The organism is Natronotalea proteinilytica, from assembly GCF_055379935.1.
In genome coordinates, this window is record NZ_AP043947.1 from 3,228,513 (window position 1) to 3,286,183 (window position 57,671).

Genomic DNA, 57,671 nt, shown 5'->3' on the forward strand with positions numbered 1-57,671 from the left:
GATGCTGCTGCAAATTGCCAGCCTCATGGTTAAGGTTGCCTTCTTTGCGTTCCTCTTTATCTGGGTGCGGTGGACCTTCCCGCGCTTCAAGTACAACCAACTGATGGAGCTCGGCTGGAAGAAGCTACTTCCCATTGCCATTGCCAACACCATTGTGATTGCCATTGGCGTCGCCATCTTTAAGTCCATCTTTTAATCCAGGCACCCCACGTTGAACGCTCCCAGCAACAGCCCGCCACGTATTACCGTGAGCGGGCTGTTTGCATAACAGGGGGATGTGAACCGCCCTCCTTTGAATCGATATGGACTATTCGTTTCAACACACAGCCCCCTGTACGCTATTTATGCACGATTCTTGCATGTTTGTCGTGTACGTGTGCGGCTGTGGGCCCCCGATGGCTGGCGTGTTCACCGAAAGATAGCGCATGCCGGGCGAACCGTTCATGGCCAGCCGCGTGCGTGCGCATGAACCGTCTAACTTGCTGACTTGCTCTCCTGCCCTGTACTCATGGCTCTGATCGCCCCCTCCCTCATTGCCGCCGACTATGGCCACCTCCATGCCCAAGCGACCACTGCGCTAGAGGCTGGGGCCGACTGGCTCCACCTTGATGTGATGGACGGACAATTTGTGCCCAACCTTACCATCGGCCCGGGCATTGTCGCAGCCATGCGTCCCGTTGCCGATGCGCATGACGCCTTGCTCGACGTGCACCTGATGATTGACGATCCGGATCGCTTCATCGACACGTTTGCTGAAGCGGGAGCCGATGTATGCACCGTTCATGCCGAAGCGTGTACCCACTTGCACCGCGTCATTCAACACATTCAGGATACCGATATGCAGGCGGGCGTCGCCATCAACCCAGGCACCCCTATCAGCGCCATTAACGCGGTGCTGCCGATGGTAGATATGGTATTGGTGATGTCGGTGAACCCGGGATTTAGCGGACAAGCGTTCATCCCCGCCAGCACCATGCGCATCCAACAGCTTCGCCGACAGCTCAATGCCTTGGGATCTAATGCCGCCCTGCAAGTGGATGGCGGCGTAAAGCCCGACAACGCTCGCGCGCTGCTGGATGCAGGCGCAACAGTCCTTGTGGCTGGGAGCGCTATCTTTGATGGTAGCGATGCTGTAGCCGAAAATGTGCAGACCTTCCGGGACACAATCATGCTTGAAGCGTAATTAAAGATAGGGTCAGCGTGACAAACCCAACACCTGTATCCCATTCTCTACAAGGATTTTGAGTCCCTAATGGATACTTCTGTTGCCCTGGTTACTGGCGCCAATGCTGGAATCGGCAAAGCAACCGCCGCGGGGCTACTTCGGCACGGCTATCATGTTATTCTTTGGTGCCGCACCCTCGAAAGCGCTACAACAACGGCCCGTGATCTAGAAGCAGACACCGGATCATCGGCTCTTGACACCGTTGCGGCCGACTTGACCGACTTTGATGCCATCCGCGAAACCGCCATCACGGTGCTTGATCGCTACGATCGCCTCGATGTGCTTATCAATAATGCCGGAGTCATTAAAACCGAACGGCAAACCAACGAGGAGGGCATCGAAGAAACCTTTGCCGTGAATTACCTGGCGCCGTTTCTGCTCTCGCATAAGCTGCTGCCTCTACTCAAGCAGACCGCTGATGAGCAGGGCGAAGCCCGCGTTGTAAACGTAGGCTCCGATGCCCACCGCGGTGCGCTACGCTTCAACGCCGATGCTATGAGCAATGGCGAAGCCGGGCTCACCGCTTACATGCAGTCGAAGCTGGCCCTGGTACTCTTCACCAATGAGCTGGCGCGCCGCCTGCACGCAACAGGCGTTACCGTAAACTGCGTGCACCCTGGTGTGGTCTCCACCAATATCTGGGAGGGACCAGGCCTACTCTCGTGGTGTGTGCGTCGTATCCAGTGGCTGTTCAAATCGCCCGAAAGTGGGGCCGAAGGCCCGCTGTACGTAGCCACCGCCCCCAAACTGGAAGGCCAAACAGGGCTCTACTTCGATGGCACCTCGCAAGCCAAGCCGTCGATTGCTGCGTTTGATGAGAAAGCGGCCGCCGAGCTTTGGAACCGCAGCCGCGACCTTGTAGACCTCGATCCCACTGAAATGACGTACACCTGATTTCCTCTTCATGCTCGACCTGTCCGACCAAACCGTTCTCGTTACTGGAGCCAGCCGGGGCATCGGGCGAGCCATTGCGATTGCGTGCGCCCAAGCAGGAGCCGCTGTAGCTGTCCACTACGGACACAGTGCCGACGCCGCCTTCGATGTGGCCGAGGCATGCGGCGCCAACGCGCACACGTTTCAAGCCGATCTAACCGACCTCGACGCGACCCATGCCCTCTTCGATGCCGTCGCTTCCACCTACGGGGCGGTGGATGGGCTCGTACTCAATGCCGGCGTGGCCCGTCACATGCCGCTTGATGCCGACCGCTCCGCTTGGCACGCCGACTGGCAGGCCACCATGCACGTGAACCTGCGCGCTCCCGAAGTGCTGTGCCGCCACGCCCTGCGCCACTTTCGCGCCAACGGAGGCGGACGCATCGTGAGCGTGGCCTCGCGCGCAGCCTTTCGGGGCGACACAATCGATTACATGACCTACGCCGCCTCGAAAGCCGGACTCGTTGCCCTCACTCGGTCAATCGCTCGCGGAGCCGGATCCGACAACGTGAAGGCGTTTACACTCGCCCCTGGCTTCACTCGTACCGATATGGCGCAAGACTTTATTGATGAATACGGACCGAGCTTCGTGCGCGAAGACTTGGCGCTTAACGACTTGACCGAACCCGACGATATTGCTCCAACAGCCGCCTTTCTGCTCTCGGGCGCTGCCGACCACGCCACCGGGACCACCATTGACCTGAACGCCGGTAGCTATGTGCATTGAAAAAATAACGTACGCATAATGGCATGATGTTGGCGGATGTGTGGGTATAGCTATATAATGTAGCTGCTTATCTTTACCCACCACCCGGTCTTGCCTACCATGCGATCTTTCGCTCCCTTGGGGGCGCACGCCATTCGTGCGTGTCGTCTTCCCATTGCTCTATTGTTTATTCTCGCCATCGGTCTGGTTGGGCTTACAGCCTGCGATGACAGCCCCACCAGCCCCGCCGACGATCCCGATCCCCCTGAAGACGCTGTCGAAATCACCATTCAGGGCACCGTATCGGCTGATTCTGCAGTCGGCTCTTCAGTCGAAGGCGCCACCGTAACCGGCGAAATAAATGACACCGTCGTGTTCGATGTCACCACCGATTCCGATGGCGCGTACACAGCCACATTCGAGACCCATGCAGACGTCTCCAACATCCTGTTGCGTGTTAACGCATCAGACTACGAGTCTGACGAAGAAACCCGCGAACTACGGGCTGAGCTGGAGCATAACGTAACGCTTCAGCGCATCTTACAGGAGATGAACGTGACGTTCATTGACGTAGGGCAGGGTGCAGCAGTCCTGCTGGATACGGGGAGCGAGGCCGTGCTCTTCGATGCCGGACGCAGCAGCCGCACGGTCTATGAGTATCTACAGAGCAGCGGCATCAGCGAACTGGATCTGATTATTGCGAGCCACGCCCATGCCGACCATATCGGCGGTTTCGAGCGCATCCTCGATAACAAATCCGTTCAGAAGATCTGGTACAACGGCCAAACGCACACCACACAAACCTTTGAGGGCTTTATCGATGCAGCCTTAAGCAGCAGTGCCGAGTACGTGGAGCCCACGCGCGGCCACATCAAAACGCTGGGTGGACTCAACCTGGAGGTGTTGCATCCTACCACAAGTGCCGCCGATTATACCGGCTCCCTGCACGATAAAAATATCGTGGTGCGCGCATCCTACGGCGATGTGGCATTCATGCTCACCGGCGATGCAGAGATCGACGTAGAAGACGAACTGATTGCCGCAGGCGTACCGCTGGATGCACAGGTGCTCAAGATGGGCCACCACGGCAGCCGTACCAGCACGGGAAGCGCATTCGTCAACGCGGTCAATCCTGAGGTGGCCATCTATCAGGCCAGCGCCACGAACCAGTACGGCCATCCGCATGCCGAAGCCCTTGCCAACGTGCAAAGTACTGCTGATGTGTATGGCAGCGACACCCACGGCACCATCCAGTTCACAACCGATGGCAGCGGGTATACCGTAACGACCAGCGCCACGCCCGATGACGATGAGCCAAACGACGACCCAGAGGATGACCCTGCCGATGATGATCCGGACGAGGGCGAATGCGTTGACCTGAACAGTGCCTCGCTGGAGGAGCTACAGGACATCGTACACATCGGAGCCAGTCGCGCCGAACAGATCATTGACCTGCGTCCGTTTGAGTCGCTCGATGAGCTTACGCAAGTTAACGGCATCAGCGACGGCCGTCTTGACGACATCAAGGAGCAGGGGCTCGCTTGCGTAGTTGAAGAGTAACGTCTCGTTCTATGCGTTAATTTATAAGCACTATTGCTCTGTCACAGGTCAATCTTCGGGTAACGCATGTACCCTCTGACGTACCTAAACTAACTCACGTCCTTGTCATTGCGAGCGGAGCGAAGCAATCTCATTGCTGCCAGACCGGATGTAGCTGCCCAATCAACGGCATGAGATCGCCGCGTCAGTCGCAGGACTCCCTCCTCGCGATGACAAGTTTGGCCCCTAACAATCACGTGTGACACAGTACTATGCCTTCGTTGTCCGACGTTGTTACGATCGACCGGGTGGACGATAACGGGTGGGCCGTCCTGGAGTACGGGCCGAACGATACGTGGCCTGTACCGGTGAGGTGGTTGCCCGATGCAGCCACCGAGGGCACTGTGCTTCGCCTTATCCGCACCGCTGGAGCAGACGAATCACGCGTTCAGTTTGTCATTGACTCCGCCACAGAAACCGCCCGCCGCACCCGGGTCCGCCGCAAACTGGACCGACTGCGCAATCAGTCTTGACGGGGCGCTCGGGATCTCGAAAGGCCTATCCAGTGCGGAGTAACGGTATCAAAGAATGCCCCGTTTTGTGACGGGCGGTTTGAGAGAACGTTGCGTTCTTTTTGTCCAAGTTCTGCACACAAGAACGGCAAGTTGGCTTGAAGCCTTTACGGGTTTACCATCTTCTATGCTAGCTCCTCACTTATTTTCGCGAGGGTCTTCCGCGCCTCTGCTGTAGCTGTTTCAGCTGCCATCCTCCACTGTCCGGGATGAGTGCTATATTTGTTACCTTCATAATCAGCGTCGTTGCGACGGTCTCGCATTATCTCCAACAGGTTGGAAATGCTATGGTGTCCGTTGCTATCAAAGTGGTTAATTAAACGGCGATGCGAGGAGCCCCCACGTTTTGTTACAGATGGAGGCGCATGCCTCAGCGCTATATTGTACACAGCGTAGTAGGCCCGACTCACTGCCGCACGGTTCTTAGCTTCAGCCTCTTTGCTCGTGCCATCCGTCGTGAGTTGCTCAGCAAGATCCAGATATGCGTGCCAGTCAAAGGTCATAGAGATAGAGACGAAATGGAACAAGCACTTGTCTCAGGCGGGCATTACATCGTAGGTCAACACTATATTCCCATCTGACACTTTCCGTAGACGGGAGGCCAGCTTTTCGTTTACGTGCATAAACGCATCGACTGCTTCTGAAACAGGCATTGACGTCACGATACGCACATATAGCTGTGGAGTACCTGACTCTTCCGGGTCATTTTTGACTTCAAGCTTCAGGTCTGCTTCTGTAAAATGTATGCCTATGACATTGGGAATTTGCCCCAGTGCCAGTAAAGCATCAGGGTGTGTTAGAGTCCAAGCTCGTAATACATCTTTGTTGGCAATCTCATACGTGCTTGCAAGTGCATCAACCTGATCACTTACCTGCCAATATATCGAATCCTCCGAAGATACAAATTCACCAGAGGTCTGCCAAGGACGGATTGTCGCGGTACGGACAGTCATTGTCCGTGCAGGCTTGATACGCTCGCTCGATTCGAGTGGGCCTTGAATAGATTTCATAGGGTTACCCTTGGTTTTCAGGTTGCTGGCGAAACCGGCTCCGAAGAGCATCGGTGATCAGCGATTCAAATCGTTCTTCGATGGCGTCGTGTGCTTTGTCCATCCAAAGTTTGACGGTGTCGTTGGTTGTCGATGGGACGGTCTTTGCGTAGGTGATTCCGAGTTTCACTTCTACCTCATCATGCTTGTCGTATCGCGAGTTGCTAAGCTCTACGTTCAAAATGTTTTCCTCGTTGTAGGATCTCGCAACGCCTGCAAAGAAAGCATGGCTTCCCGCCGATAGAGGTTCATCGTAGTTGATGCTCATTGCAAGAACATCGTTCAACGCGTCGTCGGGGCGAAGGTGAATTCCATTTACGTAAGAGAGCCGCATTCGATCAATACGTGCGGGTTCAGCGACTGCGGTGTACGCCTTATATGCTTCCCAGATACGCTCCCGAAATGTCTTCCATGAACTGTATGGGGTCATGCGATGCACAGACAGGTGGTGCTCACCGATCTGCACAAGCTTGTTTTCATCCTCACTAAGTAGTCGGGTACGTGGTTCTTCGACAACAGATGGCTTTTCTCTTCCTTCCTGGTGCCGGACTCCATAGGTGGTTACCGTTTTCTTGATCGGATACGCCAACTTCAGATCTGCGTAGATAAGCCCCTGGTAGGTTGGATCCCACTCCGAAGCATCACTAAAATCAAACGTGCACACCGCTTCTTTGAGCGGAGGGTTTGGGTATGACATGACTTATACAGTTTGAGAAAGAAGGCCGTTTCATTCTGCAAATTGCTCAATATGGTGTGGCCTCACCACACCCAATATACGAAAAAGTATGTCGGATGCGAATGACATAGTTGTTACACATCGTGTTGATTAGGGAACAAACACACAGATGACAGACATAGGCCACTTCTGTTACAAATACCGCCTTCACCCACTCATTTGTGACACGTATAGTCACTGAATATGAGCTCAAGACATTGAATTGAATGACTCTAAAAGAAAAGAGGGTGGGCCCGGCAGGACTTGAACCTGCGACCGATCGATTATGAGTCGACTGCTCTAACCACCTGAGCTACGGGCCCATTGCCAAGGACATATCCGATTGGGAGATGTGCATACATAGCCACCGATTTCCAGCCAAAGGGGTTCCGCCTCAGGTTTGAACATCTGGTGGGTGCCCCAACATATCTCATGAGCCACCCCATTCGAGACATCACCCGCCCACTCACTTTCCTCTGATGCTGTTGTCTCGTATGTTAGAGCCGTCCGGCTTCGCTCATTGCCTCCCCGACCGCTTATGCGCCTTCTTTCGCTACTCACCGCTCTGCTGATCGCGCTTGCGCCGCCCGTCCTGGCCGACGATCTGCCTACCATCGAGGAAAAAACCGACGGATTTGAGCAGATGGACGGCTTTGTGCCGCTTTACTGGGACGACGCCACCGGGTCGCTCTGGATGGAGATTCCAGCATTCGATGCAGACCTGCTCTACGTGAACTATCTCACGGGCGGACTCGGCTCGAACGATGTGGGGCTCGATCGTGGACAGCTGGGCGACACGCGGGTGGTGCGCTTTGAGCGCGTCGGGCCCAAAGTGCTGCTCGTGCAGCCGAACCAGACCTATCGCGCTCATACCGACAATCCAGCAGAGCGGCAGGCCGTCGCCGATGCGTTTGCCGATGGCGTGCTGTGGGGATTCGAAGCCGCTGCACAAACCGGCAACCGGGTGCTGGTCGAGGCCACCGACTTCGTTGTGCGCGATGTGCACGGGGCCACGCAGCGCCTACAGCAGCGCGGGCAGGGCAGCTTCCGCCTGGAGCCAAGCCGCAGCACGCCCGACATGGAGCGCACCGGGGCGTTTCCGCAGAATACCGAGATGGAGGCGCGGCTCACGTTCGTGACCGACGGCTCGCCGGGCGCCGAGGTGCGCAGCACCGCCGAAGAGCCCACCTCGTTCGGACTCCGCGTGCGGCACTCGCTGGTGGAGCTGTCCGACCCCGACGGCTTTGAACAGCGGGCCCATCATCCGCGCTCGGGCTACTACAGCTTTAGCTACGAGGACTACGCGGCTCCCATTACGGAAGATATGACGCAGCGCTATATCCCCCGGCACCGTCTGGCATGCGACGACGAACCCGGCGATGACGGTCTCTGCACGCCCGAAGAGCCGATCGTCTATTACCTCGATCCGGGCACGCCCGAACCGGTACGCACAGCCTTGCTCGACGGCGCCCGCTGGTGGAACGAAGCCTTTGAGGCCGCCGGATACCGCGATGCCTTCCAGGTCGAGATGCTGCCCGACGAGGCCGACCCGATGGACATCCGCTACAACGTGATTCAGTGGGTGCATCGTTCTACCCGAGGCTGGAGCTACGGTCCCTCGGTCACCGACCCGCGCACCGGCGAGATCCTCAAAGGACACATCGTGCTGGGCTCGCTGCGTGTGCGGCAAGACCTGCTGCTGGCTGAGGGCCTCACCGCACCGTACACCGACGACCATGCCACCGGACTGCCCGCCGACGACAATCCGCTGCTCGATATGGCGCTCGATCGCATCCGGCAGCTCTCGGCGCACGAGATCGGCCACACGCTGGGGCTGCGCCACAACTTTGCCGCCTCGGCCAACGACCGCGCTTCGGTGATGGACTACCCCGCTCCGTATGCCACGCTCGATGACGATGGAGCAGTGTCGCTGGAGGACGCTTACGCCACCGGCATGGGGGCGTGGGACAACACGGCCGTCCGCTATGGCTACGCGTATCCGCAGGAGGGCGAGACCGAAGACGAACTGCTCGCGCGCATCCTGCAGGAGTTCGACGAGCAGGGCCTCGACTACATTACCGATACCGACGCACGGGCAGCAGGCGGCGCGCACCCAACCGCCCACCTGTGGGATAACGGCGACGACATGGTCGAGGCGCTGCGTCACGAAATGGATGTGCGCGAGGCCGCTTTAGACACGTTCGGCGAGGCGGTCATCCGCACCGGCGAGCCCCACGCGCTCATGGAGGAGGTGCTCGTGCCGCTCTATCTGCGGCATCGGTATCAGATTGAGGCCACGTCGAAGCTCGTGGGCGGGGTAACGTACAGCTATTCAGTTCGGGGGGATGCGCAGCATGCGCCTAGGCCCGTGACCGCTGCCGACCAAGAGGCGGCGCTCGATGCCTTGCTTGCGACGCTTGCGCCCGACGCCCTGCGCCTACCGGAAGCGGCTCGCACACAGATCGCTCCGCGTCCGCCAGGCTACCCCGACAACCGCGAACTCTTCTCCGGCCACACCGGACTCACCTTCGACGATCATGCCCCTGCCGCAGTGGTGGCCACCATGGTATTCGACCAGCTCCTGCATCCAGAGCGGACGGCGCGCCTGGTGCAGCAGTCTGCCCACGACAGCGACCTGCCCGCGCTCCATGACGTGCTCGAACGCGTGACCACAGCGGTGTGGTATGCCGACGTCCCGAGTGATGCCTACAACGCCGCGCTGCAACGCATCGTGCAGCAGGGGTGGACGGATGCGCTGCTTGAGCACGCCACCCACCCCAACGCTGCCCCCATGGTACGCGCCCACCTGACCCATCACCTGCGCACGCTGCACAGCTGGCTCAACGAAAACGCGACGGGCAACCCTGACACCGAGGCGCACCGTGCGCACATCCACGACCAGATCGAGCGCTTCCTGAACCGGACGCACGACGCGGCCGCGCCGATGCCTGAGGTGCAGACGCCCCCGGGCTCGCCGATTGGGCAGGACGCGCCTGCGTATCACCAGCGGCAGGCCGAACGCCGCACATGGCTGGAGACTGCTCTGCCCGAGCGGGCTGCGTGCCACGCCCCGTGGTAGATGGGGATTGGCGCACCGACAATACGCCGGGGACGCAAGCGATCCCCCGGCTCTGGGAATTTCGAGTTCGGTGTAGATCCTTAACTCAAAGGCATAAGATGAATATATAGTTAACTTAAATTATATTGTTGAAAAAAAAGAAGGCGACATATCATAAAAGCGTTCACTATAACACTGCTAACAGCATTTAGTTAGACATGTCGTCAATAAAAGAACAACTATAGGGTTTCTCTTATTATCTTTACTACTTATTTTTAGCTTCACGATGGTGTCCACCGATAATTCAGCTAGTGCCGGAGCTGGATGGGACTATGCATTTGTCCTGGTGGATAACGATTCTTGTGATAGTGGCAAGGAGGGATTTTGCATGCTTGACGGACTTGACTGCTCTAGCCATGGCGGTGGAAGTACAGGATGTCTGTTGACATTCAAATGAAGTGATAATGGATTAGTAAGAGAATTCAATTAGCTTGGACAGTACGTCAAGTAAATTCTCACAGCGCATCACTGATTCTGTATCAGGGATGCGTTGTGTACTTATGTATAGCACACGACAAAAGTCAGACCACCCTTCAAAGTCCAGTTTAAGCGGCTCTGAGCGGGGCTTTTCCGAAGAAACGCTTCGACTTTCTTAAAAAGCTATCCGCAAAGCGGCTCGCCAAAAGTCCATTTGTGACGATTCAAAGGAGCCCCTGCTTATGCTCCCGAATTAGGTAAGGGCTAGCATTTTTTGTCATGTGCCAGAGTGTACTTTTGCACAACCTCATTTTACAAATGCACAAATTAGGGCCTGCGACGCTACTTTTTTTTGCCTATTACTGGGCTGCACATCGGACCCTGGCGACATTCCACATGAGGGATCAGCACCGCCTCAGACTGAGATCCCTTTTACCCAACACTTCGCCGCGGTCGACACGATCCAGCTTGAGGCCGATCCGTTGATTGGCGAAATTCGTGCCATGGATGTCAATGAAGCGGGCGATTTTCTGATCTCGGACTGGAGGGCGCAGGAGATGTACTTGTTCAGTCCCGACGGTACACATCGGCGAACCTTGGATCCCGAACCTTGCCATCCTGGGTTCAACTGGAGTCCCATTCGTGCTCAGTTTGCGCCCGATGGATCGATCGTCGTTGCGAATAATGGCCCCGGAGGGTATCAGTTTGAACCCAATGGTCAGTGTAGAGCACCTATGCACGACACGTACAGTGCATCATTTTTCTTTACATTCGACCAAGACGGTGCGATGTATGGACTGTACAATTACCCAGACGAGTACTTCATTCGCAAAATGACATCGGAGGGGGAGGAGATTGACACGTTCGGGCATGACGGTGATTTTGCCACTGTTGCCCAACGCTGGCGAGTTGGCGGACTCGTCTCCGACCACAACGAAAACGTGTATCTCGCGTTGCCTCACAGTCCGCATCTTCATGTATACAGCACCAGCGGCACGCTTGTGCGCACGGTTGGCCATCAGCCTTCATACTTCGAGCCCATGAGCGAGGACATTGCGGACCATACCGGTTCTCCGCAAGCTATCATGGATGCTGTAGAAGATCTCCTCGCCACAAGTTCAAGCACCTCCAAGGTCTTCCGCCTCGACGAAAACGCATTTCTCATCGAGTACAATAACTCGTATATGGACTCCTCTGACCGCACGCGCGGGCTCACCGTTATCGATACAATGGGCACACCATTGGTAGAGGGCGAAATACGTTTTGGCAGTGATATCCGCCTGCGAGCCGCGCACAACGGACTGTTGTACGCACTCGCCGAAAGCGGTACACAGTCTGGCACACTTAACCCAAAGATCGTCACCTATAGATTTATCCCGAGTGATCAAGACCTTTAGCGTCGCCGGGGACGCAAGTGATCCCCGAGCAGACTGACTACCGGCTGCTGCTCACCCGCCGGGCCTCATCAGGCATGGCGAGGTGGTCGGATAAGTCCTCCAGCTCGGCGGGTGTCCACCCGGTAGGTTCGGTAAGCGCATACCAGGCTTCGATGTAATCAACGGTTGCGTACTCGTGCCCGTAGCCACGGGGGGCGCTGGTGCCCGCCAGCATATCCACGGCCACCTGCAGCATCGTAACTACCGGATACCACTGCAGGTCGTCGGAGACGTCAGGTCCACGGGGCGGCTGCATCCAGTCGGGCTCTTGTGTGAGCATGCGCGGCTCGAAGAAGGTGATCGGGTCGCTGGCATACTGCAGGTAGGCGATACGGAAGTCGCCCCACGGAGCGCGGCCATCATGCAGTCCCCCCTCCTGGTTCATGAAGCGCACCACCGAGCCATCACGGAAGCGGGGCCGCCAGGCCGGCGATCCGGGCTCGCGCTGATCGGTTACGGTGCGCCAGGTGCTCTGTCGGAACGGCGGCCCCACCCACAGTGCGCCGTCAAACGGATCGTTGATGATATCATAGAAATCGAAGGAGCGGTCGGAATTGAGCGCCCCCAGACTAAGTCCGTTCAAGTAAAGCTCTGGACGCTCGTCAGCCGGCAGCGTAGTCCAGTGTCCGTACACCGCCCGAAAAAGCGCCTGTGCCATCTCGGCGCCGTAGGTTTCTTTTGTTATGAGCACAAGTGGGCTTGGAAGGTACGAGTACTGCACGGCTACCGAGGCCACGTCGCCGCGATGCAGGTATTCGAGCGTTTCGACGGAGGGCGGATCCACCCATCCGGTGCCCGTGGGCGTGATAAGCACCAGCACCGACCGGTCGAACGCGTCCACCCGAAGCAGTTCGTCAAGCGCAAGGCGCGCCCGGGTTTCCACATCTTCGGCAGCATGCATGCCTACATAGACACGTCGAGGTTGCGTGGCAGATTCGCCGATAACCGTCGCTATGGAGTCGGACTGCGGCTCCCCCGCCAGAAAGCGACGGCCTTCTCTCCCCATGTCTTCCCACGCAATCAACGAGGCGTCGCTTCCGGCTTGCATAGGCTGGCTCGGTTGCGAGATATCGTCTTCAATGAGCGCATCGACCTGCTCGTACGACGTGTCGGCAGAGCGCATCAGGGCCGAAACGAGCACTCCGTCGACAACCAGCCAAAACAGGTAGAACGACAGGATCAGCCCCAGCACGACTGACACCCGGTGCGGTACGTACTTCCCCAGTCTGTTAGAGAGCCGGCTCCAGAGCGCTTTGAACTTCCAGCCCAGGGCCCAGCATACGAGGAAGATAGCCAGCGTGAGCATCCCGACGGTCAGCGGTTGGAAGCCGTCGGCAGGCGGCATCTCCACGAGGGCGCGCACCGAGGTCTGCCAGGTGCTCCACTGCCACATGAAAAAGAGCGTGACGAGCAGTCCGAGAAGAATGGCGCCCCCTTTGATGCGGAGCCGCACGGTACGGCTGGGTGCGGGCAGCTCCAGATACCGCCACAGTGTCTGGCCCAGCACGCCGAGCCCATATCCGGCAGCCAGTGCGCCTCCCGACACGATGCCCTGCAGCATAGCGGTTCGAGGTACGAGCGTGGGGGTTAGCGACACGGCCAGGAAGAAGGTGCCGACCATCAGGCCAGCAGCCGAGAAGTACGAGAGGACGCGTAAGAGAATGGTCTTCATGCGTGTGGCGTGTCAGCCGCCTGAGTCAAAGAGCAACGGGTGCTTTCTCATGCATGCACAATGTTCGGCATCCGTTCCGCTGCTTCCCGGCGGAAGGCCATGCTACGGACGCTGATAGCGCTGATCCGTTATCTCGATAACATCGGGTCGGGTGATGATACGCCAGTACGGGGCGCTTAGTCGTCCGGTGTCGGTACGCCGAAACGTCACGCGAATGAAGACCTCCTTGTTGCTCGGGGCGGCCTCGGCATACGAGAAGTGGCCCCAGTGCAAGACCCAGGTTACGCGCGCCGGATCCATGCCAAAATCGCGTCCTACTTGCTCGGCCACGTACGAGATGTCGTCTAAGATCGTAGGCCCAGTGTTGTCGGCCAACTCGCGCAGCACAACCGTATGGTCGCGATTCTCATCGTTGGGCGGGCCGGGGTAGAGCTGAAGGTGCGTTTCGCTAACATGCGTGTAGCCACTCCACGAGAACAACGTATCGGCCAGAGGTTGAGCCATCGTGTTTAGTGGAAGAGCGCCAACCACAAGCATTGTAGATACAAGACGCCAGAGCATAACACCAAGGGGTTTAATCCAAACAGGGTCATAGCACAACGGGTTGGATATCCACGACCCTGCAAGGCCAAAAAACGTAACGTGCTACGACGCCATTGGAGTGGGATCGCGGTGTTCGGGGTCGGTGGTTTCAAGATAGGCTTCGAGCCGGTCCTCGTCGGAGCGCTCCTCGTCGTCATCCCAGTCACGTAGGATGGACATCACAGCTTCGTGCGGATCCATGTGGAAGTGATCGTCGCCGAGCAGCAGGTGAAGGCCGGAGCGGCGCACCACCTCGCGTACGGGTCCGATGAGCCCCGTAAAGTGGAGTTCGATGTCGGCCTCGTCGAGGGTGCCAATGACTGTGCGCAGCGCCTCGATGGCCGTGGTATCTAGATCGTTAATGCTGGTGCCGTCAATCACCACCACGCGCAAGTCGCGGCCCTCGCGCTCGCTCTTGTCGATGATGTACTGCTTGAAGAACTCGGCATTGGCAAACGAGAACGCCGCATCGACGCGCAGCACCAGGATGTTTTTGAGTCGATGGGCATTCTCAAACCGCTTCAGATCGCGGAAGAGCCGCGTGCCGGGCACATGTCCAAGTTCAGCCACATTGGGCCGACTGATGCGATACAGCACCGCCAGAAGCGTCGCCCCGATGCCAAACACGATGCCTTCCTGGATGCCCACAAACAACGTAGCAGCGGCGGTAAACAGCGCAATCACAAAATCGCGACGGCGGGCCACAAACAGATCGCGCAGTTCGCTGCCATCAACCAGCGAGAGCGCCGCCATCATAATGAGTCCGGCCAGCGCCGGTAGTGGCAGATAGTAGAAGAGCGGCGTAAGCACCAGCAACGTAAGGCCGATGACAATCGCTCCAAACAGGTTGTGTAGCGGGGTGCGCACGCCCAGGCGATCGCTAAGGGCCGAACGTGAGATGCTCCCCGACACGGGAATGCTTCGAAAAAAGCTGCCCAGCAGATTTGCAGATCCAACCGCAATGAGCTCACGGTTGGCATCCACCGTGTATTTGTTGCGGGTCGCGAAGAGACGGCACAGCGAGATGTCTTTCATGAACTGCACTAGCGCCAGCGTAACCGCTGCGGGAAGCAGAGACTGGAGGTCGCCCAGCGTTACATCGGGAATGGCAAAGCCGGGAAGTCCGCTTGGGATATTCCCCACTACGGTAACGCCTTGGCCCTCCCAGTCGAGCATCCAGCTGCCCAAAATGGCCACGATCATCAAGATAATGGCCTGCGGTAATCGGGGGGCAAAGCGGCGGAGCGTCCACAGCAGCACGATGCTTCCCAGCCCAATGCCCAGCGTGAGCATGTGCACATCGTCGAAGCGGGCCACGGCTTCAATCACCAACTCGTGTACGTATTGCGACTGCGCCAGATCAATACCCATTAGGTGCTCTAACTGACTGGCAGCAATGATGATAGCCGCAGCGCTGGTAAACCCGTCAATGACGGGACGCGACAGCAAGTTGGCCACAAATCCGAGTTTGGCCAACCCCATTGCAATCTGTGTGATGCCCACCATGGCCGCCATAGCAATTGCCAGCGCCAGGTAGCGGTCGGTACCCGCCTCAGCGAGCGCCCCCACTGCTGCCGCTACGATGAGCATGTCGATGGCAACCGGGCCAATGACCAGGTGGCGCGAGGTTGCAATCCACGGATAGATGAGCAGCGGGATGAGTCCGGCATACAGCCCATAGATCGGCGGCACCCCCGCAATAACTGCGTACGCCATGCCTTGCGGAATGAGCATCGCCCCGATGGCCAGCCCTGCGGCTCCATCGCGCCGTAGCTCTTCCCACCGGTACCGGGTGATCCAACGTCCTGCCGAAAGTTTGTCGCGCATGAAGAGTACGGCCCCAAGAAAGAAGTGCGCAGAGTTCGAAACGCCCCATCCGTGCTCAACGCACACGATCGCATGAGGCTCTGAACGTAGAGCGTGGCTGTGTGTGATGCAAGTGGAAAGGGCTCTATGAACGGTTTGCCCTACGCCTGAACAAAACGTTACGTTTCTTGGCTGGCGTAACAGGATGCAGCATACGCTCCCGTCCGCTCAACTTCCACCTGGCCCTGACGTAGAAGAAAAATGTGTTTTTCCTTATGCCGTTTCTTGTACGCCTTTTATGCTGGCCTATCACGTTGTTGACTACACCTCGTACGCCCCCGATCAATGGGCCACGCAGGGACTTCAGCCGCCTCGGCGTTCTGCGCAACGCTTACACGCCACCTATCCAGATACAACCGCTCCTATCGTTGTTGTGGATACTGCGCTGCTGCCCGCTTCTGAAAGGGGATTGCAAGGCGTGCGCTCGATTCCGCCGCAGGCACTGCGCAATGTCGACCCGTACCGGATTCCGGCCCCTGTAGCCGCTGCCGGGGGATATGTGACACCACGCGCTGAAGCCAACGGCGAGCCGGTCGTCTGTACGATGCATCGGCGTGGGGTGTGGGACCTTCCAAAAGGCAAGCAGGATAAGGGCGAGTCGCTTCGCACCTGTGCCATCCGCGAGGTGTGTGAGGAAATTGGAATTTCATCGATCCGCGTGCGTGCCCCCCTTGGCGTCACAATACACGGCTATGCAACCCCGCAGCGCTACATGGTTAAAACAACGCACTGGTTTTTGATGCACACCCCTGCACGTTCATTTACCCCTCAGACAGAAGAACGCATCCGCCGTGTAGCCTGGGCACGCTGGTCGGTGGTACGTAATCATATTGGATATGAAACTTTACGCAATCATATGGATGCGGTAGCCCCCCGAGTCCGCCACCTGCTTCAAGCCCCCTCATCGTCATGACTGCCCTACGGACTTCTCATCGCCAACGCTCCTGGCTTGCCCCCCTTATTCCATTGCTGCTGCTGGCTGTTGTGGGGCTTGGCTGCAACGATACCGACGAGGCTGCTCTGCAGGAAGAGATAGAAACGCTCTCTACCGATCTGCAGACCACTACATCCGAGCTAGCGGCTGCACGCGACTCCATTGCTGCCCTGCGTACTGGCGCGCCTCAAGACATGGAGCAACTGGGAGACGCCATCCGCTTTCCTTCTGGCAGCGCGTGGATCACCGACCAGGGCCGCCGCACCCTCGACAGTTTGGCCGCCATCCTTGACGCAGAGTACGACGGGCGCGACTTCCGAATCAAGGGCTTCACCGACGACCGCCCTATTGGGCCTCGCCTCGTGGATACTTATCCAAGCAACTGGTACCTCTCGGCCCAACGCGCCGCAGCGGTGGCGCATTACTTGGATGAACAGCACGGCATTCGCTCGCGCACGCTAGAGATTGGCGCGTTTGGTGCCCAAAACCCCGTTGCCTCCAACGAAACTGAAGAAGGCCGCCGCCAGAATCGGCGCGTGGAGATTCAGGTGGCCGCTGACTGAAAGCCTGGTGAGAGCAAAAGGTGGTTTTTGAGTTATGCAAGGGGGCGTTTTTTCGATAGTTACCCCCCTCACCCTTATTCCCTCTCTCGGCGTAACTGTTTAGCGTGGTACAATGGCCGCCCGGGATATCCGCTCCGCTCCTGATCCCGGGCTAAGGAACGGCGCGATGTAAGTAAACCCATAGCCGGGGACCGCTTGCGTCCCCGGCGATCTGTGGCACGTCGCTCAACACGCCATCAAGCCTGGGTAGACGTAGCCACGCGTTCGTCGAAAGCACGCAGCACATCGGGCAACTCGTTAGGGGACTTTAGAACCGTGTGCGCTCCGGCTTCGATAAGCACCTTGGCGTGATCGGACTGGTCGAGGTACGGCGGTACAGTACCAATCGCCCACATATCGGCAGCGCGAGCGGCTTTCATATCATCGACCGAGTCGCCTACGTAAGCCACCTCGCCCGGCGACACATCGCGGCCCACGGCCGAGAGCATCGTAAGGGTGTGGGTCAGCGGAAACGGGTCGGGTTTGGTACGGTCGCCCTGCTTTTCCTTACCAAGCACAATGGGAAAGTACGTACCCCAATTCATGTGATCGATGGTCCACTCAGCCTCTTCTTGCGGACGCCCTGTTACAACGCCCATCAGGAGCCCAGCGTCTTGTAGTCTGTGAAGCGTGGCATCATCAACGAGAGGCTGTTCATCGGTAATAAACCCGTTCCAGTCATCGCCTCGGTAGCGCCGCTGAAACTCCTCGATAACGCGACTCAGCGGCACCTTCATGGCCGTATCGGTCACAATAGCGTGCGTTAGCTTCCAATCGTCGTTAAAGCCGCCATAGTTTTTGTAGCGCTGCACATCTTTCGGACCAATCTGACGCCCTGTAAAGTGCTCGACGGTTTCGATAATGGCACGGCGGTACGAGGTGGATACATCCACCAGCACGCCGTCCATGTCGAACAATACAACCTGAAGCGGAGAGGAGGCAGGCATACCAGACACAAAAGTTATACAGAGAAAACAGCGATTCAATGCAGCCCAACGGGCCACCCCGCTATGCACACTGGCAGGCCCCTACAGTTCCCACTGTAGCGACCTGCCGAGAGGCGGGCCATCAGTAAGCATCGATGCATGCGCGTTTATTGCGCATCTAGCATCTGCTGTACCATGCGCCGAAGTTGCGGATCCTCGCCCTGTGCACGGGCATCGGGTGGATTTTCAACGGTGTAGTCGGGGGTTGCTGGCCCCAGCTCCATGTTCTGGCCTGTGTCGCGCACGTACCACGCGCGGAACGGCATACGCACGAAAGAACCATCCAGCAAACTCACGCCCCCTGTTGAAATCACGGCTCCAAAGGTGGGCTTCCCAACCAGCGGCCCCAGCTCCAGCGCCTGAAAAGCGTGTGCAAAAATCTCGGCATTGGAGAAGCTGTTCTGGTTGATTAGGGTGCCCACCGGCTTGGTCCAGGCAGCATACGGAAGGCGCTCTCCAAACGGATAGTGATCGCGAAACTCGGGATGGTTGGCAGAGAGGTCGTCGGTGGCTCCACGCGGTACGGTGTACGAATGTTGCTCTACCGTGAGCGTAGTGAGCAAGTAGTCGGTCGTCCACCCGCCGCCGTTGTAGCGCACGTCGATGATGAGCCCGTCTTTGCCATCGCCGCTGGCGAAAAGCTCGCGCTCGAAGCGCTCAAAGCTGGGCCAGTTCATGCCTTGCACGTGCAGGTAGCCAAGCTGACCGTCGGAGTACTCGCGGGCAAGCTCGTTGCGCGTGTCTACCCATTCGCGGTACAGTTCGCTGCCAAGGCTCGCAGTTGGGCGGATGCGCACGCGGTCTTCGCCTCCGTCAGCACGCTCGATGGTGAGCAGCACCAGGTCGTCTACCGTATCATTGAGTAGCTGATGCGGATTGGTGCTGCTATCCAACGGTGTGCCGTTGATTTCGGTCACCACATCGCCCTCATGCAAGCGGCTTACGTCGCGATCCGCCGGGCTACGCGGCACCACGCGGGTCACCTGCAACCCATTATCGGCAGGAGCCCACTCGACGCCAAGCAGACCGGTTTGCTCAGACTGCGTTTCTGCGCGGTCCGGACCAAAGAAACCCATGTGGCTGGCGTTGGTCTCGCCCAACATCCAGTTGATCACGTCCTGAAAGTCGCTGCGGGTGGAGGCGTTCATCGCCCACGGACGATACTGATCGCGCAGAGCGTCCCAGTCGGCCCCATGGAATGCTGGGTCGTAGAACCCCTGATTGATAGCGCGCCACATCTCGTCGAAGAGTTGCGCTTGCTCGGCAGGATAGTCGATCTCCATGCGCGCCGCAAACGGCAAACGATCTACGCTTGCATCCGCCGGACTCACACGGGCCAGTTGCCCTCCACTGTGGCGAAAGTAGAGGTGTTCGTTGTTGGGTCCCAGTTGCACATCCGCCGGACTCATTCCGCCCTGCGTAAGCGGCTGCTGATCGGTGCCATCCCATTGAATGCTGTACAGATCTACATCCGTGCTGTGGGTGGTGCCGCGCCCGCCGCTTCCAGCGACGAAGTAAAACGTGTCGCCATCGGCGGCGATGAGTGGACTACGCTCGTTGGTCGGAAGTGCGGTAACGCGCGTAAGCCGCTCGTGGATGTTGTCGAAGTCAATCTCAACCGTGGGCGGCTCGTCGTTTTCCTCGTCATTAGCCGCCTCATCATCGGGCGTGGGGCGCTGTGGCGCATCATCATCCCAATCGCGCTGCGTTTTCTGCCAGTCGGACTCTTGCAGCCACACAAACCAGATATCGGCGTTGCCTCCGCTACGACTCGATACAAACCCAAGCTTCGAGCCATCGGGGCTCCACACGGGGCTCTGGTCGGGCTTCGGATGCTGCGTCACGTTCACGGGCTCCTGACTGTCATCGGCGGCGTGAATGTAAACCTCGTAGTTGTAGTTAAGATCGGGCAGCGAGTAGGCCAACCACTGGCTATCTGGACTCCAGGCGATGCCGCTGGCTTCGTTCCAGCCGCTGTGGAGCGTGTTTTCGTTGCTAAGCGTGCCGTCGTCGTTCAGATCGGCGACCACCAGCGCTTTGGCGCCATAGTGGGCCGCGCCCCGGTGAAACGCAAGCTGGGTGCCATTGGGCGCAATCTCTAGGTTGCGCTCGTCTTCATCGGTGTCGGTAAGGGCAGTTACATCATACGCCAGTGCATCGAACAGATCATCGGTCTCGGGATCATCTGAGGTGAGCCGGTAGATATTGTAGGGGCCGTCGTGGTCGGATACGAAGAGCAGTGCCCCGTCGTCGTGCCACGTCAGATCGCGGGCATGGGCGGCCTCATCGGTAAGCTGCACCGTGTGCTGACCCTCATCGTCGTTGCGCGTCAGAAAGATACGTCCACGTACAGCAAACGCGATGTATTCTTCATCGGGCGAGACGGCCATGTTGGAGGCTTGGTTAGAGAACGTCTCGCGCTCTACCGGGTCGAAGCGCTCATCTTCGGCTACGCGAATGGAAAGCGGCTCGGGGTCGGCATCGGCGGTGGTATCCATAGTGTAGATGCCGGTGTGCCGCTCAAATGCCAGCAGGGAGCCGTCAGCACTGGCTGACAGGTGGCGCACGCCATCACCATCGGTATAGGTGGTGACGTCGCTGATCGCATCGACGCTGCCGTCGTCTTCGAGGTCCATGTGATGCACGTTGTAGGTATCGCTACGCTCACTGATGAAGTGAAGCGTCCGGTCACCGGTCCACACCGCACCGTAGTCATTGCCCTCAAAGGTCGTGAGCGCGGTGTACGACTCGGTTTCGGTATCGTACAGCCAGAGATTGCGTGCGGCAGGCCCGCGGTATCGTTTGCGGGTGGGGCTGTTGCTGCCGCGCTCAAACACGATAAACCGCTCGTCGGGCGACATGACGGGCGCATACCCCAGCGCGTCAAGGTGGCGCATGGGCGTTCCCCCTTCGGCATTGATGCGGTAGATTTCCGATTCACGCTCGACCTGGGCGTATGCGCGGCGCGTGGTGAAGAGCAAATCGCCGGTGGGCGCCCATTGGCTCAGGCCATCCCCTCCAGAAAAGAACGTAACGCGCTCTGGGCGACTGCCTTCGGCATCCATCACGTAGACGAGCGCTCAGGCGGCTGATCGGAGAGTGGGGCGTCGTTGTTTTCTTCAGGAGCCTCGTGCTCGGGCGGCTGATCTTGCAATGACGAAAGCGGATTGCTGTCTTTGCTGTTCTGCTTGTTCTGAAACATACGCCACAACTTGCGCACCCAGCGGCTGTTGTTACGGCGATTGCGGCGGCCTCGGTTTCGACGGTTGCGCCGCCCCCTTCCGCGAGGCGGATTTCCCAATCCCCAGTGGACGCCACTGCTATCAATCGAAATGTATATGGGTCCTATCTTGAAGGATTTACGCATGGGACTACAGTTCCAATGAATCAGGAGGGACGGCCACAAAGCAGGTAGCACCTGCACTTTATCATGCGCACGATACACTGGCATCCGGACATGATGCGAAGGCATTCCCGTGGTTAAAGCCCGTCTCTGCAGCTGAGACTTCTGGGGACATTGCTATGCATCGACGTAAACTGAATTGAACACAACATGCGTGGACGAGGCTCCTCTGGAGGGTGGACAGCACCGCAGTTTCTCCCCACCACGGTTGAACTACGAACTGTCACGTATTAGGAGCCGCGCCCACGCACGATCTTGGTGTTTCTCACGTGTGCCATCCAGCATGGACAGCACTCGTAATGTATGCCTCACACGGGACGAATGCTTGTCTATATGTGTCAAATCCTTTACTATACGTCCCAAAACCGTGAGATTAGCCAGATCAGGGCTCATTTTGCTTCCCGTGCACGTGTCGTGGTTCAGGGCGCCAGCCGTTCGCGGGTCCAGCCGTCGGGGGCGGTCCGTTCGTAGCGGATACGGTCGTGCAGGCGGCTGGGACGCCCCTGCCAGAACTCGATGGTTTGCGGCAGAACCCGAATGCCGCCCCAGTGCGGTGGACGCTCCACCGGTTCGTTCTCACCAAAGCGCTCCTGCACCTGTGCCCAGTTGTCATCGAGCACCTTGCGGTCTTCGACAACCGTACTCTGCGGCGAGGCCCAGGCGCCGAGTCGGCTGCTCCGTGGACGCGAGGCAAAGTAGGCATCCGACTGCTCTGCCGACACGCGCTCGGCTGTTCCCTGCACGCGCACCTGTCGCTCCATCGGCTCCCACCAGAAGGTAAGCGCTGCATGCGGATTGGCCTGGAGCGCCTGCCCCTTCTGACTGGTGTAGTTTGTGTAGAACACGAACCCTTCGTCGAGCTCCTTCAGCAGCACAATGCGCGAGGCCGGGCGGCCTTGCTTGTCAGCCGTGGCCAGCGTCATGGCGTTGGGCTCCGACAGGTCAGCCTCAATGGCCGCATCGAGCCACTCACGAAACTGCTCGATGGGATCGTCGGCTACCTCAGCCATCGAGAGGGTCGCCTGTGTGTACTCCTCACGTAAATCGGCAATGGATGTGGACATTACGGTGACAGGTTGATGGATGCAATTGCGTTGAACACTCACTCGTATTGGTACGCCAACGACAGAGATTCTCCTGAATTGGAAAACTACCGCCAGATCTCCATGCGCAGCCCCCGTTCATCGGTCGGCACAGCATCGGTGTTTGGAAGCTGATGAGCGGTTCCATCGTGGATGCGCTGGGCCGTCCAGCACACGGCATGCGCGTCCAGAATATCATCGACGGATGCATCGCCGCGCGGATGAGCGTGCAGCGCGGCGTCCAGGTCGTGAAATCCGGCATCTTGGAGCAGTTGGATGCGGTGCTGCTTGCCTACATCCGTATGCTTGGAGTCAGCAAGGGCAGCGCCGCCGTTTAGCGCATAGAAGCTACACTCAGGGTGCACCTCTCGGATGTATTGCTGCAGCTGGGGCGACATGGCCCGGTCAAGCGCTTTTATTTTCGGGAAAAGGTGGAACGCTTGTTTCGTCAGACCCACCTGGTCGGAGTGGCTGGCCCGGTTGCGGCGCTGGGCTGCGGCGTACGTATCCGCCTGTAATGCAGCGCGGCAGGGAGGCGAAAAGACACTGCTGGAGCGTGGCCACCCCAGTAGGGCACGAGCCGCCCGGTCGCATGCGCGTCCGCCCGAGCGTGCTGCTTTGGGCAGTCCAATGACCATGTCGATGCCGCACAGCGCCGGAGATTCGGACATCTGCATGAGCGCCTCCACGTCTGGCACAATCCGTAAGCGGGTAGCACCTGTGTGGACGTGGCGAAGGACAATGACCCAACCGGCTTTGCAAGCATCGGCCCCAGCCACCCAGGACGATTTCTTTTTAAATGGCATGACAGAGAAGCATGATGAACACTGTTTCGAACCGCTTTTTCAAGGCACATACTCGTTTATACGCAACGCAGGTTGTAGGTTGATGCTAACAAAAGCGCTTTCATCCGTTCAGCTTTGCCATGCGACTTCCCTTTTTCCTAGCCCGCCGGTTTGTGGCAGGCGAAACCCTTTCTGATGCGTTGCCTGCCGTACAGCAACTCAATAACGATGGCTTGCATGTGGCTCTAGACCTACTCGGTGAGCATGTAAACAAGCGTGATGTGGCCGAGCAATCGCTCGATGCGTACATTACGTTGATACGCACGCTCGACGAAATAACACCTCCCGAGCGCCGCAACCGCATCTCGATTAAGCTGTCGATGCTTGGGCAACTCATCGACGAGGACTTCTGCCTCAAGAACCTGCGCGCCCTCATGGAGGTGGCCGCCGAGCACGATATGTTCGTGCGCCTCGATATGGAAGACAGCGCCCTAACGGATTCGACGCTGTCGATTTTTGAGACGATGCATGCCGACTTTCCCGATCACATTGGTCCGGTGCTGCAGGCGATGCTCAAGCGCACCGACCGCGACATCGACCGGATGTGTGAGTTGGGGGTGAGCGTACGCCTGTGCAAGGGAGCGTATGGCGAACCCGCCGCCGTAGCGTACCAGGATATGGATGTGATTCGCGCGCGCTTTACCGATTACATGCAACGCCTGCTACAGCACACGTCGTACTCGGGCATTGCCACACACGACGATTCGCTCATCCGCGCTACAAAGCAGTTCGCCGCAAACGAAAGCCTCTCGCGCGACCGGTTCGAGTTTCAGATGCTGTATGGACTCCGCCCCGACACCCAGCGCGCGATGGCCGCCGACGGCTACAACATGATGGTGTATGTGCCCTATGGCACGGAGTGGTTTCCGTACTTCTACCGGCGCCTGCGCGAGCGGAAGGAGAACGTGTTCTTCATCCTCAAGAACCTGTTTCGGTCGTGAGGGCATCCGACGCCCTTACTGCTGCCGTTTGCAGGCCTTTTCCGTGCCCACAGAACGAGCTACAGCTTTTACGCAACGCTAACGCGATCGGGAGTTGGGCGGTTTGTTGGGGACGCTGGAGCGTCGTACGTGTTTAGCGATATGCCACAGATCGCCGGGGACGCAAGCGGTCCCCGGCTATGGGTTTGCTTACATTGCGCCATTCCGTAGCCCGGGATCAGGAGCGAAGCGGATATCCCGGGCGGTCATTGAGCCGCACTCAAAAGATAAAGCGTACCGCCGGGCCGTCCTATACATGTCATGCTGAACGCAGTGAAGCATCTCAGCGCTATGTGGTGGCCGGGGGCCCTGCTGCTCAGTGTCCACGAGGTGCCCCCCTGTGCGCACCGGACGGGGCGAGCCCGTAGGGCATGGCGCCCAGATCCTTCCGCCTGGCGGCGTCAGGATGACGCAGCATGATATGATCTCGTCTTTCGTTGCGACGCAGAGGAGCCGTAAGGTCATGCCTGTTGTGCATCGCCACGAGAGTGCGGGAACTCCATTCCAAAACGGGTCGCTCATTCTGCTGCGCAAAGAAATTCTTCACCCTCAAGAACCTGTTTCGGTCGTGAGGACATCACTCGTTGCACGTGGTCCCTGTGCTTGCAATGACTACGCAGAATCATGCGGTACGTAGGTAATTTGGTAGTGATGGCGTCCCACTGTAGCAGTCGCCTTCACATCGTAGAGTTGCAGATTGGTTTCGTTGCGCGTCATCACCGCCACATCGTGTGTGGGGTTGTGGTAGGAGCACGCGGATTGGCGCTGTTTAACGAACGCGCGGTGGCGTGCCAGCCGATCGGCGTTGTATTGGCGCGATAGGCTCGGCACATCGGCAAGGCTTGCTTCAAAGGCATCCGCTACGCCTCCATCCAACTCGTACCCGATGGAGTGGCGCCGTAGCAGCGCTGCCGCTATCGAGGTTGTGCCAGTGCCCCAAAACGGGTCGAGCACGGTGTCGCCTGCAATAGAATACATCTGGATCAGACGCAACGGCAATTCCAACGGAAACGCAGCCGACCGATCGCGTGCGGCAGAAGCCGCCGTATCCAATGCCTGCCCAACCCCGTTCAAATCGGTCCACACATCCGAAAACCACTGATTACGCTCCTCCCAAAAATACGCGCTCTCGTACCGATCGGTGCGGCGATGTGGCGAAACCGTGCGCTTGTCCTCTTTGCGAAAGATCAGGATGTGCTCATGCTCTAGCGTAACGTACGCATTGGGCGGAAGCATACCGGATCCCATGAACTTGTTCGGCTTGTTGGTCGCTTTTCGCCACAAAATGCCAGGTAACTGATGAAGTCCTAACGACACAAGGTCGTGCACAATGCGCGTGTGGTTCGGATAAAGCTGAAAGGTGTCGTTAACGGTGCGTGTCGCATCGCCAATGTTGATGCAGCATAGTCCGCCGGGCGCCAACACACGCACACACTCTGCCCACACGGTACGCAGGGCCTGATGCATGTGGTCGAACGCCTCGTGAGGACGGCCGTGCTTGAGCGCGGTCTGGCTTTCGGGCGCCCACGCTGCAAACAGGTCGTCCCACATGGCAATCATGGGATAGGGGGGAGATGTTACGATTAGATCCACCGATTCTGAAGGCACGGCATCCATAGCCGCGGCATCGCCAATATGAAGCTGGGTGGTGGTGGGCATAAGACAAGCAGATGCGTAACAACAGCGGAAACGTTGATAGGACGGAGGCCCTCAAATGTTCAGTGCGCTCGAAGAACAACAGATAAGCCGGGGGATCACGCACTTCTTTACCGGCTCTTCGGAATGGAAATGCGGCAATGTATTGCATCCAAGGTAGGGATTGGGTAGCATGGGTATGCTTCACCCTGCTGTAGCACCAAGCTATCGTTGGCAGGCCCACTAGCAGGATGCCATCATCGACCTACGTCGCCCATGTTTGTCGAATACGTTCCGCTTTTTGTAATGATCGTCATCGCGTTGGGGCTTGCCCTCACGCTGTTGGCGGCTGCCGAACTGCTTGGCCCCGATCGGCCCAGCAAAATAAAGGTGACCCCGTACGAGAGCGGGATGGATCCGGTCGGTTCAGCGCGAGAGCGGTACTCCGTCAAGTTCTACCTCATCGCGATGATTTTCATCGTGTTTGATGTGGAGGTGGTGTTCATGTATCCGTGGGCCGTAAGCTTCCACGAGTTCATTGAAGCCGGCCCCGTTGCAACCATCGGTGTATTGATCGTAGCAGGCCTGTTTATCTCAATTTTGACGCTCGGGCTGGTCTACGACATCAAGAAAGGCGGCCTCGACTTCGACTAAGCCCCTGCTTGGGTTGGCACTAGACCGGCCCAACTCGGCCCGCAGCAGCAAAGCTGCAGCCGGTAGCGTCCGGCGGTGCCAAACGGGACTGCCACCCAAACGAGGGCGTCCCCAAAAGTACTGCCTTAAAATTGCGTGTGGCAGGCATACGCTTTGGGCGACATGCCTGCCCGAGGCCTTCAAGAGAGAATGTCGCTGTCCCCCCTTTCCTTAGATGCACATCGCGTCAGCAAGCAAGCGTTAAAATGTCGCAACGGTAGCTGTGTACGCGGTGGAAATCGGGATATCTTCCCCCTGCGCTGCGAAACAGGGGGAGACCATGTATCATTAGATACGATCCTAACGGTGAGCGTTTTCTCGCCATTTATCCCCGTTGCAGAGTGGCCCTTCAAGCCGCTCTCGCTTCCGGTATTGTCTTGTTTTCACAGACTGTTTTGACCTGATATGGCTGGTTCCTCTTCCTTTGGTGGTGGCGGCGACAATTTTTTTACTACGCGCGTTGATGCCGTAGTGAATTGGGCACGCTCTAACTCGCTGATGCCCATGCCCATGGGACTGGCGTGCTGCGCTATCGAAATGATGGCGTTTGCGGGCCCAAAGTACGACTCGGCTCGCTTTGGTAGCGAAGCCATGCGCTTTTCACCACGCCAGGCCGACCTGATGATTGTGGCTGGATGGGTCTCCTACAAAATGAGTCACGCCATCCGGCGCGTATGGGATCAAATGGCCGACCCGAAGTGGTGCATCGCCATGGGCGCCTGTGCTTCCACCGGCGGCATGCACCGTTGCTACGGGGTTGTACAAGGATGCGACAACTTCCTACCCGTAGATGTCTACATTCCGGGGTGTCCCCCTCGCCCTGAATCCGTGCTGCACGCACTCATGGACATCCAAGAGAAGATCCGAAACGAGTACACCATCACGCAAGACTACACATCGGGCGATCCTTACGAGAACGCCCCCCTGATCCCCGAAAACACGCTTCACTACCCCGGCCAGCTAGAGAAGCCCAAAACCCCACCCACACAAGTGCCTACGCACAGTGCGTAACTGATGTGCTTGCGGGCCGCTTCTGCTTGTATTGCTTTTTCCACTGCCTCCATGCCTGACTCTCCCGAGACTTCGCCCAACCGCTCCAGCGACCAGCACGAGCCGGAGGTGCTTCAGTTTCACTACACCCCGGCTGATACCGCCATTTCGGGCAGCGAAGAAAATCCGCATGCTAAAGCAACCACGCATGTGCCCGACGTAATCAACGCCCTCATTGATGAGTTCGGAGACGACGCAATTGGGCCCGTTGAAACGTATGCCAATGAGGACACGGTATACGTACCCAAAGAGCAGATTCTAGAGGTGATGCGCTTCCTGCGTGAAGAGCAAGGATTCATCTATCTAGCGGATCTGGGCGGCACCGATCGATTCACCAGCGAAGATCGGTTTGAAGTGTTCTACAACGTCGTGAACTTCGACGCCAAACAGCGCCTGCGCGTCAAGATTCTGGTGGACGAGGACGATCTGCATGTCCCCACAGTAACGCCGGTGTACCGCTCTGCCAACTGGAATGAGCGCGAAGCCTACGACATGCTGGGGCTCATCTTTGATGGCCACCCCGACCTGCGCCGCATGTATATGCCCGAGGACTTCGAGTACTATCCGCTGCGTAAAGAATTTCCGCAGTTGGGCGTACCGGGATCGTTGCCGCTACCCCCGCAAGTCCCCGATGGCGAGCTTACAATGGACCCCTTCGCTGCGGCCCACGGCTCCAAGCCGGTAAAGAGTTACGACGAACCGCGCGTGTCCTCTGATGACGAGTGATGCGTAGCGCCCCCAGCCATACGGGAGCCAGCCCCTTATGAGCCCCGTTTCCGTTTTTCTTGACCACCCCGTTCTCCTCCAGATATGGCAAACACTCCGTCTTTTCCGGGCCACGACCTGGGCGAAAACTTTCGGTTCTGGCCCAAGCACAATAAGAAGCTGTACGAGCGGCTTGAGAGCAAGCACGCCTGGATCGAAGAGAAACGGGCAGCGGAGGCTGCCGCCAAGGGCGAAGACGTGCCCAACATCCAGGGCGACGGTGCCGTTGCCGAGGCCGCACCCGATCCGCTGGAGCACCGCATGATCTTGAACATCGGGCCGCAGCACCCAGCTACCCACGGCGTACTGCGCTGTGTGGTCAAGCTCGATGGCGAAACCATCGAAAAAGCGGTACTCGACATCGGCTACTTGCACCGTGGCATCGAAAAGCTTGCGGAGCACAAGACGTACCAGGAGTTCATGCCGTACACCGACCGCATGGACTACCTGTCGCCCTATTCCAATAACGTGGCGTGGTGCCTGGCCGTAGAAAAGCTGGCCAGCATTGAGGTGCCTGAGCGCGCCCAATGGATCCGCATGATTATGTGCGAGTTGGCGCGCATCTCCTCACACTGCCTGTGGCTGGGCGTGGGACTCATGGACGCCGGTGCCGTATCGGGCTTTCTGTGGACGTTCCAGCAGCGCGAGGACATCTACTCCATCTTTGACGAGGTCGCCGGAGCGCGCTTCACCGTAAGCCACAGCCGCATTGGCGGCCTCGCTAGCGACATCTCCCCCGAAGCCATCCGGCGGATTCGTGCGTTCACCGAGAGCTTCGACGCAGAGCTCTCGCGCTGGGAGAAATTCCTCAACCGCAATCGCATCTGGATCGACCGCAACAAAGACGTAGGCCGCATCACGCGCGAGGAAGCCATCGAGCTGGGCATGACCGGCCCGAACCTGCGCGGCTCTGGCGTGAAGTATGACATCCGCCGCTTCGAGCCATACCTCCGGTACGAAGATGTCGATTTCGATGTGCCCGTCCGCGAAGAAGGGGACTGCCTGGCCCGCTACTTCTTGCGCATGGAAGAGATGCGCCAGAGCATCCGTATTATCGAGCAGTGCCTAGAGCGCATGCCCGAAGGCCCCATCCGCTCCGACGATGCCAAACAGGCGTATCCGTCGAAAGAGGAGGTCTACTACTCCATGGAGGGCATGATTCACGACTTCATGTACACCGACGTAGGCACCGTGGCCCCGAAAGGAGCCCACGCCTATCACGCCATTGAGAGCCCCAAAGGCGAACTTGGCTTTTACCTGACCTCCGACGGCACCGGGCGCCCCGAGCGCATGCGTGTCAATTCTCCCTCGTTCACGAACCTGCAGGGCATGGAGTACATCATGGAGGGCTCACTCGTGGCCGACACCGTTGTCATTATCGGCTCCATGGACCCGGTTATGGGCGAGGCCGACAAGTAAGTTTGTAAGAGTGATGGGGCTGGAAGTGTGAAAGAAAAACCTCCATGCAGGCAATGGATGACACCCAACATCCATTCATAATTGCCTCCATGCCTCCCACCCATCCACGCCTACATCCATACCTACATACCTTCACACGTACACACGTACAGCATGGCCGAATTTGATATCGAACGCCCCATCGTTCCGCTGCCCGATCAAAACCCCGAGCAGCAAATCCCCGACGACGAGCTCGTGTGGACCGACGAGGAAACGGAGCGCATTGAGGCTTACAAAGCCCAGTACCCCGACCCCAAAGCGGCTATCATGCGCGTGCTCTGGATGGCGCAGGAAAAGTTCGACTACCTGCCGCCCGAGGTCATCGAGTTCTGCGCCGATACGCTCGACATGGACTATGCCCGCGCGTTTGGCGTCGCCACCTTCTACACGCAGTACTACAAAAAAGAGCAGGGCAAATTCGTACTGGATGTGTGCACCTGCTTCTCCTGCCAAATGATGGGCGGCTACGACATGCTGTACTATCTGGAAGAGAAACTCGGCATCCACAACGGAGAAACCACCGACGACGGCCTGTTTACACTCAAAGAAGTGGAGTGCCTTGGATGCTGCGGCTCGGCCCCGATGATGCAGGTTACCAACGGCCCGTACGTGCACAACCTTACGAAAGAAAAGATCGACGACCTGGTCGAATCGCTCAAAGACGGCGAGATGCCCCCGTTTGTGTCGATCACGCTGCCACAAGATGAAGATGAAATGGGCGGCAACCGCCGTTCTGACGCCGAGGCCACCGAAACGTACACCACCCCCCCACGCTCGGTAGCCACTCGCTAATCATTGCACCGCTCTGCCCTATTATGCCCGATCCGCGCACGCTTCCCGACGCGCTCATGCACGGCCTTAGCCGCCGCGAACGCGCTGCTGTGGAAACACAGGGCTATGCGGCGGTCCAAAGCCTACGTGCTGAGTGGAAAAAGCAACGCGTCTGGATCTACAGCCTCAGCGGCGTGATGGGCCTGCTCGCCATCTTATTGCCGGCCGGGCTCATGTACCAGTATCTTGTGGATGCAAGCTCCCTGTCGGCTCCTCAAATCCTGGGCGTTATGATGGGCGCATGCCTGTTTGCCGCCCTGCACGGAGGCGCCGCCACGTACCTCGTCATGAACTGGCACCAACGCAACCGCCGCCTCAAAGCATTGGCCCAATGGATACAACCTGCCTCCCCCTCCTCCGTTGAATAAACCACCTGTACCGGTCCGCCTCACCTTCTTGCTTTAAGCCTCATTCCCCCGATTGCTATGGAACTCAACAACGGAGCTGCCTCCAGCAAGGCTGGCGACTGGCGTTCGTATGAACGCGTGCTGCTGCCTCCTATTCGTGACCTGCACCGCCTTGACGTCTACGAAGCCGAAGCCAATGGCTACGATCGCTTGCGCGCGGTGCTGAAGGAAAACGACTGGACGCCCGAGTCGGTCACCAACGAGGTCAAAACCTCCAACCTTCGCGGACGCGGAGGCGCCGGCTTTCCAACCGGCCTGAAGTGGACGTTCATGCCCCCGCCCGACGACCGGCCCCGCTACCTCGCCTGCAATGCCGACGAGAGCGAGCCCGGCACGTTCAAAGATCGGCAAATCATGGAGTACAACCCGCACCTCATGTTCGAGGGCATCCTGATTGCCGGATACGCCATGCAGCTCGACGCCTGCTACGTGTACGTGCGCGGCGAGTATGCCGACTGGATCCGCCTGATGGAGACGGAACTGCAGAAGGCCTACGACAACGGCTATGTGGGCGACAATATCATGGGGACCGACTTCTCCATGGATATTGTCATACACAAAGGGGCAGGCGCCTACATCTGTGGCGAAGAAACCAGCCTCATGGAAAGCCTCGAAGGCAAGCGCGGCTACCCCCGCTACAAGCCGCCCTTCCCCGCCCAGAAAGGCTTGTGGGCCAGTCCAACAACCATTAACAACGTAGAAACGCTCGCAGCCGTCCCGCTCATCATTGAAAAGGGAGGCGATTGGTTTGCCAATACCGGCGCCGAAGCCCACCCCGGCCCGGTTCTCTATGGCATTAGCGGACACGTAAATCGGCCCGGCGTATATGAGTATCCCACGGGGATGCTTATCACCGACCTGATTGACGAGGTGGCTCAAGGCGTCATCGGAGATAAAGGCGTGAAAGCCGTCGTTCCCGGAGGCTCATCGGTACCGCCGCTGCGTGGTGATAAGATTGAAGGCGTTACAATGGACTCCGAGAGCCTGCAAGAAGCGGGCTCTATGATGGGAACCGCTGGCATGCTCATCCTTGATGAAGACACCGATATGGTGTCGTTCCTGCGCCGCGTTACGCACTTCTACCAGCACGAAAGCTGTGGGCAGTGCACACCCTGCCGCGAGGGTACCGGCTGGCTCGAACGCATTGTAACCCGCATCGACAATGGCGAGGGCAACATGCGAGACCTCGATCTGCTGCTCGATCTGTGCGATCAGATGGAGGGCCGTACGATCTGCGCCTTTGCCGACGCCGCTGCCTGGCCGGTGCGCAACACGGTGAAACGCTTCCGTGAAGACTTCGAGGCCAAGTGCAAGCCGTCTGTTCATCCCACCGGTGCTGACCTCTCCTCTGGAGCCGCAGCCACCGCCTAAGTATTCCATGCTATCGATCTCCCCCCACACTGCCAAGCTATGCGTATATCCCGCTGGTGTCTTCCCGCCTTACTGATCGCTAGCCTGTTCGTATGGGCCGGCTGCACATCCGATGCCCCCGAAGATGTAGGTACGCAGTACGGCGAAGCCGTATCGCTGGCTGATGCACTCCCCGCCTCTACGCTGAGGGACCATGCTGCCGACTATGTTGACCAAGACGTAGTGGTTGAAGGGCAGATCACCCAGGTATGCGCAAACCGCGGGTGCTGGATCGCTCTGGACACCGGCGCCGAACTGCCGCTACGCATCGATGTGGCCCGCACCGCCGATGACGAGTACACCTTTACCGTGTCCACCGATGTGCGCGGATGGGCCGTTGCCGCCGGTCACATAACACCTGTGGAGTCCGACGACGAAGATGCCCCGCGCTATCGTCTGGTGGCCGATGGCATCCACGTAACGCCCCCTGCCGACGACGCGGACGATTCCGCCCACGATACGGGCTTCGATGACGTGTAGCCCACCTCTTTTCCCGCTGTTTTTGTTGATCCATTTTATCGTCCCTGGTTATGCCTACTGTTGAAATTGACGGCCGCGTCTACGAGTACGAAGGCCAACACAAACTGCTTCAGTTCTGCCTGGATCAGGGTGTGGAGCTGCCGCACTTTTGCTACCACCCGGCGATGTCTATTCCTGCCAACTGTCGCCAGTGCCTGGTAAAGGTGGGCACGCCCGAGCGCGACCGCGAAACCGGCGAGCTCGTGCTTGACGAAGACGGTAACCCCAACATCCAGTTCATGCCGGGGATGCAAACCAGTTGCACCATTGATGTGCAAGACGGCATGGTCGTGAAGACCCACCGTACGGCGCAAGACGTGCGCGAGGCGCAGAAAGACACGCTGGAGTTCCTGCTCATCAACCACCCGCTCGATTGCCCCATCTGCGACCAGGCCGGGCACTGCCCGCTGCAGATTCAGGCGTACAAGTACGGCCCCGAAGGGTCGCGCTTTGAGTTTCGAAAGGTGCACAAGCCCAAGCGCGTGAAGCTAGGCCCCCGCGTTACGCTGGATGCGGAGCGCTGCATCAACTGCACGCGCTGCACCCGCTTCACGGATGAGATCTCCGAAAGCGGACAGCTTACCATCAGCAATCGAGGTGTACAGAACTACCCCATCACGGCACCGGGCGAAGAGTTTGACGACGCCTACTCGATGAACACCATCGATCTGTGTCCGGTAGGGGCGCTCACCTCTTCCGACTTCCGCTTCAAAGCGCGAATCTGGGAGATGGCCTCGTCGCCTTCCATCGTTACGACCAACGCCACGGGCGCCAACTGCGAGTATTGGGTGCGCGACAATGAAGTGCTGCGCATCACCCCACGCCAGAACATGGACGTGAACCAATACTGGCTCCCCGACGAAGATCGCTTGGGCTACGAGCGGTTCAACGATGACCGTCCCGAAGGCCCCCAAGTGCGTCGTAATGGCGCCCTTACAGAGGCCAGTTGGACGCAAGCCTACGCCAAGGCCGCTGCCCTGCTCGGCTCCGCCGATGGCGACCGGATCCAATTCCTTGGGTCCGCCTATGCCACCGTCGAAGACAACTACCTGCTCACCCAAATTGCCGATCACCTTGGCGCCGAGGCTCCGGTGTACATCCCCCACATCAAACCCGGCGCCGGCGACGACTGGCTCATCACCGACGACAAAACGCCCAATGCGCAAGGGTGCGAACGCCTTGGCATCCGCGAAGCCGATCTTGAGATGCTGCGTGCACGCATCCAGAACGGCGAAGTCGATGTGCTCTACGTGCTCGAAGACGATCCGGTAGCCTCCGAGTTGTGCGCGCTGGCCGACCTCAACGATGTAAACGTAATCCTCCACTACTACAACACCACCAACGAAACGCTGGCCGCGGCCAATGTAGCCTTGCCTGCTGCCATGGTGGTTGAAACCGTAGGCACGTACGTAAACCAAGACGGACGTGCCCAGCGTGTGCGTCCGGCCAAGGCCATTCAGGGCGTAAACCGCACGCTCATGATGGAGATGGGTACCAGCCGCGAAGACGAGCACGGTACGCCGTTCGACCGCTGGCACGACGAGACCAACAAAGTCAACTGCAAACCCGGATGGGAGTCGCTCCCCCAGATTGCCAGCGACCTTGGGCTCGATCTATCGTATACCAAAGGGCCCGAAGCCATCATGAACGAGATCCAATCAACGCTGGAGCCTTTCGAAGGCGCCACCTATAAAGCCATGGGATTGAAAGGCGTCGCCTTGGAAGAAGCCTCTGCAGGTGAGCCTGCATAGCGCACACACCCGACACACACTTGTAGAGCAATCAGCATGCGCCCTGTTCGGAGATGGACAGGGCGCTTTTTCGTTTGTATGATGATGTGATACGCTCGGTAGCATCTGATGCTAGGTAGCTCAAAAGAAATATGTGTACACCTTGTCATCGCGAGGAAGGAGCCTGCGACTGACGCGGCGCTGGGCGTAGCCCAAGTACTCCTGGGGTGCCCCCGACCTGGAGGGTGCTGCCCGACCTGGAGGGTGCTGCCCGACTTGATGGCACACGATTGCACCCTAAAGGCACTTCCTCGCTGCGCTCACAGCGCCGCGTCGCTAGCGCTTCTCGCAATGACATAATCAAAGATACTTCTGTGGGTCTACTTAGCTCCACGTGCGTCGTTGATGTATGGGGAGTGTACAAGAATGAATAACTCAAACAGATTGGGTATACTCCGGAAAATCAACTCCTTGCATCATTGTTTTCCATATTTTGAACAAAGACATTGAAACTGCATTTAATAAAATGTATCAATCTCTTCCAATTCGCTCCACGTTTGGCGGTCCATACTCCTTTCGTTTCCCGTCAGTAATAGCGCACAGGTGGCATCCCCCACGCACACGAAGTACATCGTCGTGCAACTCCTTCTACATGTACAGTTAATGCTATGGCTACCACTCAATCCCCCGAAAATCAATCCCCCGAAAAAGATGTCACGTCACGCCTTCGCGTTGTCGGAATAGGCGCCTCGGCAGGCGGTATTGACGCGCTAAAGCGTTTTTTTTCAGGGCTTTCGGAAACGCCCGAGATGGCTTTTGTCATCGTCATGCATCTATCTCCCGACCAGTCGAGTGAGCTGGCCCAGGTGCTTCAGCACTGCACCCGAATGCCTGTGCGTCAGGTAACGGAACCTACCGAGATGGAAGCGGGACACGTTTACGTCGTAGCGCCGGGTCATGCGCTTGACGTGAACGGCCTCACGTTGGTCTCAACCGCTTTCAAGAACCCGGCGGGGCGCGCAGCGCCCATTGACCATTTCTTTCGCTCGTTGGCGAAGTCTCCCCTCAAGACGGTAGGCGTTATTCTGTCTGGGGCTGGCAGTGATGGAGCCGTGGGGATGCGCGCCATTGCGGCGCAGTGTGGCCTTACCGGAGTGCAAGCGCCCGATGAAGCGGGATACGATAGCATGCCCCGCGCTGCCATCGAACTGCTTCAAGGAGCCGACTTTGTGCTCCCGGCTGCAAAACTGGCCGAGCGCATTGAGACGGGAAACAACACCGTGGATTCGTTGGAGACGATAGATGCCCACGACGATGTGGGCGCCGACATCCAAGAGACCCTGCGTTCTATTTTTGCTCAGGTGCGTATGCACACGGGGCAAGACTTCAACCGGTACAAACGGCCCACGATGTTGCGGCGCATCCAGCGGCGTATGCAGGTGCGACAAGTGCCCTCATTATCCGCCTACCTCGATCTTATCGAACAAGAACCTGGTGAAGCACGGCGCCTGCGAAAAGAGTTCTTGATCAGCGTCAGCAGTTTCTTTCGGAATCCAGAGGCGTTCAATGCCCTCCGCGATCAGGTCCTTTCTGCCATATACGCCAACAAAAATAAGACCCCCCCCATTCGCGTATGGGTGCCGGGCTGTGCGACCGGCGAGGAAGCCTATTCGCTGGCCATTTTGCTGTTGGAAGAGGCCGCCACACACGACATCAACCCCGAACAGATTCAGATCTTTGCGTCGGATCTCGACAAAGAAGCGCTGGCCAAGGCCCGTACCGGACGCTACCCCGCGTCGATTGCGGCCGACGTACCCACGCGCTACCTGAACACCTACTTTCACGATGAAGACGCCTGGTACATCGTCAAAGACATCTTAAGCGAGTGCGTCATCTTTACGCCGCACGACCTGCTTCGGGATCCGCCCTTTTCAAAGCTGGACCTGATCTCGTGCCGGAATCTCCTGATTTATCTGCGGCGCGACTTGCAGACGTCCGTCTTCAAGCTGTTTAACTATGCGCTTAACGACGGCGGCTATCTCTTTCTGGGAAGCTCCGAGTCGACCGGTAGTGTAGACGATCTCTTTCGGGTGGTGGACAAAACGCACTGCTTATACCAAAGCACGCGAAATAAAAATACCACTATTCCCGAACTTCCCACTACATCGTTAGCGCTCACCGAACCGCGTTGGCGAGAGACTCAGCAGAGCGATTTCACTCCGAACAGCTCAACGGCTGCTCAGATCCACCAGCGCATGCTGACGGCCTGCGCGCCGCCCAGTGCCGTGGTCGACGAAAACTACACAATTGTGCACCTCTCCAGGGGAGCAGGACGCTACCTGGAGCATCCCGCCGGCACCCCCAGCGCGAATATCGTGGAAGTGGTGCGCCCCGAGTTGCAAATCAAGCTGCAAACATCGCTGCGCAATGCTTTTGCCGACCAAGGAGAGGTCAATACAGCACCGGTGCAGGTCCAACTCAATGGCACCACTGAGTGGATCCGCCTTTTCGTAGCGCCCTCAAAAGGCACCACGTCTGCGAATGGGACGGCCCTCGTCATGTTTATCGAAGATCGAGCAGCTCCCGACCGTCTCGATGGGGATGCAGACGCTGAAGTGAGCAGGGATTCGGACAACGATGACCTGCGGGAGGAACTGGCCTGGACCAAGAAGCAGTTGCGCACAACCATTGAGGAGCATGAAACCTCGAAGCAAGAAATGCGCGCGGCCAACGAGGAGCTTCGGTCGATGAACGAAGAGTACAAGTCGATGACCGAAGAGCTAGAAACCAGCAAAGAAGAACTCCAGTCGGTCAACGAAGAGCTCAAAACGGTGAATGCGGAGCTCCAAGCCAAGGTCGACGAGCTGCATCAGGCCAATAGCGACTTGCAGAACCTGATTGTGGCGACCGATATCGGGACGTTGTTTCTGGATACAGCGCTTCGCATCCAACGATTTACTCCGCCTGTAGAAGACCTGTTCAATATTCAGGAGGCAGATACGGGCCGCTCCATTGGTGCATTTACGCACCAGTTGGTGTACGACGAGTTGGAGGCGGATGCGCGCACCGTCCTCTCGGAACAGACGACCCTTGAGCGCGAGGTGAAAAGCGAAGCCGACCGCTGGTTTCTGATTCGGATTCGTCCCTATCGCACTATCGACGATGCGGTAGAAGGCGTAGTCTTCACGTTTATCGACATTACGCACCGCAAAAGATCGGAGCTGAAGCTGAAGGCGGCCACCGACCGCCTGCGACAACGCACCGAGCAGGTACATGCGTTGAACGCGGCGCTTACAGTGGCCGAAGAGCGCGAACGGCAACGGCTGAGCCAGGTGCTGCACGACGATCTGCAGCAACTACTCGTAGCGGCCCAGATACGGGTAAATCAACTCCAATCTGCGAACGGAGGCTCCTCCGACAAGGACGCCATCGAGACCCTACAGAACGTGGCCGATGACCTTCAGGCGGCCATCCAAACCACACGCCACCTGTCATCAGAGCTAATGCCCCCCATCGGGAACGACTCGCTCTGCGATGCGCTCCAATGGCTGGCCCTGCACATGAAAAACTCGTACGACCTGTCGGTAGAGCTGGAGACCGAAACGTCTCTTCCTCCACTGGAGCAGAGCGTGCACACCCTGTTGTTTCGAACGACGCGTGAGCTGCTGTTCAACGTGGTTAAGCACGCAGATGTCGAGGAAGCCCGCGTCACCCTGACGGTGGATGAGGATGATTCAGTGTTCATTACCGTGAGCGACGAAGGCGCTGGGTTTGAACCGTCTGAGCTTACTGAGGAAACGGAGGGGGGCCAAGGGCTCTTTAGCATCCGTGAGCGACTGGAGATGATAGGCGGTTGGTATAACGTCGAGTCCGAGCTCGGCAAAGGCACACGCACTACGATTGGCGTACCGCACGATGCAGGCACAACGTCCTCAGAGCAGCTAACAGAGAATGCAGCGCCCGAACGTGCAGAATGAGAGCATCTGTGTAGTGCTGTGTCACAGGTCAATCTTGGGGTGCGCCGGGTGTCTAAACGCACCAAGAATCCCCCACAACCTTGTCATTGCGAGCGCAGCGACGCGCCCCGACCCTAGGAGTACTCGTTCGCTAGCGCTCACAGCGCCGCGTCGGTCGCACGCTCCCTCCTCGCGATGACAAGTTTGGACCCACACAATCACGTGTGACAGAGAAATAGTTCGGCCTCGTCGAAGAAGTGGGCAGCCCTCTGATTCAAACACTGTGTACATCCGCCCACACCGCCCATGACGCACCGCCTCCGCCGCATTGCCGAGCGCCTTGTGCACCGCGTATCGCCGGTGTGGTGGGCTAACTTCGGACCGCTAAGCGATCGGCTGGCTACCCGCTTTCCCATGCAGCAGCCTCCCGTTCTGCTCATCGCCTTTCCGCGTAGCGGCTCCAGCTGGCTGGGACGATTGCTGGGCTACGCGTCCAACGTCTGCTATCTGCGCGAGCCCATCACCCAGACGCGCCGCCGCTGGCACCCCGATGTCCAGCACGCTGTTACCGATGCCGGATTTGAGCAAGCGCCACCTTACTACCGCCGCTACGCCGATCGCTCTTTTGCCGGATGCCCCGCATTCTCGTATGCCACCGTACGCGACCCGAGCGACTGGGCACTGCGTCATCGCCATAAGCGCCGCGTGCTCATCAAAGAAGTCAACCCGTTCGCGGTCGGGTGGATGCGCACGCGTTACGCCCCCACCGTCATTCACCTCGTACGCCATCCGGTGGCGGTGGCCTTGAGCATGCACCGCCGCGGATGGACGAGCCAGACGCTGCGCGAGTACGTGCATCCCGGTCGCCTGGCAGATAGTCCGCTAAATCCCAGCACCGTGCCCAGCTCGTTCTGGGGACACATCGGCGCCGTGCAGGGGCTTGCGCACCGTGCCGTGAAGCAGGCCTGCCCAGAAGATGCTTATACTGCGGTGCACTACGAAACGCTCTGCGCCGATCCGGTTGCTACGGTCCGCCGTTTGTGCGAGCAAGTGGGACTGCGGTGGGATGACGCAATGCCCGCAGCCATCCAGTCGCACAGCGCCGATTCAGATGGAGACGCCTCCGATCCCTACAGCACCACCCGCCAAAGCACCGCTCGGGCCACCGCCTGGAAAGCCGCATCGCCCGAACGCATCGATGCCGTACGAACTGGGTACATGGCAACCGAGCCGTCGGTGTACACGAACTGCTGGGACGGGTAAGGAAATTTCGTACAGTTCTGTTTACGGACGTCCTGACCGCTACCCGCCTGTGCATGCATACGCCAACCGATCATATAAAGGCAATTTATATACTGCCTTGACAGCGGACGCCGCTCGTGCTACCTTTGTACAGTGAAAAACGGCCACAACGCATCACGCCTCTTTCATCCTTTAGCGTTCACTCTGCCGATCCACTATGTACTTTAGCACAACCGACGACAGCATCCAGCTTCCCAAAATACGGAAGGATTTCGCATATCTCCAAGACTGTTTTGTAGAGATGCTCCATGCGTCGGGCGAGGATGAGATTGCGGCTCTCGTTGCTGGCGAACAGCCGCCTCCATCTCTGGATAACCCGGAGAAGCTGAGCAAGGCCTTTACGCTGAGCTTCCAGCTCATGACCATCGTAGAGGAAAATGCCGCCGTGCAGCTGCGCCGCAAGCTGGAAGACGAGCATGGGCTCCCCCGCATCTCGGGCCTCTGGGGACACACACTCGACGACTTGCAGTCCAGTGGATTTACGGGCAAAGAGATCGCTGATCAGCTCCCCGACATGCGCATCGAGCCCGTGTTCACTGCCCACCCGACCGAATCCAAGCGGTCAACTGTGATTGACCAGCTCCGGGAAATCTATCTGCTGATGGTCAAGCGAGAGAATCAAATGTGGTCGGAGAAAGAGGCCCAGCAAATCCGCGAAGACATCCTGGCAGCGATGCAGCGGCTCTGGCTCACCGGACAGGTTTTTCTGGAGAAGCCGTCTATCGGAGATGAGCTTCGCAACGTGCTCCACTACCTGGTCAACGTCTTCCCCCAGGTGCTGCCGATGCTCGACCAGCGCCTCCGCACGGCCTGGGAGGACGCCGGATTCGATCCTGACCTGATCGATAGCCGAGAGCAGCTTCCGCAGGTGCGGTTCGGCAACTGGGTAGGCGGCGACCGCGACGGCCACCCCTTCGTTACAGCCGAGGTGACTGAAGACACGCTGCTGGAGCTTCGCAAGCATGCGCTTCAGCAAATCCAATCGAACCTGAATACCCTGGCGCAAAAAGTAAGCGTATCGGCCTTCGAGGTGGAGGTCCCCGACCGTCTGCGTGAGCGCATCGACCAGCTTGCCGAACACACGACAGATTCGGCATCAGCCCTCAACAGAAATCCGAGTGAGCCCTGGCGGCAATATCTAAATCTGATGCAGCAGCGGCTGCCCCTGCATGACAACGGGCAACCGATCCAAAAGCCCGATCCCGATCAGCATTATCAATCTGCCGAAGCTGTTCTCGATGATCTCGACCTGTTCACGCAGTCGCTCAGCGCAATCGACGCAGCCTTCATCAGCAAGCGTGACGTTGAGCCTGTAGCACGCAACGTGGAGGCCTTCGGGTTTCACTTGGCTGCGCTCGACATCCGGCAGAATAGCAGCTTTCACGATGCTGCAGTGGCGCAGCTGCTGGTGGAAGCAGGCGTCGAAGACGGCGAACACTTCGCGGACTGGTCGGAAGAGCGGCGGCTCCGCTTTCTCAACGAAGAACTCCAGACGACGCGTCCATTTGTGCGCCCTACGCAAGAGGTCGGCAAAGAGGCCGATGCGGTATTGGCTTGCTATCGGGTGTTGTACCGGTATATCGATCGATATGGGAGCGCGGGTATCGGCTCGCTGATTGTGAGCATGACCCGAAGTGTATCCGACTTGCTGGTTGTGTACCTGCTCTGTCGAGAAGCCGGGCTGCTTAAAAAGCAGGATGGTGACATGGTCTGCGTGCTTCCGGTGGTTCCTCTTCTAGAGACCATCGACGATCTGGAACGCGGGCCTAAGATCCTGGATGCATTTCTCAGCCACCCCATCACAAAGCAAAGCCTCAAGTACCAGAAGGCCAAGCACGGGGGGCGCCTGTCGCAACAGATCATGGTGGGATACAGCGATAGTAACAAAGATGGCGGTATCCTGGCCAGCCTGTGGAGCCTGAACAAAGCGCAGCGGAAGCTGCACGACGTGGCAGCCCGTCACGGCATCCGCCTGCAGTTCTTTCACGGACGCGGCGGCACCATCAGCCGGGGCGCCGGGCCTACGCATCGGTTTATTGCCGGACTGCCCCCTGAGAGCATGCAGGGCACCATCCGACTGACCGAGCAAGGCGAGGTGATCGCTAACAAGTACGCCAATCGCGTTACAGCGCTTTACAACCTGGAACTCTTGCAGGCTGGCACCACCGGACTTACCCTCGGTGTGTTCGACAAAACCAATGTTGTAGACGACCGCTCGGACAACGCCTCCACACCGAGCTTAACGACAAGCCGCGACCACCTGCAGCAGATCGTTGACCGGTTGTATGCACATAGCCTCGAAAGCTACCAGGGCCTCGTGAAGTCGGATGACTTTGTGCGCTTCTTTGCCCAGGCTACGCCCATAGACCTTATCGAAGAGAGCCGCATCGGGTCGCGCCCCGCACGGCGAACCGGCCAACGCACCTTCGATGACCTTCGGGCCATTCCCTGGGTATTCAGTTGGAGCCAGAGCCGCTACTTCCTAACCGGGTGGTACGGCGTCGGAAGTGCACTGGAAGCGCTCAAGAACGAACGTCCTGGCGACTTCAACACGCTCAGCGAGAATGCGATCAACTACATGCCGTTTCGCTACGTGATTACCAATGCGTCTTCGGCCATCGCCCTTGTCGATACCGACATTATGGAGCAGTGGGCCACCCTGGTTGATGATCAAGAAATCGCAGACTCCTATCTAGACGCGATTACAAAGGAGTACCACACCACCCGTGCCATGCTGCAGACGCTGTATGGGCACGACCTTAGAGAGCGTCGGCCCCGCGTCTACGAGATGATTGATCTGCGATCGGAGCGTCTCGCCCCATTGCACCAGCTGCAGATCGAGCAGATTAACACCTGGCGGGGTTTGAAAACCGAAGGGCACAAAGAACAGGCCGAGGCGATGCTTCCGGATATGCTGCTCGTATTGAATGCCATCAGCAGCGGGCTGGGAAGCACTGGATGACTCGCTTCCTTGCACAACCCCGGGTCTACTTCGTGAGTTAGCCTCGTATAGGGGTGGAAGGACGAACGGATGGATGGTTGGTTGGTGTACTCCCCCAACCGTCTACGCGTCCATACAGCCATACACCAGCGGTGCATGCGGAGTTGATATGAGATACTTCACTACGTTCAGCATGACCCATGACAAAAACGCGGGACGAAGGCGCTGGTTGAGTCCGTAATCTTGTGTAATTGAGGCGAGCGAGTAGAAAAAGCCATCGCGTTTTGCCAGGTTGGAAGCGAGACCAACCAAAACCAACCAACATACTAACGATGGCTACTTTTGAGATTACAATCGACGACGAAAAGATCCAACACCTGCTTCGCGGCGATCTTCGCAGCGACTGTGGCATGGCAGCGCTGCTGGAGCCGATCCTGAACCAGATGCTGCAAGCGGAGATGACCGAACACCTGGGCGCCGAATCGGACCAGCGGACCGACACGCGGCAGGGCTACCGCAACGGGTCGTACAAGCGGCAGCTCACCACGCGAGTCGGAACGATCAACCTGGAGGTCCCTCGCGATCGGGATGGGACGTTTCAAACCCGACTCTTCCAGCGATACCAACGGTCAGAGAAGGCCTTGGTGCTGGCGCTGATGCAGATGGTCGTGCAGGGCGTGAGCACGCGTCGCGTGAAGAAGATCACGACCAAGCTGTGCGGACGCAAGTTTAGCAAGTCCACCGTCTCCCGGCTCACCACTGAACTTGACGGACAGGTCGAGGCCTGGGCCAAAAGGCCGCTGGAGAAGAGCTACCCGTTTTTGGTCCTCGACGCGATGCAAGTGAAGGTTCGCCGTCAAGGGGCGGTCCGATCGACAACGGTGATGCTGGCGGTGGGCATCAATGAGGCCGGTCATCGTGAGATCCTGGGGCTTGAGACGGCGTTTGGAGAGACTGGGGAAGGTTGGCGCCGGTTTATCGAGGGCCTGAAGCGCCGCGGCCTTTCTGGCGTTGAAGTGGCCACCAGTGATGCTCACGAAGGATTGCGAAGCGCTCTGGCATCGGCCTTTCCCGATTTGATCTGGCAACGCTGTCATACCGAGGAATTCCTCGGTGTACATTTTCGGCGCAATGTGATCGACCAGACGCCCGCGACGCTACGTGAGCGGATGCACGAGATACTTGACCAGGTGCTCGGGGCCTGCTCCCCAGAACGAGCCCGAGAAGCCGTTAGAGCCGCCTGTGACGAACTGCAAGGCGAGGCCGACCAAGCCCTGAAGGTTTTAGAGGCTGGCTTCGAGGACGCGACCGCGGTTTTGAGGCTTCCCGCGAAGTACCGCCGTCGCCTTCGGACAACAAACATGGTGGAGCGGTTTATCGAGGAGATTCGGCGGCGAGAAACCGTCATTCGCATCTTTCCGAACCTCGCATCAGCCCAGCGTCTGATCGGCGCTCTGTGTGCGGAACAGCATGAGGAATGGTCCACCGGCCGACGCTACCTCATCATGGACGAGTTCTTCGAGTGGAAGCGTCGGCTGGACATGGAGCCGGTCGCTCCGGAGGCCTCGACGACGTCGAAGCAACAACCAGCGGCTGTTGCCGCCTAATATGAAGATCTGGCAGAACGCCAATTACACAACGATCGGGACTTGATCAAGGCGCTTCGCATGAGGCCATTTAACGGGTTATCACTCCCTCCACCTTATCAGCTGACCTTATCAATTGAAGGCGCCGTATACTTTGGAAGACTCATTGTTCACGTTAATTACACACGCTTAATTTGCAATTGTGAGGGGGGGGGGGGGTAAAATGAGGCACAATTTGATATTGCCTTTCTGTACAGTGGTCCGTTCGACATTGTTAAGGCTGCCCTGGGGGTATTTTCCATTCCTGCCCCTGCCCTATCCCTTTCCTTGTTGAACGACAGTGTTGTGTTACATATGAATGCCTTGTGGCCCTTTCCATCTACTCGCTCCCAAAAGAAACCTTTTTCAAACACATCCTATCCCACTGGAAAGACTGGTGTTAGGCAAGCATGCATCGCATGTATGCTTGGTCTTCTGTTTGTTATTCTCACCGTAGGATGTGATACGGCTGTTGATCTCTCGGACGACCCTGCTGGGGTTCAACCGTCTCCCGAGGTGGGTCCGCAGGCAGCGTCTGTAGACCTTTCGGCAATGACATCGGTGGCTCCTGATGGGCGGACCTACGGGTGCGCCTTAAGTAGCTACACAGGTTCAGATTACGAACAGGCCTACCAGTATCGCTACGCCCAACTGGCCTTTCCTGAATCAGCGATTGGAAGGCCCGCCGAGGTGCAACGGTTTACGTATCGTCTTCGCAATGAGAATGATCGTGTGCTTCGGCAAGCCACGTGCCTCATTCCCAAAACCGACGAGGCGCGCGATCTCGTGCTGGACTGGGTCAGCCTTACGGATGTATCACCAGGGCTTATCTCTGAGTCTGATGTAGAAGGAGCTGACCAAGAAGAGTCCACGTTTTTTGATGAAGACAACGATGAAGTCCCACCTTGGGAATGCTTTCCGCTACCGGGCTTTGGGTATTGGTGTAATGAGGCCGTAGTAGAAGGGGACCGTGATAGAGGTGGAGGGGGTAGCCAAGATGATGATGATTGGGGCAATGATTGGGACCCGGATGATATTTTCGATGATTGGGACTATCCGGATCAGCCGGGAGGACCTGGAGGTGGAGGCAGTGACGGTGACGATGATGAAAACTGTACCGAGGAGTCAGAAGACACAACACCACCCACGGAAGGCGAAAACCCCTGCGGACCAGCATGCTATGATCCCCCCACCGATGAGCCCAATGATGATGGCCCTGGAGGAGACGGCCCGCATGACGCGCCCGGCTTCTTGACAGGAGTTACATGGCAGGTAGTTACGAGCAGCGGACTTGTTGCCGCGCCGTACGACCTCGTCCAGCATGCGTTGATGAATGAGGGGTGTGACCCCGAACCGCCCTGCGAAAGCGATAACCCACCGGAGTGGTGTGATGAAGCGGGATCCTGCTTTGATGCTGATATTGAGAATGAAGACCACCGTGCTCTTCTCGAAGCAGCTGAAAGCCAAGAGGTTTTAAGCACGCTTGCAGAAGACAGCAATTGGGATTCAACGTGGCAAGGGTCACGGAGGGAGCGTGTGGGGGTTGTTCGTCCTCTGGGGGATGGTTTTAATGCATATCCACTGCCGGAAGCCTCATATGCAAAAGAGCCAACTCCTGTAAATGCGTGGACGTATTCAGGCATGATTCCAAATGACGCCGTTGCTCACATACATACACATCCTTTTGAAGTCGGTGAATTTATCGAGTGGGAAGGTATCAACGAACCCTACAGCGGGGATCTGAGCGAGGACGACTTCGATACACTGGAATCAGAAGGAATCGAGACGGGCATTATGATAGATAGAAGCGGAATAGTATTTTACAGTACTGGTTCTCCTTCCGAAGGAGATGCGAGATATGAACGATGTGGGTATTAACCAAACCTACGTGGCTTCATTTGAAGCACGGGCAAAAGCTTCTTTTTGTGTTTTTAATTTTCTATGCAAGAAGTAGTTTTCTGTCTCTTTGCTTTAAATCAGGTAGAAACCATCATTTAGTTAATAGCATCCTGTTTTAATGTATAAAACAATAAGCACCGCCCTCAGAGAAGGATTCATTGTCATCCTTTTTTTACTTACAACGACAACCGCATCGGCTTTCCAGGCCGACCCGTGCCCTGCCCCGACCGAAAAGGCCGTCGGTATTGTTGAGCGACTTATGTACGATGAAAAGTTTGCAGCTGATCGGGCCGAAGCCGATATTGACCATGCATCGGTGTCAGATATACGCTCACTTGGGGAAGAGTCGGGCGATTCCGACACGTGCGACGCGCTCAATACGCAGTATGCCAGGTTTATTGATGATCCGCAAGAGAAGCTGTTCTTCCACGCTTCTTACTTCACTATCGAGGATGTCTATGTTGCCGTGTTCACGCCTCGTGTGCCTGATGACATAGCTGATGAAGATGTTGTCGGTGGTGGGTTAAGCGTCGTGAAGATCCTTGATGCTGACCTGAACCGGATAACTGGGTATGCGGGGTACTGAAAGTAAATGCCAGATCATGAACTACTTGCTCTCTCTACTCCTGCTGACAGTAATGGGCTTAGTCGGTATGCAGGCACACGCCCAGGCCGAGAAAGAAGCTGAATACGCTGTGCCCTTGCAGGTCGAAGCCACATGCCCGCTGGGCTTGGACCGTGCCCGGTCGATGGTCGAAAACTTTTTGACTAACCCCAACCTGGCCGATGCACGCCAGGAAACGGGCACCACAAGCCTGAGCGTCGACCAGATTCAACCGGTGTCAGATCCTGACGTATGCCAGCAGCTAAATGATGAGTTCAGCGCATCTATCGATGAGTACAATCTGGCATATTTCAAAATTGGTGATTTCTATTTTGCCACGCAGATTCTCAAACAGTCGGAAAATACTAATGAGGTTGTTGTAGGCCTCTCGTTTATCTACATTTTGGACAGCAATTTGAACTTCATCAAAGGCTATTCAGGATGACAGTAGACCTGCGAACCGTACTCGTGCCGATTGCCGTCCTGCTTCTGCTGTCAACACCGACCGCATCGGCTTTTCAGGTCGATCCATGCCCCACACCGACTGACAAAGCTGTCGGTATTGTTGAGCGGCTTATGGACGATGAGAAGTTTACGCCCGAAGCCGACATTGACGAGGCGTCGGTGTCAGATATACGTGTGCTCGGGACAGAGCCAGGTGATACCGATATCTGCGATGCGCTCAACGTGCAGTATGCAACCTTTCTCGATGATCCGCAGGAGCAAATTTTCCTTCACGCGTCCTACTTTGCTGTTGACAATGTCTATGTTGCCGTGTTCACACCCCGTGTGCCCGATGACTTGGCCGATGAAGATGTTATAGTGTCAGGGTTGAGCTTTGTAGAGATCCTTGATGCTGATCTGAATGAGATAACCGGGTACGCGGGCTACTGACAGTCGACACCAGCTCATGAACTACTTGCTCTCTCTACTCCTGCTGACAGTAATTGCAAGGAGAGCCACACCAGGTGGTGTGCAGGACGACTCGGTGGATTCATCTTCGGTAAGGGAAGCGATGTATAGGAAAACCTACAAGCAAAATAGCAGAAGACCTTGACATGGCCGTAGTGCTCTGTCACAGCTCAACCTTTGGGTAACGCCTGGTCCCCTAACGTACCGAGAATAACTCACAACCTTGTCATTGCGAGCGGAGCGAAGCGCCCCGACCGCAGGGAGGAAGTACTCGTTCGCTAGCGCTCACAGCGCCGCGTCAGTCGCAGGGCTCCCTCCTCGCGATGACAATGTTGGACGATAACATTCAGGTGTGACAGAACAGTAGCTACAGATCCCATCGAATTTCGCCCTGACTACGACCAAGTTCAGGCAGTTCTGGATGGAGAGGCCGATATTTCAACGCTTGAGGGGTGTGATTAGCTTATAGACCGAACCGATATGAAACGCTACTGTGAGTACGCCACATACTTGCTGTCCACGATGTTTATAGTGGATTTTGGACTGATGTTATACTCCATGTTTTTTGCACCTTATGGATACGCTGGTTTAGGGTATGTTCTAATAGATTTTCTTCCTCTATTTCTTCCGGCTCTTGTTTTTTCTATCCTGATCTTAGGTACATATTGGCTTAAGGGCTGGAAACTCAAAAAGCCGAGCGAAATTGCATTTGTCTACATCCTAAATATATCCTTTGCGGCAAAAATAATTTTGTCTATCTTGGACTTTTTGGGCATTCACGTTTGGGGGGCGTTTTGAACCGTGTAGCTATCGCCTCCTCGCAATGACACATTCGCGGAATGCCTTTACGTGTGTTGGGCTTATGAGCATCCTCCAAGATTGACGTGGGGCAGAGCACTAGTCGATGGCTTCGGTCAGAGCGTCGGTGACCGACTCGCCGAGATGGTCGGCCAGCAGATTGCGATACACCGACCGGTCGCGTAGATCCCCCTCTTCGGTAAAGAACGCCTCGACGGGATCCCCCCAATCGCTATTCAGCGGCATAATGATGCCGAATGTCTCCGCCGGATCATCGCCCACCGGATGGCGACGCAGTCGAGCGCCTTCGTCTACCGCCCGCCAGTAGTTGTATCCGTCAATATAGGCCACGTACTCGCCGGTAGAGACCCGTTCGATGATGTCATCGTTGGCATCTGAAAAGGCCAGCTCGGTATTGGGTGCATGCGTTTCAACCAAGTTGCGGAGGCGTTCTTCGTGGAGGGTCCCTTCAAACGCAAGGGGGGTAAACCCATCAAATGTCGTTGACCAGGCATCCAGGTGCTCCAACTCCGCAACGTCTTCGTGGCTGATGAGGACAGCCATGTTGTTGAAGTACGGCGGTGAGAACTGCAGTTCGTCGCGTCGCTCCTCGGTGATCGTCACGTTTCCCAGCCCAAACACGCCGCCTTCGCTCTGCTTGACGCGGCTGTAGAAGGTACGCCAGTCGGTCTCTTCCACAAAATCAAGGGTGAGCATTACATCGTGCTCCGTTTCGACCCAATCGGCGAACAAGCGCATCAGTTCGACGGTGATGCCGGTGTGATAACCGTCTTCATCCACGTAGGCAAAGTCATCGGCAGGCACATACGGCACACGCACCGTGGCCGCCCCCTCCTCTTGAGCCTCGCTCCAGGTAGGGCCCTGCAGCGTCGTATCCGCATCGGGGGAAGATGCCTCGTTGGGCTCTGCTTCGCACCCAAGCAAAAGCAGCGAGCCAGAAAGCGCCAGAAGCGCGACAGTATAGACAACGCGAATCATGACAAAACAGGAGCGTGCGTGTGGATCTGGTGAACGCTTTTCCAATGAGTCGAGCCTCGTACAGATCCCATGATGCCAGATTCAAGGCGAAAGGTCTTCAGGGCTGAGCCCGTCTGCGGCGGCAGCATCTTCATACAGCCGGTTGATGTGCTCCTCCAGATCAGAGGAAGTGTCAACACGATGTGTGGCTTCCTGATAAGCCTGCCGGGCGGCGTGCCAATCTTCCGTGGCAGCGTAGAGGTGCCCCAACGTAACATACAGCGGCGCCCAGTGGCGGTTGAGCGGTTCGCAGCGTCCACGAATAAGGGAGATGCCGTCGGTGTAGGCGCCCGTAGCGTGGAGGGCCTGGGCCGTGCGGTGGCATGCCAACCACAGGCTCTGCTTCTCAAGAAGCGCCTCGGCCCGGCGTAAAGCGGCTTCGGGCTTGCCTTTGTCGAGCAGCACATCTACCAAACGAAGTTGGGCGGGCTCATGGTTAGGGTGGTGGTCTATGGCTTTTTGCAGATGGTCATAGGCGGCCTCCATATCGTGGTTGGCATAGGCCACTTGTCCGTGTTGGTAGTGAGCCGGGGCGTATGTAGGTGCCACGCGTGTGGCTCCAGCAAGCAAGTCCTGCGCCTCGCTCAACGCATCGGCGTGATACATCCGCTGCGCCTGGGTCATAAGCTGCTGGGCGTGCATGGGCGGCGTATCGTACGTGTTTTGCAGGGTGGCGCGCCACCGGTGCAGTTGGTTGAGCAGCGGCACATGCGGCGCTTTTTCCATGGCCCGGTCGATGTGTTCGATCTGCTCACCGGCGCGTTCTGCCTGGACGGCTGCTAAGATTTCGTAATAGGGCTCGGGAGCGCCTGGGCGCTGAAACCGAAGGTGGCGCATCAGGTGCTCATCGAAGATAATTTGATGGACCTCTATATTGGCGTTTACCACATGCAGCAATCCGTGGAACGCGTCGAGCGCGTTCATGTCTTGCAGCTCTGCGCGCCACGCCTCATAGCGGGCATCGTTTACGCGGTTGGCATCCAGAGTCGGGGGCGTTGTGTCGCCATCAATGCTGGCATCGAGGAGCATGCGACTAAGCAGCGCAAGCGACTGGACGAGCTGCGCGTTCCCGTAGCTATCGTAGAGCATCGGCTCTAGAACATCCTCTTCATAGGTTTCCACAGCGCGGTGATAGGCATCGTCGAGGTCGTTTTGGAGCTGGGCGAAGCGGTTTTTGGCATCTGGAGTGGCCTCCCAGTAGGTCTCCAGTTCATGGGCAAGAGAGGCGAGGTGTTGGCGCTGGCGCTGGGCTTCGTTGAGGACTTCGACGCTAGGCGCGTGGAGGGCATCGGTGTGCGATTGCACCGCTTTTCGTTCGGCGTCGAGTCCATCCTGCACGGCGGTATGAAGCAGAGTCTGGGCTCGTTCGTGTAGGGCGGAGGTGGAGGACTGCATATCTCCCCAAAAAGGGTAGAGCAGCAAGGCGGCGTGTAACGGTTCGGTGTCGGCGATGGCCTGGGCCTCTTCATACGCGGTCTCCAGCAACGTGGGCGCGCCGCCCCAAATAGGGGGATGCACCTGCAGTTCGGTGGTGTCGGGGGCGGCAACGAGAGAGGCAGATGTGGCCGATACGGGCTGTCCGCTCCACAGGGCACACCCTAAACAGCATACAAGCAGAAAAATCGCATTTCGCATCATAGCAGGCATAAGCAGTGGATCAGGAGGCGAGCGGTGGAGGCGTGTTTGGTTGAGGCCTTCCTTCATGAAAACAAGACGCGCTGAATGCCTGAAAAGCCACATCATAGCCGACACGATCTACGAAACGGCTGTTCGTGCATGCAGTAGCAGGAGATCCATGCTTCTACTCTTGCCTAATCCCCTGTGTGGTATGTCTGATCCAACGCCTGCCGATGTATTGAATGCAGCCATTGAGGCCCACTGGAAGGTGGTCGCGCGCCATGCGTATACGCAATACGAACGCCGCGGACGCGGTGTTATTGTGCTACCTACCCCCACCGAAGCCGATGGGGAGGGACGTGCTCCGCTGCGCTACCTTACATTTAGTTCATCGGGCAGCGACTTAGAGAGCAGCGCGTTGCAGCCGTTGCATAATTTAGTGCAGACGTATACGCCCGACACGCAAGTGGTGGTGGCCCTGGAGTTGCCTGGGGGACGTACCGTGTTCGATGTATACGAGCGCATGCCCTCGCCGGTTACGCTGGCTACCGAAGCGTCTGAAGAGTGAAGAGGCGTGTTCTGCTCCAGGTTCATCTTGGGCACTACGCTCGCCCGCTCCGGCCATTCGGACCACAACTTGCAGGTGCGATACAGCAGCCGTGTCGTGATTCCTCTGCACCAGCATGCTCGGTGTTCGTTTCAGTGACCTCAACAATGGTTTTGGGGATTACCGGATGGATTCCCCTCCATCTTCCCCGAGGAGGAAGGAATCGTGGAAGGGGTTCCTCAAGTCCCCCTCCTCTAAGCTACGGTGTATACACAACGCAACCGGAGGCGAACTCCCGCTTGCGTCCTCGTCGCGATGCTCTGCGTCGCGACGGACGAATGGACGTTCTGCGTCCAACGTAACCCCCCGAGGTAAAGAAACCGGGTGGTGGATTAGAAATGCTGGAGCGCCCCGGCAAGCGTGGCGACGCAGAGGGGCCGTAAGGTCATGCCTGTCGTGCATCGCCACGAGAGGACAGGTGTTTTGTTGTTATCATCGGGCAGCCTCCCCCCCTGAACTCCAACATTGACACGTGACCTCACTTAGAGTTGCTTAGCTCAATAAGAGCGTAATAAACAAGTAGATACCGAACCCAATCGTTAAAGCCACCACATAGCTTATCAGAAGTACCATCACCTTCGTGAGCGTCCACCCCCACGACTGCCGATACACTCGTTTCAGAGCAATGAACACGTAAATGAGCAGGGTCCAACGCAAGAGTTCGGTACCATGATCGGCCATGAAATCTATTCCAACCAGGTTGGCTGCCACCATGAATAGCAGCAGCACAAACAAGAAGGCGTGTAGATGCAACGCCAAAATTAAATGTTCGGCATAGAGGCGCCCTGTACCCACGTACAGGAGTTTCAAGAGCAGGGCAAACACCGGAAGCATTACGAAAGCAAGCACTGACAGGCGACCCACCACGCGGTCCATAAAGCGATCCGGGTTTTCGGTTGTGCGCAGTACGCCCTGGGCGGCAGCATGCAAAAATTGATTTTTGAGATCCGTTTTGTGGCGTGCCTCGTCCACAAAAGCACGGAGCGAGTCGCGTGCCTCTTCCGGAATCATAAAAAAGGTGGCGGTGTGTTGCGCATCGGGGGGAGCCTGCTCGGCATTCGTCGTGTCAACGGTGACGTGCAGCGGCGTCGTGTTTTCATCGGCTGTTCCCAGCAAGTGCCCTTGCGAAAGCCCAACGACCAAAAACAGCACGAAGCTAAAAAACACAAAGAGACGAAGCGGAGGCACATAGCGTCGTCGTCGGGCCGATAGATAGTCGCGCGTGAGTTGCCCGGGGACGAAGAGCAGGCGCGTATCCAGGTTGAACAACTCACGGACCGCCTCTTGCACAAGCGTAGGAAGCGGGGCGATGCGCGAGCGTGCTCGCTGTCCACACCGATGGCAGTACGGACCGCGCAGGCGCGTTGTACAGTTGCGGCAAATGCAATCGGACGAGTTGGAGGGAGACATAACGCTTCGTTGAACGTGTACAGGGGAGTCTTACGCAGAATGTCGGGGACTTCCCCACAGGCGGCTGCAGCAGCCACTCACAACGAGAATGATAGATACGTGTTATGCTAACATGCAAGCGCTGCGCCCTTTTTCATGCAGTGCATACCGCATTTACGTACCATGGTCAGAGCCCCTTAGGGTTGTATGATGAAGACTGCATTGCATGTCGATCTGGATCTTATTCGTCGCTATAACAAGCCGGGGCCTCGGTACACCAGCTATCCGACCGCACCGCATTTCGACGATTCGTATGGCCCTGATGCTTTTGAGGCAGACCTCACGCAGGCTGCCCCCGATACCCCGCTCTCGCTCTACGTCCATTTGCCGTTCTGCCGCTCGCTCTGCTACTACTGCGGCTGCCACATGAAAATCACGCAGCGTGGTGAGGCCATCCAACGCTATGTAGATGTGCTGAAGCAGGAAATCGATCAGGTCGCCGAGCGCCTCGATACAACACGTCCTGTTGTTCAGATCCACTGGGGCGGCGGCACGCCCACGTACCTAACCGCCGAACAAATCGCCGATTTGGGCACCCACATTCACCGTCGATTTACAGTGGCTTCCGATGCAGAAATTAGCATCGAAGCCGACCCACGGGGCCTTACGAAAGACCGAGTGCAGGCCGCTGCATCTATCGGATGTACACGCATGAGCTTTGGCGTGCAAGATGTAAACGAAAAGGTGCAAGAAGCTATCAACCGGATCCAGCCGACCGAGACGGTCGAGCAATCCATTGCATGGGCCCACGAACACGGGATCTCTGGCATCAACATCGATTTGATTTACGGACTGCCGTACCAAACCCCCGAACGGTTTTCTCGCACGCTCGATGCCGTACAACGCTTCGATCCCGGACGCATTGCGCTGTACAGTTATGCACACGTGCCGTCGATAAAAAAACATCAGCGGGTGATTGATGAAGACGCCCTGCCGGGAGCAGAGGACAAGCTCCATCTCTTCAAAATGGGGATAGAGCGGCTCACCGGACGCGAAGGATACCGGTTCATTGGCATGGATCATTTTGCGCGTCCCGATGATGAACTGGCACGCGCCCAAGAAAACGGCGACTTGCATCGTAACTTTCAGGGATACTCCACCCGCGCGGGCGCCGAGATTGTAGCGATGGGCGTGTCAGGCATCAGCCAGCTTGAAGGAGCGTACGCGCAAAACGTAAAGGCGCTGCCAGCGTACTATGATCGGGTGGCTGACGGACATTCCACCGTGTACCGGGGCGTACGCCTAACGGACGATGACCAACTGCGTCGCCACGTCATTATGCAGCTGATGTGCAACTTTCATCTCGACAAAGAAGCCGTCAGCAAACGCTTCGATATCGACGTAGATCGCGTTCTGGCCGATGCATTTGAGCGCCTAGCCCCCCTCGAAGCCGATGGGCTTGTCACGTGTACGTCCGAGGCAGTGCACGTACAGCCTCCGGGGCGACTGCTAATTCGGAACGTAGCGATGGCATTTGATGCCTACTGGGCCCACGAAGAGCGTCCGGTCCATGCACAAACCGTGTAATATCAAATTTCGGTTGCACCGTTGTACGCTTGCTTCTCTGCAGAACACCGGATGTACGTCGTCAGTCGACCTTCGGCCTCGTGTAGGAGTGGATGGATAGATGGATGAACGGATGGGGTACTCCTTCAACCGTCCACACGTCTATACCTCCACACATCAACGACGCATACGGAGTTGATATAAGACGCAGCATGTTCTATTCATTTCAGATTCCGCATGACTCGTTCTAACGACCCACCACCCCAAACAACGTCTACCCATCTTGTTGATGTGTACCCGTATCGCTTCAATGCAGAGGCGCAACTCGAACTGCTTCTCCTGAAGCGAGCGACCAACACGTCCTACGCCGGCTCCTGGCGCATGGTGGGCGGCAAGGTACGACCTGGTGAAACAGCCTGGCAGGCCGCGCTACGGGAACTACACGAGGAAACCGCGCTCATGCCCCATCGCTTTTGGACGGTACCGTCAGTCAACCATTTTTATGATTGGGAAGACGACTGCATCCATCTCATCCCTGCTTTTGCGGCAGAGGTAAACGGTGCGCCTGTGCTCAACCACGAACACAGCACATCTGCCTGGATACCTATCGCTGAAGCGGAAGCACGACTGGCCTGGCCAGAGCAGCAGCGTTTGATCCGTTTGGTGGCCGATTTAGCGACCGCTTCGATTCCTAAGGAGTTACTGATTCCGGTAGACGCGCTTTAAACACAACAACGGATGCCCCTTCGTAGGAGGGCATCCGCTGCATTGCGCGCTATAGGATGACGACGAACAGAACAACAGCCTATTCATCGTCCTCATGGTAGAAGGGCCTGAACATCAGTGCCAACTGCAGGCATAGCCTGAAACGAGGGTACGGTCACCTCAGGATAGTGCGCTGTGCTTTCCACTTCCTCAACACTGGAAGAAGAAAGATCGGCATAGAGTCCGAGTCCGAACAGCACCATTACAACAACTGCCCCAACAGCACGAAAGCGGTTATAGCCTTTCGTTCGCGAGACGCGTCGTTTGGTACGCGCTTGCAGCCGTTCGGAAAGCTCATCCGGCTGAAGTGCAAACGACTCCAGATTACGCTCCGGGGGTTTCGCCATGGGGCGATAGGCGGAAAGAAAGTTACCAACGAGAAAACGCTTGTTGCTCTTAAGGCTCTTATTCATAACAGAGTGTTTTGTATTTTATGGCGGACAATAAGAATGTCGGTTTGTGCCGCCTTCAGTGAAGTTGAAAACCAACTCCACTGCGGCACCGCTCGCAGCTCTCCGGAGCAACCACGGCGCAAATGAGCAGGGGTGCGCATCCCGCTTGCTCGCCCATACGACGAGCTCTCCCTAGACAATGTTACGCAAGAAAAGCGCTTCTATCGCGATTGAGGCACACTTCACGCGGCTCTCGTCTGGTGTTCATCATTCATCGATGCCCCCTTCATGGCTGTAACGGACCGGTGTGGTATGGCTTGCCTTCTTTGTTTATTCCAAAATAGAGATCTTATTTTAAGCTAAATAAATATCGTTTATATCTAAATGCTATGAATGCTGGAGCACTGTACTATGGCAGTGCAAAGAGGGCCTAACAGAGCATCGTTATATATTCAGTTCAGAATGGATGCAGTGCTCTTTTATCGAACAAGAAATGCGGATTGAATGGGCATTCTCTCGTTGAACCAGGCCTCAACCATGAATATATAGCTAACATAATCCGCTTTGAGCATCTATCAATGCCGGTTCTTGCATTTTGTGATTGCATTTTGTAACATCGCGTTTAGATTTGATAGCATTATGTCCAAGAAACGCTCAAAAAGTCGGCTAACTACTGCGGAGGCGTATGGCTTTTTGGGCCATCTGGCATCCTCACTCACTGTGCCAGTTGGATAACCAACGTAAAATGGGTCCTTGCACAACAGCGCTTACATGATCCGTTATGGATAACTCTTCCCTTCCTGTACTGGCTCGCGATGCAAGCAGCCCCATGACGCGAGGAATGGCTGCGGGCGAAGACGCTTCTATGTTGCTCTCACCAATTGGGGTGATGGCGGAGCTTGAAGAGATTCCAGAGCTTTCGGAGCGCCAACGCACAATCTATGGCACGTGGATTCAGGGCTACTTGCGCTATATTGATCGCGAACAAATGGGCATGCCGCGCCCTTCTCACATCAAACGCTTCTTGAGTCAGATCCAAGAAAACGACGCAACGGACGAGGAAACGTACCAAACGGCTGCCGAGGCGCTCGTTTTTTACC

The 57,671-nt window shown here is 57.3% G+C and carries 47 protein-coding genes and 1 tRNA gene (2 of these 48 cut by a window edge); 32 read left to right on the forward strand and 16 right to left on the reverse strand.

The window, feature by feature from the left end; all coding sequences use genetic code 11:
* The 6 genes from nuoH to ACZ5AL_RS12865 all read left to right on the forward strand — a co-directional run.
* Positions 1-196, forward strand: the 3' end of a protein-coding gene (gene nuoH, locus ACZ5AL_RS12840; protein WP_464510873.1) for an NADH-quinone oxidoreductase subunit NuoH. The gene continues 833 nt to the left of window position 1, outside the view; 196 of the gene's 1,029 nt are visible here — the last part of the coding sequence; its start codon lies beyond the left edge, outside the window; the stop codon is at positions 194-196.
* A gap of 312 nt (positions 197-508) precedes the next feature.
* Entirely contained in the window at positions 509-1,183 is a 675-nt protein-coding gene (gene rpe / locus ACZ5AL_RS12845; RefSeq protein WP_464510875.1) for a ribulose-phosphate 3-epimerase, read from the forward strand.
* A gap of 69 nt (positions 1,184-1,252) precedes the next feature.
* Positions 1,253-2,119, forward strand: a complete 867-nt coding sequence (locus ACZ5AL_RS12850; RefSeq protein WP_464510876.1) for an SDR family NAD(P)-dependent oxidoreductase — start codon at positions 1,253-1,255, stop codon at positions 2,117-2,119.
* A gap of 10 nt (positions 2,120-2,129) precedes the next feature.
* Entirely contained in the window at positions 2,130-2,885 is a 756-nt protein-coding gene (locus ACZ5AL_RS12855) for an SDR family NAD(P)-dependent oxidoreductase (RefSeq protein ID WP_464510877.1), read from the forward strand.
* 99 nt (positions 2,886-2,984) lie between these two features.
* Positions 2,985-4,424 carry an MBL fold metallo-hydrolase gene (locus ACZ5AL_RS12860; RefSeq protein ID WP_464510879.1) on the forward strand — a complete coding sequence of 480 codons (1,440 nt, stop codon included), beginning with the start codon at positions 2,985-2,987 and terminating at the stop codon, positions 4,422-4,424.
* Between the two features lie 251 nt (positions 4,425-4,675).
* On the forward strand, positions 4,676-4,936 hold the full coding sequence (locus ACZ5AL_RS12865; RefSeq protein ID WP_464510880.1) for a DUF3006 domain-containing protein: 261 nt from the start codon (positions 4,676-4,678) through the stop codon (positions 4,934-4,936).
* A 575-nt stretch (positions 4,937-5,511) separates the two neighbouring features.
* On the opposite strand, the gene ACZ5AL_RS12870 is transcribed toward ACZ5AL_RS12865, so the two are convergent.
* The 3 genes from ACZ5AL_RS12870 to ACZ5AL_RS12880 form a co-directional block, all read right to left on the reverse strand.
* Positions 5,512-5,985, reverse strand: coding sequence for a hypothetical protein (locus ACZ5AL_RS12870; RefSeq protein ID WP_464510881.1), 474 nt, complete (start codon positions 5,983-5,985; stop codon positions 5,512-5,514).
* Positions 5,986-5,989: 4 nt separating this feature from the next.
* Entirely contained in the window at positions 5,990-6,721 is a 732-nt protein-coding gene (locus ACZ5AL_RS12875) for a TIGR04255 family protein (protein WP_464510883.1), read from the reverse strand.
* Between the two features lie 267 nt (positions 6,722-6,988).
* Positions 6,989-7,062 (reverse strand) — tRNA-Ile (locus ACZ5AL_RS12880).
* 215 nt (positions 7,063-7,277) lie between these two features.
* Here ACZ5AL_RS12880 and ACZ5AL_RS12885 point away from each other — a divergent pair.
* Positions 7,278-9,818 carry a zinc-dependent metalloprotease gene (locus ACZ5AL_RS12885; RefSeq protein ID WP_464510884.1) on the forward strand — a complete coding sequence of 847 codons (2,541 nt, stop codon included), beginning with the start codon at positions 7,278-7,280 and terminating at the stop codon, positions 9,816-9,818.
* 959 nt (positions 9,819-10,777) lie between these two features.
* On the forward strand, positions 10,778-11,671 hold the full coding sequence (locus ACZ5AL_RS12890) for an SMP-30/gluconolactonase/LRE family protein (protein WP_464510885.1): 894 nt from the start codon (positions 10,778-10,780) through the stop codon (positions 11,669-11,671).
* A gap of 37 nt (positions 11,672-11,708) precedes the next feature.
* On the opposite strand, the gene ACZ5AL_RS12895 is transcribed toward ACZ5AL_RS12890, so the two are convergent.
* The 3 genes from ACZ5AL_RS12895 to ACZ5AL_RS12905 all read right to left on the reverse strand — a co-directional run bounded on the left by ACZ5AL_RS12895 (position 11,709) and on the right by ACZ5AL_RS12905 (position 15,791).
* A complete protein-coding gene (locus tag ACZ5AL_RS12895; RefSeq protein WP_464510886.1) occupies positions 11,709-13,382 on the reverse strand; it encodes an alpha/beta hydrolase in 1,674 nt (557 codons plus the stop codon).
* A 102-nt stretch (positions 13,383-13,484) separates the two neighbouring features.
* Positions 13,485-13,886 (reverse strand): hypothetical protein, encoded by a 402-nt coding sequence (locus ACZ5AL_RS12900; RefSeq protein WP_464510888.1) that lies wholly within the window; start codon positions 13,884-13,886, stop codon positions 13,485-13,487.
* Between the two features lie 141 nt (positions 13,887-14,027).
* Complete coding sequence (locus ACZ5AL_RS12905; protein ID WP_464510889.1) at positions 14,028-15,791, reverse strand: SulP family inorganic anion transporter; 1,764 nt, start codon at positions 15,789-15,791, stop codon at positions 14,028-14,030.
* A gap of 277 nt (positions 15,792-16,068) precedes the next feature.
* Here ACZ5AL_RS12905 and ACZ5AL_RS12910 point away from each other — a divergent pair, with 277 nt between their 5' ends.
* Both ACZ5AL_RS12910 and ACZ5AL_RS12915 read left to right on the forward strand, forming a co-directional pair.
* Positions 16,069-16,743 carry an NUDIX hydrolase gene (locus tag ACZ5AL_RS12910; protein ID WP_464510890.1) on the forward strand — a complete coding sequence of 225 codons (675 nt, stop codon included), beginning with the start codon at positions 16,069-16,071 and terminating at the stop codon, positions 16,741-16,743.
* The gene (locus ACZ5AL_RS12915; RefSeq protein WP_464510892.1) at positions 16,740-17,327 is read left to right on the forward strand and encodes an OmpA/MotB family protein; all 588 of its coding nucleotides are present in this window, start codon (positions 16,740-16,742) and stop codon (positions 17,325-17,327) included. The genes ACZ5AL_RS12910 and ACZ5AL_RS12915 overlap by 4 nt, the downstream gene beginning before the upstream one ends.
* A 236-nt stretch (positions 17,328-17,563) precedes the next feature.
* Here the strand turns inward: ACZ5AL_RS12915 and ACZ5AL_RS12920 are convergent, their stop codons facing one another.
* The 5 genes from ACZ5AL_RS12920 to ACZ5AL_RS12940 form a co-directional block, all read right to left on the reverse strand.
* Entirely contained in the window at positions 17,564-18,313 is a 750-nt protein-coding gene (locus ACZ5AL_RS12920) for a TIGR01548 family HAD-type hydrolase (RefSeq protein ID WP_464510893.1), read from the reverse strand.
* A gap of 146 nt (positions 18,314-18,459) precedes the next feature.
* Positions 18,460-21,417 carry a S41 family peptidase gene (locus ACZ5AL_RS12925; protein WP_464513299.1) on the reverse strand — a complete coding sequence of 986 codons (2,958 nt, stop codon included), beginning with the start codon at positions 21,415-21,417 and terminating at the stop codon, positions 18,460-18,462.
* Complete coding sequence (locus tag ACZ5AL_RS12930) at positions 21,417-21,719, reverse strand: hypothetical protein (RefSeq protein ID WP_464510894.1); 303 nt, start codon at positions 21,717-21,719, stop codon at positions 21,417-21,419. Before ACZ5AL_RS12930 ends, ACZ5AL_RS12925 begins: the two co-directional genes overlap by 1 nt.
* A 455-nt stretch (positions 21,720-22,174) precedes the next feature.
* Entirely contained in the window at positions 22,175-22,819 is a 645-nt protein-coding gene (pdxH, locus tag ACZ5AL_RS12935; RefSeq protein WP_464510896.1) for a pyridoxamine 5'-phosphate oxidase, read from the reverse strand.
* Positions 22,820-22,905: 86 nt separating this feature from the next.
* On the reverse strand, positions 22,906-23,643 hold the full coding sequence (locus tag ACZ5AL_RS12940; RefSeq protein ID WP_464510897.1) for a DUF429 domain-containing protein: 738 nt from the start codon (positions 23,641-23,643) through the stop codon (positions 22,906-22,908).
* Positions 23,644-23,762: 119 nt separating this feature from the next.
* Between ACZ5AL_RS12940 and ACZ5AL_RS12945 the strand changes: the two genes are divergently transcribed.
* Positions 23,763-24,623: a proline dehydrogenase family protein gene (locus tag ACZ5AL_RS12945; RefSeq protein WP_464510898.1), complete on the forward strand. Its 861-nt coding sequence runs from the start codon at positions 23,763-23,765 to the stop codon at positions 24,621-24,623.
* A gap of 651 nt (positions 24,624-25,274) precedes the next feature.
* On the opposite strand, the gene ACZ5AL_RS12950 is transcribed toward ACZ5AL_RS12945, so the two are convergent.
* The gene (locus ACZ5AL_RS12950; RefSeq protein ID WP_464510900.1) at positions 25,275-26,321 is read right to left on the reverse strand and encodes a DNA-methyltransferase; all 1,047 of its coding nucleotides are present in this window, start codon (positions 26,319-26,321) and stop codon (positions 25,275-25,277) included.
* 252 nt (positions 26,322-26,573) lie between these two features.
* Between ACZ5AL_RS12950 and ACZ5AL_RS12955 the strand changes: the two genes are divergently transcribed.
* The 17 genes from ACZ5AL_RS12955 to ACZ5AL_RS13035 all read left to right on the forward strand — a co-directional run bounded on the left by ACZ5AL_RS12955 (position 26,574) and on the right by ACZ5AL_RS13035 (position 48,381).
* Positions 26,574-26,951 (forward strand): NADH-quinone oxidoreductase subunit A, encoded by a 378-nt coding sequence (locus ACZ5AL_RS12955; RefSeq protein ID WP_464510901.1) that lies wholly within the window; start codon positions 26,574-26,576, stop codon positions 26,949-26,951.
* A 444-nt stretch (positions 26,952-27,395) separates the two neighbouring features.
* Entirely contained in the window at positions 27,396-28,001 is a 606-nt protein-coding gene (locus ACZ5AL_RS12960; protein ID WP_464510902.1) for an NADH-quinone oxidoreductase subunit B, read from the forward strand.
* Positions 28,002-28,052: 51 nt separating this feature from the next.
* Complete coding sequence (locus ACZ5AL_RS12965; RefSeq protein ID WP_464510904.1) at positions 28,053-28,766, forward strand: NADH-quinone oxidoreductase subunit C; 714 nt, start codon at positions 28,053-28,055, stop codon at positions 28,764-28,766.
* Between the two features lie 84 nt (positions 28,767-28,850).
* A complete protein-coding gene (gene nuoD / locus ACZ5AL_RS12970; protein ID WP_464510905.1) occupies positions 28,851-30,224 on the forward strand; it encodes an NADH dehydrogenase (quinone) subunit D in 1,374 nt (457 codons plus the stop codon).
* A gap of 153 nt (positions 30,225-30,377) precedes the next feature.
* Positions 30,378-31,055, forward strand: a complete 678-nt coding sequence (locus ACZ5AL_RS12975) for an NADH-quinone oxidoreductase subunit NuoE family protein (protein ID WP_464510906.1) — start codon at positions 30,378-30,380, stop codon at positions 31,053-31,055.
* A gap of 23 nt (positions 31,056-31,078) precedes the next feature.
* Complete coding sequence (locus ACZ5AL_RS12980; RefSeq protein WP_464510907.1) at positions 31,079-31,462, forward strand: hypothetical protein; 384 nt, start codon at positions 31,079-31,081, stop codon at positions 31,460-31,462.
* A 57-nt stretch (positions 31,463-31,519) separates the two neighbouring features.
* A complete protein-coding gene (gene nuoF / locus ACZ5AL_RS12985) occupies positions 31,520-32,872 on the forward strand; it encodes an NADH-quinone oxidoreductase subunit NuoF (protein ID WP_464510909.1) in 1,353 nt (450 codons plus the stop codon).
* A gap of 39 nt (positions 32,873-32,911) precedes the next feature.
* The gene (locus tag ACZ5AL_RS12990) at positions 32,912-33,391 is read left to right on the forward strand and encodes a DUF4920 domain-containing protein (RefSeq protein ID WP_464510910.1); all 480 of its coding nucleotides are present in this window, start codon (positions 32,912-32,914) and stop codon (positions 33,389-33,391) included.
* Positions 33,392-33,441: 50 nt separating this feature from the next.
* Positions 33,442-35,181, forward strand: coding sequence for an NADH-quinone oxidoreductase subunit G (locus tag ACZ5AL_RS12995; RefSeq protein ID WP_464510911.1), 1,740 nt, complete (start codon positions 33,442-33,444; stop codon positions 35,179-35,181).
* Between the two features lie 647 nt (positions 35,182-35,828).
* Positions 35,829-39,137, forward strand: a complete 3,309-nt coding sequence (locus tag ACZ5AL_RS13000; RefSeq protein WP_464510913.1) for a CheR family methyltransferase — start codon at positions 35,829-35,831, stop codon at positions 39,135-39,137.
* Between the two features lie 285 nt (positions 39,138-39,422).
* Positions 39,423-40,379, forward strand: coding sequence for a sulfotransferase family protein (locus ACZ5AL_RS13005; protein ID WP_464510914.1), 957 nt, complete (start codon positions 39,423-39,425; stop codon positions 40,377-40,379).
* Between the two features lie 196 nt (positions 40,380-40,575).
* Positions 40,576-43,380: a phosphoenolpyruvate carboxylase gene (locus ACZ5AL_RS13010; RefSeq protein ID WP_464510916.1), complete on the forward strand. Its 2,805-nt coding sequence runs from the start codon at positions 40,576-40,578 to the stop codon at positions 43,378-43,380.
* Between the two features lie 311 nt (positions 43,381-43,691).
* Complete coding sequence (locus tag ACZ5AL_RS13015; protein ID WP_464510708.1) at positions 43,692-44,966, forward strand: IS256 family transposase; 1,275 nt, start codon at positions 43,692-43,694, stop codon at positions 44,964-44,966.
* A 441-nt stretch (positions 44,967-45,407) separates the two neighbouring features.
* Positions 45,408-46,862 carry a hypothetical protein gene (locus tag ACZ5AL_RS13020; protein WP_464510917.1) on the forward strand — a complete coding sequence of 485 codons (1,455 nt, stop codon included), beginning with the start codon at positions 45,408-45,410 and terminating at the stop codon, positions 46,860-46,862.
* A gap of 139 nt (positions 46,863-47,001) precedes the next feature.
* The gene (locus ACZ5AL_RS13025) at positions 47,002-47,469 is read left to right on the forward strand and encodes a hypothetical protein (RefSeq protein ID WP_464510919.1); all 468 of its coding nucleotides are present in this window, start codon (positions 47,002-47,004) and stop codon (positions 47,467-47,469) included.
* A 16-nt stretch (positions 47,470-47,485) separates the two neighbouring features.
* Complete coding sequence (locus tag ACZ5AL_RS13030) at positions 47,486-47,932, forward strand: hypothetical protein (RefSeq protein ID WP_464510920.1); 447 nt, start codon at positions 47,486-47,488, stop codon at positions 47,930-47,932.
* Positions 47,929-48,381, forward strand: coding sequence for a hypothetical protein (locus ACZ5AL_RS13035; RefSeq protein WP_464510921.1), 453 nt, complete (start codon positions 47,929-47,931; stop codon positions 48,379-48,381). Before ACZ5AL_RS13030 ends, ACZ5AL_RS13035 begins: the two co-directional genes overlap by 4 nt.
* A gap of 915 nt (positions 48,382-49,296) precedes the next feature.
* Here ACZ5AL_RS13035 and ACZ5AL_RS13040 read toward each other — a convergent pair.
* On the reverse strand, positions 49,297-50,196 hold the full coding sequence (locus ACZ5AL_RS13040) for a transporter substrate-binding domain-containing protein (protein ID WP_464510923.1): 900 nt from the start codon (positions 50,194-50,196) through the stop codon (positions 49,297-49,299).
* An 81-nt stretch (positions 50,197-50,277) separates the two neighbouring features.
* Positions 50,278-51,939 carry a tetratricopeptide repeat protein gene (locus tag ACZ5AL_RS13045; protein WP_464510924.1) on the reverse strand — a complete coding sequence of 554 codons (1,662 nt, stop codon included), beginning with the start codon at positions 51,937-51,939 and terminating at the stop codon, positions 50,278-50,280.
* Between the two features lie 124 nt (positions 51,940-52,063).
* Between ACZ5AL_RS13045 and ACZ5AL_RS13050 the strand changes: the two genes are divergently transcribed.
* Positions 52,064-52,420: a hypothetical protein gene (locus tag ACZ5AL_RS13050; RefSeq protein ID WP_464510925.1), complete on the forward strand. Its 357-nt coding sequence runs from the start codon at positions 52,064-52,066 to the stop codon at positions 52,418-52,420.
* Positions 52,421-52,951: 531 nt separating this feature from the next.
* Here the strand turns inward: ACZ5AL_RS13050 and ACZ5AL_RS13055 are convergent.
* A complete protein-coding gene (locus ACZ5AL_RS13055) occupies positions 52,952-53,869 on the reverse strand; it encodes a DUF3667 domain-containing protein (RefSeq protein ID WP_464510927.1) in 918 nt (305 codons plus the stop codon).
* 186 nt (positions 53,870-54,055) lie between these two features.
* Between ACZ5AL_RS13055 and hemN the strand changes: the two genes are divergently transcribed.
* Together hemN and ACZ5AL_RS13065 are read left to right on the forward strand one after the other, a co-directional pair.
* Positions 54,056-55,435: an oxygen-independent coproporphyrinogen III oxidase gene (gene hemN, locus ACZ5AL_RS13060; protein WP_464510928.1), complete on the forward strand. Its 1,380-nt coding sequence runs from the start codon at positions 54,056-54,058 to the stop codon at positions 55,433-55,435.
* Between the two features lie 216 nt (positions 55,436-55,651).
* Positions 55,652-56,140, forward strand: a complete 489-nt coding sequence (locus ACZ5AL_RS13065) for an NUDIX domain-containing protein (RefSeq protein WP_464510929.1) — start codon at positions 55,652-55,654, stop codon at positions 56,138-56,140.
* A 92-nt stretch (positions 56,141-56,232) separates the two neighbouring features.
* Here ACZ5AL_RS13065 and ACZ5AL_RS13070 read toward each other — a convergent pair whose 3' ends face one another.
* Positions 56,233-56,526, reverse strand: coding sequence for a hypothetical protein (locus ACZ5AL_RS13070; RefSeq protein ID WP_464510931.1), 294 nt, complete (start codon positions 56,524-56,526; stop codon positions 56,233-56,235).
* An 826-nt stretch (positions 56,527-57,352) separates the two neighbouring features.
* Between ACZ5AL_RS13070 and ACZ5AL_RS13075 the strand changes: the two genes are divergently transcribed.
* A protein-coding gene (locus ACZ5AL_RS13075) for a site-specific integrase (protein ID WP_464510932.1) crosses the window boundary here: on the forward strand, positions 57,353-57,671 show its 5' portion. It continues 581 nt past the right edge of the window; 319 of the gene's 900 nt are visible here — the first part of the coding sequence; the start codon lies at positions 57,353-57,355; the stop codon falls past the right edge of the window.

What these genes read in the sequence shown, in the direction of transcription:
- rpe (WP_464510875.1), top strand. Translation starts at nt 509, where the DNA reads ATGGCTCTGATCGCCCCCTCCCTCATTGCCGCCGACTATGGCCACCTC.
- ACZ5AL_RS12850 (WP_464510876.1), top strand. Translation starts at nt 1,253, where the DNA reads ATGGATACTTCTGTTGCCCTGGTTACTGGCGCCAATGCTGGAATCGGC.
- ACZ5AL_RS12855 (WP_464510877.1), top strand. Translation starts at nt 2,130, where the DNA reads ATGCTCGACCTGTCCGACCAAACCGTTCTCGTTACTGGAGCCAGCCGG.
- ACZ5AL_RS12860 (WP_464510879.1), top strand. Translation starts at nt 2,985, where the DNA reads ATGCGATCTTTCGCTCCCTTGGGGGCGCACGCCATTCGTGCGTGTCGT.
- ACZ5AL_RS12865 (WP_464510880.1), top strand. Translation starts at nt 4,676, where the DNA reads ATGCCTTCGTTGTCCGACGTTGTTACGATCGACCGGGTGGACGATAAC.
- ACZ5AL_RS12870 (WP_464510881.1), bottom strand. Translation starts at nt 5,985, where the DNA reads ATGAAATCTATTCAAGGCCCACTCGAATCGAGCGAGCGTATCAAGCCT.
- ACZ5AL_RS12875 (WP_464510883.1), bottom strand. Translation starts at nt 6,721, where the DNA reads ATGTCATACCCAAACCCTCCGCTCAAAGAAGCGGTGTGCACGTTTGAT.
- ACZ5AL_RS12885 (WP_464510884.1), top strand. Translation starts at nt 7,278, where the DNA reads ATGCGCCTTCTTTCGCTACTCACCGCTCTGCTGATCGCGCTTGCGCCG.
- ACZ5AL_RS12890 (WP_464510885.1), top strand. Translation starts at nt 10,778, where the DNA reads ATGGATGTCAATGAAGCGGGCGATTTTCTGATCTCGGACTGGAGGGCG.
- ACZ5AL_RS12895 (WP_464510886.1), bottom strand. Translation starts at nt 13,382, where the DNA reads ATGAAGACCATTCTCTTACGCGTCCTCTCGTACTTCTCGGCTGCTGGC.
- ACZ5AL_RS12900 (WP_464510888.1), bottom strand. Translation starts at nt 13,886, where the DNA reads ATGGCTCAACCTCTGGCCGATACGTTGTTCTCGTGGAGTGGCTACACG.
- ACZ5AL_RS12905 (WP_464510889.1), bottom strand. Translation starts at nt 15,791, where the DNA reads ATGCGCGACAAACTTTCGGCAGGACGTTGGATCACCCGGTACCGGTGG.
- ACZ5AL_RS12910 (WP_464510890.1), top strand. Translation starts at nt 16,069, where the DNA reads ATGCTGGCCTATCACGTTGTTGACTACACCTCGTACGCCCCCGATCAA.
- ACZ5AL_RS12915 (WP_464510892.1), top strand. Translation starts at nt 16,740, where the DNA reads ATGACTGCCCTACGGACTTCTCATCGCCAACGCTCCTGGCTTGCCCCC.
- ACZ5AL_RS12920 (WP_464510893.1), bottom strand. Translation starts at nt 18,313, where the DNA reads ATGCCTGCCTCCTCTCCGCTTCAGGTTGTATTGTTCGACATGGACGGC.
- ACZ5AL_RS12925 (WP_464513299.1), bottom strand. Translation starts at nt 21,417, where the DNA reads ATGGATGCCGAAGGCAGTCGCCCAGAGCGCGTTACGTTCTTTTCTGGA.
- ACZ5AL_RS12930 (WP_464510894.1), bottom strand. Translation starts at nt 21,719, where the DNA reads ATGCGTAAATCCTTCAAGATAGGACCCATATACATTTCGATTGATAGC.
- pdxH (WP_464510896.1), bottom strand. Translation starts at nt 22,819, where the DNA reads ATGTCCACATCCATTGCCGATTTACGTGAGGAGTACACACAGGCGACC.
- ACZ5AL_RS12940 (WP_464510897.1), bottom strand. Translation starts at nt 23,643, where the DNA reads ATGCCATTTAAAAAGAAATCGTCCTGGGTGGCTGGGGCCGATGCTTGC.
- ACZ5AL_RS12945 (WP_464510898.1), top strand. Translation starts at nt 23,763, where the DNA reads ATGCGACTTCCCTTTTTCCTAGCCCGCCGGTTTGTGGCAGGCGAAACC.
- ACZ5AL_RS12950 (WP_464510900.1), bottom strand. Translation starts at nt 26,321, where the DNA reads ATGCCCACCACCACCCAGCTTCATATTGGCGATGCCGCGGCTATGGAT.
- ACZ5AL_RS12955 (WP_464510901.1), top strand. Translation starts at nt 26,574, where the DNA reads ATGTTTGTCGAATACGTTCCGCTTTTTGTAATGATCGTCATCGCGTTG.
- ACZ5AL_RS12960 (WP_464510902.1), top strand. Translation starts at nt 27,396, where the DNA reads ATGGCTGGTTCCTCTTCCTTTGGTGGTGGCGGCGACAATTTTTTTACT.
- ACZ5AL_RS12965 (WP_464510904.1), top strand. Translation starts at nt 28,053, where the DNA reads ATGCCTGACTCTCCCGAGACTTCGCCCAACCGCTCCAGCGACCAGCAC.
- nuoD (WP_464510905.1), top strand. Translation starts at nt 28,851, where the DNA reads ATGGCAAACACTCCGTCTTTTCCGGGCCACGACCTGGGCGAAAACTTT.
- ACZ5AL_RS12975 (WP_464510906.1), top strand. Translation starts at nt 30,378, where the DNA reads ATGGCCGAATTTGATATCGAACGCCCCATCGTTCCGCTGCCCGATCAA.
- ACZ5AL_RS12980 (WP_464510907.1), top strand. Translation starts at nt 31,079, where the DNA reads ATGCCCGATCCGCGCACGCTTCCCGACGCGCTCATGCACGGCCTTAGC.
- nuoF (WP_464510909.1), top strand. Translation starts at nt 31,520, where the DNA reads ATGGAACTCAACAACGGAGCTGCCTCCAGCAAGGCTGGCGACTGGCGT.
- ACZ5AL_RS12990 (WP_464510910.1), top strand. Translation starts at nt 32,912, where the DNA reads ATGCGTATATCCCGCTGGTGTCTTCCCGCCTTACTGATCGCTAGCCTG.
- ACZ5AL_RS12995 (WP_464510911.1), top strand. Translation starts at nt 33,442, where the DNA reads ATGCCTACTGTTGAAATTGACGGCCGCGTCTACGAGTACGAAGGCCAA.
- ACZ5AL_RS13000 (WP_464510913.1), top strand. Translation starts at nt 35,829, where the DNA reads ATGGCTACCACTCAATCCCCCGAAAATCAATCCCCCGAAAAAGATGTC.
- ACZ5AL_RS13005 (WP_464510914.1), top strand. Translation starts at nt 39,423, where the DNA reads ATGACGCACCGCCTCCGCCGCATTGCCGAGCGCCTTGTGCACCGCGTA.
- ACZ5AL_RS13010 (WP_464510916.1), top strand. Translation starts at nt 40,576, where the DNA reads ATGTACTTTAGCACAACCGACGACAGCATCCAGCTTCCCAAAATACGG.
- ACZ5AL_RS13015 (WP_464510708.1), top strand. Translation starts at nt 43,692, where the DNA reads ATGGCTACTTTTGAGATTACAATCGACGACGAAAAGATCCAACACCTG.
- ACZ5AL_RS13020 (WP_464510917.1), top strand. Translation starts at nt 45,408, where the DNA reads ATGCTTGGTCTTCTGTTTGTTATTCTCACCGTAGGATGTGATACGGCT.
- ACZ5AL_RS13025 (WP_464510919.1), top strand. Translation starts at nt 47,002, where the DNA reads ATGTATAAAACAATAAGCACCGCCCTCAGAGAAGGATTCATTGTCATC.
- ACZ5AL_RS13030 (WP_464510920.1), top strand. Translation starts at nt 47,486, where the DNA reads ATGAACTACTTGCTCTCTCTACTCCTGCTGACAGTAATGGGCTTAGTC.
- ACZ5AL_RS13035 (WP_464510921.1), top strand. Translation starts at nt 47,929, where the DNA reads ATGACAGTAGACCTGCGAACCGTACTCGTGCCGATTGCCGTCCTGCTT.
- ACZ5AL_RS13040 (WP_464510923.1), bottom strand. Translation starts at nt 50,196, where the DNA reads ATGATTCGCGTTGTCTATACTGTCGCGCTTCTGGCGCTTTCTGGCTCG.
- ACZ5AL_RS13045 (WP_464510924.1), bottom strand. Translation starts at nt 51,939, where the DNA reads ATGAAGGAAGGCCTCAACCAAACACGCCTCCACCGCTCGCCTCCTGAT.
- ACZ5AL_RS13050 (WP_464510925.1), top strand. Translation starts at nt 52,064, where the DNA reads ATGTCTGATCCAACGCCTGCCGATGTATTGAATGCAGCCATTGAGGCC.
- ACZ5AL_RS13055 (WP_464510927.1), bottom strand. Translation starts at nt 53,869, where the DNA reads ATGTCTCCCTCCAACTCGTCCGATTGCATTTGCCGCAACTGTACAACG.
- hemN (WP_464510928.1), top strand. Translation starts at nt 54,056, where the DNA reads ATGATGAAGACTGCATTGCATGTCGATCTGGATCTTATTCGTCGCTAT.
- ACZ5AL_RS13065 (WP_464510929.1), top strand. Translation starts at nt 55,652, where the DNA reads ATGACTCGTTCTAACGACCCACCACCCCAAACAACGTCTACCCATCTT.
- ACZ5AL_RS13070 (WP_464510931.1), bottom strand. Translation starts at nt 56,526, where the DNA reads ATGGCGAAACCCCCGGAGCGTAATCTGGAGTCGTTTGCACTTCAGCCG.